Genomic DNA, 45,887 nt, shown 5'->3' on the forward strand with positions numbered 1-45,887 from the left:
GTACGACGAAACGCCCGCCGGCCGCCTTCCACCTGACCGGCCGGCGGCTGCGGCTGTGGCTCGCCGCCGCCGGGACGCCGGAACCTCCGGACTCCTTCCTGTTGCGGCTGGGCGCCGACGACAGGGACTGTTGGGGGCCGATCGGGGTCGCGCTCGGCGCGGCCGGGCTGGCGGGGACGCTGCTCGGCCCGGGTGAGGGCGGCCCGGCGTACCGGATCACCGGCCGCCGCCGGCTGGCCCGGCTCGCCGAACTGGTCGGCGGGCCACCGCGCGCCACGCCGATCAACGCCTGGCCGACCTGACCCCCCGGACCGAGGGGATTCCGGTGTCCGGTGCCGGACAGCCGGCGGGTCGTTCCAGGCGGAAAACGGGCGGGTCGAACCTCCGTCGTGGGTCCTCGATCGTCACAGTGACCCGCTTCGAGCCTCACCCACGGTGTACGGTGGCGCCGTCTGGCAGTGCCGAGCGCGGCGGGGCGGTGTCGACCGCCACGTCGAAGCGGTTTGCGGCCCGCGAAACCCGAAACGCGGGCGGCGCGTTACGTTGGACATCCGGACCGCCGGTGCGACGGCGGGGTCGAAAGCGGTCGCTGTCCGGGCGCCGGAAGGCCACGAGCAGGAGTGAGGTCGGGGGAAGACGTGACGAGCAAAGCTGGAACCACCCGTCTGGTCATCGTCGAGTCACCGGCGAAGGCCAAGACGATCTCGGGCTACCTCGGCCCGGGGTACGTCGTGGAGGCCAGCTTCGGTCACGTCCGCGACCTGCCGCGCAACGCCGCCGACGTGCCAGCGAAGTACAAGGGCGAGTCCTGGGCCCGGCTCGGGGTGGACGTCGACAACGGCTTCCACGCGCTCTATGTCGTCTCCGCCGACCGGAAGCAGCAGATCAGCAAGCTGATCAAGCTGGCCAAGGAGGTCGACGAGATCTTCCTGGCGACGGATGAGGACCGCGAGGGCGAGGCCATCGCCTGGCACCTGGTCGAGACGCTCAAGCCCAAGGTGCCGGTCAAGCGGATGGTCTTCCACGAGATCACCAAGCCGGCGATCCAGGCGGCCGTTGCCAACCCCCGGGAGATCGACCGCGATCTGGTCGACGCCCAGGAGGCCCGTCGGATCCTCGACCGCCTGTACGGCTACGAGGTCTCCCCGGTGCTGTGGAAGAAGGTCATGCCACGGCTCTCGGCGGGCCGGGTGCAGTCCGTGGCGACCCGCATCGTGGTCGAGCGGGAACGGCAGCGGATGGCCTTCCGCACCGCCGAATACTGGGACATCCTGGCCACCCTGGCGGTGGCCAACAGTGGCGAGGGTCCGCGCGCGTTCAACGCCACCCTGATCGCCCTGAACGGCGACCGGATCGCCACCGGTAAGGACTTCGAGCCGACCACCGGTCGGGTCCGGGCCGGCGCCGGCGTCGTGCACCTCGACGAGAGCGGCGCCCGCGGTCTCGCGGCCCGGCTGGAGGGGCGGCCGTTCACCGTCACCCGGGTCGAGGAGAAGCCCTACCGCCGTCGCCCGTACGCGCCGTTCATCACCTCCACCCTCCAGCAGGAGGCGGCCCGCAAGCTGCGCCTGTCCTCGCAGCAGACGATGCGCACCGCGCAGCGCCTGTACGAGAACGGCTACATCACCTATATGCGTACCGACTCGGTGAACCTGTCGGAGACCGCCATCTCGGCGGCCCGCCGGCAGATCGTCGAGCTGTACGGCGAGCGCAGCGTTCCACCGGAGCCGCGTCGCTACACCGGCAAGGTGAAGAACGCGCAGGAGGCGCACGAAGCGATCCGCCCGGCGGGGGACAACTTCCGCACCCCGGGCGAGGTCGCCAAGGAGTTGTCCGCCGAGGAGTTCAAGCTCTACGAGCTGATCTGGCGGCGCACCATCGCCTCCCAGATGACCGACGCGGTCGGCTCCAGCGTGTCGGTGCGCATCCGGGCGGTCTCCACCTCGCAGGAGGAAGCCGACTTCGGCGCGACCGGCAAGACCATCACCGACCCGGGCTTCCTGCGCGCGTACGTCGAGTCCAGCGACGACGAGAACGCCGAGGCCGAGGACGCCGAGCGCCGGCTGCCCACCCTGGTCAAGGACCAGCCGCTGACCGCCGACGAGTTGGCAGCGCAGGGCCACCACACCCAGCCGCCGTCGCGTTACACCGAGGCGTCGCTGGTCAAGGCCCTGGAAGAGCTGGGCATCGGCCGCCCGTCCACCTACGCGTCGATCATGCAGACGATCCAGGACCGGGGGTACGTCACCAAGCGCGGTCAGGCGATGATCCCCACCTTCCTGGCCTTCGCGGTGATCGGGCTGATGGAGCGGCACTACCCGCGCCTGATCGACTACGACTTCACCGCCACGATGGAGAACGAGCTGGACGAGATCGCCGGCGGCGACCACGCCGCCGTCGACTTCCTCACGGCCTTCTACTTCGGCAGCTCCAACGGTGCCGGCGACCAGGACATCGCCCGTTCCGGCGGGCTCAAGAAACTGGTCACCGAGAACCTCAGCGACATCGACGCCCGCAGCGTCAACTCCATCCCGCTCTTCACCGACGACGACGGCCGCGAGGTCGTGGTGCGGGTCGGCCGTTACGGGCCGTACCTGCAACGGGAGTTGCCCGGCGGCGAGCAGCCGGCACCCGCGTCGGGTGAGGGCGAGGAGGGCGGCACCCAGGGTGACCGGGCGCCGATCCCCGAGGGCCTGGCCCCGGACGAGCTGACCCCGGAGAAGGTGCACGAGCTGTTCCTCGGCGGCAGCGGCGAGCGCAAGCTCGGCGACGACCCCGGCACCGGCGAACCGATCGTGCTCAAGTCCGGCCGGTTCGGCCCGTACGTCTCCAGCGGGGAGCGGAAGTCGTCGCTGCTGCGGACGCAGACCCCGGATTCGCTGACCCTGGAGGAGGCGCTCAAGCTGCTCAGTCTTCCCCGGCTGGTCGGTGTCGCGCCGGACGGCGTCGAGGTCTTCGCCAACAACGGTCGCTACGGCCCGTACGTCAAGCAGGGCGAGGAGTTCCGTTCGCTCGAGTCCGAGGACCAGATGTTCACTGTCAGCCTGGACGAGGCGCTGGCTCTGCTGGCCGCCCCGAAGGCTCGTGGACGGCGTGCCGCGGCACCGCCACTGCGCGAGATGGGCGTGGACCCGGCGACCGAGAAGCCTCTGGTGATCAAGGACGGCCGGTTCGGCCCGTACGTGACCGACGGCGAGTTCAACGCGTCGCTGCGGCGCGGGCAGACGCCGGAGGAGTTGAGCCTCGCCGAGGCGTCCGAGATGCTGGCCGAGAAGCGGGCGAAGGGTCCGGCGCCGCGCAAGAAGGCGGCGGCGAAGAAGGCGCCCGCGAAGAAGGCCACGGCAACCAAGAAGACGGCTGCCGCCAGCAAGTCCACTGCCGCGAAGAAGACCACGACGGCCAAGGCGACGGCGGCGAAGAAGGCCCCGGCGAAGAAGGCCGCTCCGCGCAAGGCCGCCACCAGCACCGAGTAGCAGTCCCCGCCGCCGAGGTCTGTTCGGTGATGTTTCGGGTCACACCAGAGGTCGATGCCTTAGCGGTTTCCCCGGTACCGTCGTACCGTATGGCCATGCCGACAAGGAAGAGGCGGGCGGGCGGGGAGAAGCGGGAGGCCGTTCTCGACGCCGTGGCCGCCGTGCTGGCGAGCCGGGGATACGAGAACACCCGCTTCGCTGACGTGTCGGCGGCCGGCGGTGTCGCGATCAGCACCCTGCAGACCTACTTCGGCTCCCGCGAAGACATGATCATCGAGGCCATGCAGGTGTTCACCGACCGGGAGGTGGATGCCCTGCGGGCAGTGTCCGCCTCCGAGACCGATCCGTGGCGACGGCTTGTCGCGCTCGTGGACCGGAGCCTGCACAACTCGGAGCGCACCCGGCAGATCCTGGTCGAGTTCTGGCGCTCGGCGATGCGCGACGACGAACTGCGCGACTACAGCGCCACGGTGCAGGAGCGGTACCGGGCGCCCTTCCTGGCCGCCGTCCGGGAAGGTGTGGCCCGGGGGGTCTTCACGCCGGCCCACGACGCCGAGGCGGTGACCAACCTCCTGCTCGCGGCGTTGGCGGGTCTGATCGTCTCCCGCGTCCAGCAGCACCCCACGCCGGCACCCGTGGAATTCCGCGACGTCCTACTGACCCAGCTCAGGCAGATGCTGGGCGTCGACGACTCCGAGCCGACAACCGAAGGGATCGAGGCACGATGACCACCGTCGAGATCACCCGTTTCCGTGTTCCCGTCGAGCGTGCTGACGCACTGCTGGCCGCGCGGCCGGCGATGCTGCGCGACTTCCAGGACGATCGCGCCGGCTTCCTCGGCGCGCGACTGGTCCGGCTGACGCCTGACGAGTGGATGGACATCGTCTACTGGGGCTCGTCCGAGGACTACGCCGAGTCCCGCCGCCGCGGCGGGAACCTGCCCGGCATCCAGACGTTCTTCTCCCTGATCGATTCGGTGATCAGCATGGAGGAGGGCACCACCACCGACCTGAACCAGCCATGATCTGGACCGCCGGTTTTCGCACCGGCCTGCTCAGTCCGTACGAGCAGCTCCAGTTCAGCGAACCCCGTGGCTTCGCCGACCAGACCGTTCGTCAGGTGCTGCACCTGGCCGGCGGCGGGGAGGCCTTCCGGGTACGGCTGACGAACCGCCACGGCCGTACTCCGTTGACAATCGCGGCTGCCACCGTCGCGGTCGGCGGGCAGCGGACCGTCCTCACCGTCGACGGCGTCGAACGCCATGTCATCGCTGCGGGCGACGAGGCCGTCACCGACGCGGTGGACCTCCCCGTCGCGGCCGGCACGGATCTGGTCGTGAGCCTCTACCTTCCGGAGCCGACCGGTCTGGCCACCCACTCCCACAAGCCGGCGGAACTCGCTCAGATAGCCGACGGCAATCACGTCACAGCTCCCGCGCTGGTGGGGGCCGAGCGGGTCGAGGCCAGGTACTACCTCTCCGGCGTCGACGTTCTCGCCCCACCGGACACTGCCGTCGCCGTGGCCTTCGGCGACTCCTGGTTCGAAGGCGTCGGCACCACGACGAGCGCGAATCATCGCTCGGTCGACTTCCTCAACAAGCGTCTGCGGCGCGGCTGGGTCGTCAACCAGGGCATCGCCGGCAACCGACTCCTGCGCGACGGTGTCGGAGAACACGCGCTGGCCCGCTTCGACAGCGACGTCCTCTCCATCCCGGCCCTGACCCACGTCCTTGTCCACTTCGGTATCAACGACCTCGGCCTCCCGGCCATGTTGGGCGAACCGGCCGTCACCGCCGACGCCCTCATCGAGGGCTTCCGTACGCTGGCCGACCGCGCCCACGGCGCCGGCCTGCGGATCGTCGCCGCCACTATCGGCCCCTTCGCCGGCGCCGGCCCGGAGATCAGCACACCGGCGGGCCTCGCCACCCGACGCGAGGTGAACGACTGGATCCGTACGACTGCCGTCTTCGACGCCGTCTTCGACGTGGCGCGCGTCGTCGCGAACCCGCACGCCCCCGATCACATCCACCCCGCGATGGACAGCGGCGACGGTATGCACCTGAACGACAGGGGCGCCGAGGCCATGGCCGATGCGGTGAACCTGGACGACCTCGCGCTGTAGCGCGGGTCAGGCCCCGAGGACGTGGTTCAGGTGCGGGTTGGTGAAGACGCGTTGGGGGTCGAGCCGGTCGCGGACGGCCTGGAAGTCCGCGAAGCGGGGATACGCCGTGGCCAGCGAGGCGGCGTCGCGGTAGTGCAGCTTGCCCCAGTGTGGGCGACCGCCCAGCCCGGCGGCCACCTCCTCGAAGGCCTGGAAGTACGGCTCGTAGGGCATGCCGACGTACTGGTGCACGGCGATGTAGGCGTTGTCCCGTCCGTAGCCGTGCGACAGCCAGATGTCGTCGGCGGCGGTGAAGCGCACCTCCACCGGGAAGAGCACCTTGAACGGCAGGTTCTGCACGATCCGCTGGAGCGCGGCGAGTGCCTCGGGCAGCGCCTCGCGGGGCAGGCCGTACTCCATCTCCACGAAGCGGACCCGGCGCGGGGTGCAGAAGACCCGGTCGGAGCGGCCGGTGTACTGGCGTTCGGTGAGGGCGCGGGCGGAGACGGCGCTGATGCCCGGGGCCAGCGCGGGCACGGCGCGGCCGAGTCGGCAGGCCCCGGCGAAGACCCGGTTGGACAGGAAGTCGTCGTCCACCCAGCCGCGCCAGCGGGACAGCGGTCGGTCGTTGGCGGGTACCCGGTCGTTGGCCTTGACCTGGACCCGGGACGTGTACGGGAACCAGTAGAACTCGACGTGGTCGTGTCGGCCGATCAGCTCGGGGAGTTCGGCCAGCACTGCGGCCAGCTCGGCGGGGCGTTCGTGGGCGCGCAGGACGAAGGCGTCCACGCAGCGCAGGGTCACCTCGACCAGGACGCCGAGCGCGCCGAGTGACACCCGGGCGGCGGCGAGGACGTCGGGGTGCTCGTCGGCGGAGCATCGCAGCACCTCGCCGGTGCCGGTGACCAGTGTGATCGCCTCGACGAAGGTGGAGAGGCACCCGTAGCCGGCCCCGGTGCCGTGGGTGCCGGTGGAGATCGCGCCGGCGACGGTCTGCGCGTCGATGTCACCGAGGTTGGGCAGCGCGAGGCCGTGCCGGGCGAGCAGGCTGTTGAGCGCGTGCAGGGTCATTCCCGCCGGTACGGTGACCAGTCGTTGGGCGACGTCCACGCTGACTGTGGTGTCCAGGTCGGACAGCTCCATCCGACGGTCGTCGGCGAGGGCGACGGCGGTGAACGAGTGGCCGCTGCCCGTCACCCGGATCCGACCGCCGTCGGCGGCGACGGATCGGACGGCTTCTGCGACGTCGGTCGGCGAGCCGGGGCGCAGGATCGCGCTGGCGCTGCCACGCTGGTTCCCGGCCCAGTTGGACCATCCAGCCCCGAGCGGTGCGGTGCGGACCATGCGCGCTCCCCATTCATGAATATGAACTGACTTCATATCAGGAACGTTCTAGCTGGTAAATACCGCAATTGCGATCCGCTCGTTGTACCGGTAGTCACGGACTCGTGACGTGGAGATATGTTCATCCGTCGAAGGGGGGTGGCGCAGAGTGTCCACACCAGCCGCCACGACCGGGCCGCTGCGCCGCGTACCGGTGCAAGGTCGAAGTGTCGCGCGGGTACAGCGCATGTTGGATGCCTGCGCCGAACTCGTCGACGAGGTGGGGTACGAGGGTCTGACCACCACCCTGCTCGCCGAGCGGGCCGAGGTGGCGATCGGGTCGGTCTACCAGTTCTTCCCGGACAAGCGGGCGATCGTGCAGGCGTTGACCCTGCGCACCATGGAGTCCTACCTCCAGCGCCTCGACGAGCGGTTCGCGTCCGACGAGATGACCCACTGGTGGGATGGTGTCGACGCGGGCATCGACGAGTACATCACGATGCACCGCACCGTCCCCGGCTTCCGTACCCTGCACTTCGGCGACGTGGTCGACCTGCACCTGCTCGACGAGCAGCGGGACAACAACGGCGTGATCGCCGACCAGTTGGCCCGGGTGCTCACCGAGCGTTTCGGGCTCAACGACGTGCCCCAGCTGCGTTTCGTGCTGGAGATCGCGGTGGAGGCGGCGGACGCGCTGATCAAGCTGGCGTTCCGCCGGAAGTCCGACGGCGACGAGCAGGTGCTGCTGGAGGCGAAGGCGCTGATCCGGGAATATCTGCACCGCCAGGTCGACGGCCCGGACAGCGGCCGGTCCACCGCCGGGCAGCAGGCCGAGGCGGCCCAGCCCGCCTGAGTCGGCGCGGGGGGCCCGTCGCGGTCGGCGGCTGTCCTGTCTCAGAGGAAGGCCTTTCCCTCACCCCGGTAGGTGGGGACGGTCGCCACCACCGCGTCTCCCTCCACCAGGTGCAGTTCGTTGACCCGCTCACACAGCTCGCCCGCCTTGGCGTGCCGGAACCACACCCGGTCGCCGACGCGCAGCCCGGCCGCCGCCGCCCCGGACAGCGGAGTCTGCACCTCGCCGGCACCCTCGGTGCCGACAAGCTTCAGCCCCGCCGGTAGCCACGGCCGGGGCAGTCGACTGTCGGCGGCCGGGCCGGAGGCGATCCAGCCACCGCCGAGCACCGTCGCCAACTCCGGCGTCGGTCGGCGGACCACCGCGCAGGCGAAGAAGGCCGCCGGGGTGGGCCGCCAGGCGCGGTAGGCGTCGAACAGCGTCGGCCCGTACAGGCCCGATCCCGCGGTGATCTCGGTGACCGCGGGATCGGCGCTGGTCGCGGCCACGCTGCCGGTGCCGCCGCCGTTGACGAACTCCAGGTCGGCGTGCTCGCGTACCGCAGCGACCGCCGCACCACGGCGGGCCAGCAACTCGCGGTACGAGCTGCGCTGGGCCAGCCTGATCGCGCCGGCCAGCAGCGTCTTGCCCGGCGGCGCGTCGCCCAGGCCGGCGATCTGCGCCTCGTACGACATGAGCCCGACCAACCGGAAGCCCTGCCGCTTGGCGACAGCGGCGGCGAGCGCGCCGGCTGCCCGTGCGCTGTGCACCGGTGAGCGGCGGACACCGACGTGCACCCGCCCGCGCAGCGGTCGCCAGGAGGCGTCCAGATCCAGGCAGAGCCGCAGTTCGGCGCGCTGCCCCGGAGCGTCGACGGCGTCGACGAGGTCGAGTTGGCCGGTGCTGTCGATCATCAGGGTGATCGCGGCGGCGAGCGTCGGGTCGGCTCCGAGTTCGGCGAGGGCGGCCCGGTCCGCACTCGGGTACGCGACGAGCACGTCGTCGCTGACGCCGGCCCGGACCAGCCAGATCGCCTCGGGCACTGTGAACGCCATGACGCCCTGCCAGCCGGGCCGGGCGAGGGCTCGACTGATCAACTCCCGGCTGCGGACCGACTTGCTGGCGAGGCGGACCGGCTTTCCGGCGGCGCGACCGGCCAGGGCGACCGAGTTGGCGTCGTAGGCCGTGAGGTCGACCACCGCGTACGGCGGGTCGAGGTGGGCAGTCGCCCGATCCAGGCGCTCGCGAAGTTTGTCGCTCTCGATGGCCACGTGTGCACGCTAACTGTCTGACGGAAAATGCGAAATACCCTCGCGTACGTCCGGGCTGCGGCCGGCACCTTCGGCGGCCTAGGCTCAGCAAGCAGGAGAATGTCGCCCGTGGGGTGGCCCCCCGCCGGGTCTAGAGTGTTGCACCGGAGGTGCCCAGCGATGGGCCGGCACGTGGAGGTACGGCCATCGAAAGCCAGAACAGCGGCGAGTCGCCCGGCGTGTCGCGCTCGGGTGACCAAGCGGGCAACGCCGCCACGCAGCCCAACGGCGGTCGGGTAGATCCGTCCGGTTATGCAGCGATCCGTTCCGTGCTGCGGATCCGGCCGTTCCGCCGGCTCTGGATCGTGCTCGGCGCGGCCTCCTTCGGTGACTGGCTCGGTCTGCTGGCCACCGCCCTCTTCGCCGCCTCGCAGGTGCAGGGCAGCACCGCCCAGGGCGCCGCGTTCGGCGGGGTCACCGCGATCCGGCTGCTGCCCGCGCTCGTGCTCGGCCCGGTGGCCGGCGTCTTCGCCGACCGGTTCGACCGGCGCTGGACGATGGTCATCTGCGACCTGCTGCGCTTCGTGCTCTTCGCCTCCATCCCGCTCTACGCCCTCAGCGGCGCCGCAGGCGGCCTGGTGGTCGGTTGGGCGCTCATCGCCACCTTCCTGATCGAGTCGCTCACGCTGCTCTGGATCCCGGCCAAGGAGGCCGCGGTTCCCAACCTGATCCCGCGGGCCCGGCTGGAAGCGGCCAACCAGCTCACGCTGATCACCACGTACGGCCTCACCCCGATCGCCGCCGCCATCGGCCTCGCCGTGCTCGACCGTGGCGTCCGGGGCGCCGTCGGCGGCGACCTGCCCTCCTGGGCCGAGCCGGCCCAGCTCGCGCTCTGGATCAACGCCCTGTCCCGGCTCGCCACCGCACTTGTGGTGGCCTTCGGGATCAAGGAGATCAGCGAGGCGCAACGCGGTGAGGCCGAGCGGGCCGAGCAGAGCATGTTCCGCCAGTTCTCCCAGGGCTGGAAATACATCGGCCAGACCCCGCTCGTCCGTGGCCTGGTGCTGGGCATCTTCGGTGCGTTCGCCGGTGGCGGCATCGTGGTCGGCACAGCCAAGTTCTTCGCCAACTCGCTGGGCGCCGGCGACGCGGCGTTCTCCCTGCTCTTCGGCGCCATCTTCGTGGGCCTGGCGCTCGGCATCGGGCTCGGCCCGATGATCGTCAAGGAGATGTCCCGGCGCCGCTGGTTCGGCATGAGCATCGTGCTGGCCAGTGCCGCCGTGATGACCCTCGCCTTCGCCATCCACCTGTCCATGGCGATCGTCGGCGCGGTGCTCGTCGGCGCCGGTGCCGGGATGGCCTTCCTGGCCGGCACCACGCTGCTCGGCGGCGAGGTGGCCGACGAGGTGCGCGGGCGGGTCTTCGCCGTGGTGCAGATCGGCACCCGGCTGGTGCTGATCCTGGCCATCGGGCTGAGCAGTGTGTTGGTAGGTGTCGGCGGCTCCCGCAAACTGGCAATCGCCGACCTCGGCATCTCCGTCTCCTCCACCCGGCTGCTGCTGCTCGCCGCCGGTGCTGCCGGCATCTTCGCCGGGATCAGCGCGTTCGGGCAGATGGACGACAAGAAGGGCGTTCCGGTCCTCGCCGACCTGTGGGGCTCCATCCGGGGTCGTCCGCTGATGCCCGCCGAGCCGTTCGTCTCCGCCGGGCTCTTCGTGGTCTTCGAGGGCGGCGAGGGCGCGGGCAAGTCCACCCAGCTCACCGCGCTCTCCGAGCGGCTGCGCGGCAGTGGCCACGACGTCGTGGTCACCCGCGAACCCGGGGCCACCGGCGTGGGTAGGCGAATCCGGTCACTGGTGCTGGACACCTCCGGCGACGACGCGCCGTCACCGCGAGCCGAGGCGCTGCTCTACGCCGCCGACCGGGCGCACCACGTGGCCACTGTCGTCCGGCCCGCGCTGGTCCTGGGCGGTGTGGTGATCAGCGACCGGTACGTCGACTCGTCACTGGCGTACCAGGGCGCCGGCCGGACCCTGCCCGTCGACGAGGTCTCCTGGCTCTCCTCCTGGGCCACCGGTGGGCTCAAGCCCGACCTGGTGGTGCTGCTGGACATCGAGCCGCGCACCGGCCTGTCCCGGGTGGCCTCGCGCAACACCGGCACCGACCGGCTGGAGGCCGAGTCGACAGCCTTCCACGAGCGCGTCCGGTACGCGTTCCTCGACCTCGCCGCCGCCGACCCGAAGCGCTACCTGGTGCTCGACGCGTCCCGGCCGGTCGACGAGATCACCCGGCTCGTGGTTCGGCGGGTCGAGGAGATGCTCGGCAAGCCGGGCGGCATCGTGCACCCGCGAGCGGCGCAGGGCCCGGACACCTCGGTGCAACCTGAGTTATCCGACGCGGAGCTGGTGACGATGGAGCACAAGACCTGATGCCCGACGTCTTCGCCGACCTGGTCGGTCAGGACGAGGCGGTGGTCGAGCTGCGGCGGGCGGCCGCCGCGGCAGTCGCCGTGCTGCGCGCTGGCGCATCAGCGCTGGTCGCCGCCGGCCCGGCCGGTGGCGACGCGTTCGCGGCCGACCCGGCGCCCGGCGAGGTGAATCCTTCGGCCGGGATGACCCATGCGTGGATCTTCACCGGCCCGCCCGGCTCCGGCCGCTCCGTCGCCGCCCGGGCGTTCGCCGCGGCACTCCAGTGCGTGCACGGCACCGGCTGCGGCGAGTGCCCCGGCTGCCACACCACGATGGGCGGCACCCACGCCGACGTGCGGATGGTGGTGCCGGAAGGGCTCTCCATCGGCGTCGGCGAGATGCGTGCGCTGGTGCTCCGCGCGGCCAGTACCCCGTCCGGCGGGCGCTGGCAGGTGGTGGTCATCGAGGACGCCGACCGGCTCACCGAGGCCGCCGGCAACGCGCTCCTCAAGGCGATCGAGGAACCTCCGCCGCGGACGGTCTTCCTGCTCTGCGCCCCGTCCACCCACCCGGACGACATCTCGGTGACCATCCGGTCGCGCTGTCGGGTCGTACCCCTGCGGCAGCCGCCGGCCACCGCGGTGGCCGAGGTGCTGGTGCGGCGGGACGGCATCGCGCCCGACGTGGCGCAGTGGGCGGCGGCGGCCGCGCAGGGTCACGTGGGCCGGGCCCGCCGACTGGCCCGCGACCCGGAGGCCCGCAAGCGGCGCGAGGCAGTCCTCGCCGTGCCCCGCCGGTTGACGGGTGTCGGGGCGGCCTTCGACGCGGCGTCCGCGCTCATCGAAGCGGCCGAGGCGGAGGCCGAGGCGTCGGTGACCGACGCCGACACCACCGAACGGGCGGCGCTGGAGACCGCGCTCGGTGCGGGCGGCACCGGCCGGGGCGCGGCCGGGGCCCTGCGGGGTGCCGCCGGGCAGCTCAAGGAGCTGGAGAAACGGCAGAAGTCCCGGGCCACCCGGGCCCAGCGGGACGCACTGGACCGGGCGCTCGTCGACCTGGCCGGCTTCTATCGCGACGCGCTCACCATGGCGCTGCGCGCACCCGTCGCCCCGGTGCACACCGACACGGCCGCGCTTGCCGGTGCCGGCGCGCAGAAGTGGGACGCCGACGGGTCGCTGCGCCGGCTGGAGGCCGTGCTCGCCTGCCGTGCGGCGATCGAGGCGAACGTCAAACCGCGGATCGCCGTCGAGGCGATGATGCTCGCCCTCTGGAAGGGCTGACCCGCACTTCCCGGCGGTTGTCCACACCCATCGACAGGCCCGATTGCGGTGCGGTACGGTCCCTGTGCCGTGGTGACGGTGGCAGCACACTGAGTGATGGATCACCCGGGAGGAGTCGGCCGATGCCGCGGGGGGAGATCGACGAAGCCTGGATCGAGGAGGCGGTGCGGCGCTACCGCCGGATCGAGTCCCTCCAGGCCGAGTTCGACCAGGCGGTGTCGACCGTCGAGGTGACCGTCCGCTCGCCGGACGGCCTGGTCGAGGTGGTGGTCACCGCCGGTGGACGGATCACCGACGTCCGGTTCCTCGGGCCGCTGCACACCCGCAGCCCGCGTGACGTGGCAGGTTCGGTGCAGGCCGCTGTCACGGCGGCGGCCGACGCCGCCGAATGGGCCCGGGAAAAGCTGCACAACGAGACGTTCGCCGCCTACCGACCGCTCGCGGGAGCCTGAGATGGACACACTGCGCGCGCTCTCCGCCCGACTGGACGAGGCGAGCGCCACGCTCACCCTCGTGTCGCACACGGTCACCGCAAGCGATCCGGCCCAGGCCGCGTTCGGCGCCGACGCGCCGGGCCGCCCCGGCGAGATCGGTCGGGCGCTGCACCGGCAGTGGACCACCGCCACCGACGACCGGGCCCGGGAGGCCCGCGCCGCAGCCGGTCGACTGGCCGCCGCCGCTGCCGCGGTGCGGGACGCCGCCGACCGCTACGCCGAGGTCGACCGGGCGGCCCGCCGCCGCCTCGCCGGAGAACCGTGATGGACGCGCTGGACCGGCTCGCCGAGCCCGGCCTCGACCTGCTCCGCCGGGTGGACACGCTCATCGCGGCCGGCGTCCCCGAGGGCCACCGGGTCTGGCCCCTGCTCCGCCGCATGCAGGTGCTGCCGGGTGACGCGGTCCGCAGCTTCCTCGACCTGCACCCGGTGCCGCTCGGCAGCGCCGGCCACGCGGTGCGCCGGCTGGTCCGGGGGTACGACGAGGTCTCCGCCGCGCTCACCGACTCGGTGCTCTGGTCCGGCCCGGCGGCCGCGGCGTACGGGCAACAGCGGGCAGCGCTGCTGCACCATCTCGACGAGGGGCCGGACAGTCTGGTCGGCCGACTCGAATCCACCGCCGGTTACGCGGACGCCCTCGCCGACTGGGTGGAGGGCAGCCGCCTCGCGCTCGCCCGCACGCTGGCCGACGTGCTCCGCTCGGCCGAAGCGGTAGCAGTGGTCGCCGCCACCGTCACCGGTGCCTCGACGCGCCCCGGGCCGGTCGGGCCCGGTGTGGCCGACGCGGCCGAGATCGGTGCACGGGTGCTCGCGGTGCTCGGCGTCGCGTACGACGGCGCGGAGACGCTGCTGCGGCAGTGGGCGCCGAGCCTGGCCGAAGCCACGTGGCGTCCGCCAACGGACGGGCGGCCCCGCTATGACCAGCCCACCCGGGTCGGCTGGTAATAATCCGGATCTCGGCCCTCCGGCCGGGGGCGCGGGTGCCTTGGTCCTCGGGCCGGGGCGGCGACGCCGTGGTCTTCCCCTGCACCCCCGCCAGGTCTGCCGCCGCGCTTCGCGCCGTGACCCGTCGTAGGGTGGGGGGATGGGCATGCTCTGCGCGGTCAGCTTCAACCGGTACGGGCGCCTCTACTACCTCGACCCCGGTGAGTTGCGTCCGCAGGTGGGCGACCGGGTGCTGGTGCCCACCGACGACGGGCCCGAGGTGGCGGAGTGCGTGTGGGCCGCGCAGTGGGTGACCGAGGACACCGACGGCTTCCCCCGCCTGGTCGGGTTGGCCGGCGACGACGACCTCCGCCGCGACGAGGCGTTGCGTCGACGTAAGGCCGAGGCCAAGGTGGCCGCGAAACGGCTGATCCGCTCGCACGGCCTGCCGATGAAGGTGGTGGCGGTCGACCATGTGCTCGGCTCCGCCGAGAGCGGCGGTGAGCGCAGCACCGTGTACTTCACCGCCCCGCACCGGGTGGACTTCCGGTCCCTGGTCCGCGACCTGGGCGCGACCCTGCACTGTCGGGTCGAGCTGCGCCAGCTCTCCGCGCGCGACTCGGCGCGGGTGCAGGGCGGCATCGGCTCCTGCGGTCGCGACCTGTGCTGCGCCACGTTCCTCACCGACTTCGAGCCGGTGACCATCCGAATGGCGAAGGACCAGGACCTCCCGCTCAACCCGTTGCGCATCTCCGGGGCGTGCGGTCGGCTGATGTGCTGCCTCAAGTACGAGCACCCGCTGTACCAGCGCTTCCAGGAGACCGCCCCGGCGGTCGGCAGTCGGGTCTCCACCCCGGAGGGTGAGGGTCGGGTCGTCGGCCACAGCGTCCCGCGAGACGCGGTGACGGTACGCCTGGACGCGGACGGCTCCCGCTGCTCCTGCTCCCGTGCCTCCGTCTGCGCCCCCCGCCAAGCCCACGACCAGCACTACACCCCCTGACCCCCTCCCTTTCCCTCCCTCCCCGGTCTCCCCGGTCTCCCCGGTCTCCGCCCGCACCCGCCGCCCTCCCGCGTTGATCAAGAGGTTTGCGTCAGAAATCGGGCCGAGCCTGACGCAAACCTCTTGATCAACTGGGATCTGGGGGTGTGAGGCGGGGGTGGGGGGTTAGTGCAGGACTGTGGGGGGTTCGGTGAGGTGGGGGGTCAGGGGGGTTTTGGGGGTCAGCCAGCTTTGGGTGGGGGAGTCGTCGGGGTTCACCTGCCAGTCGCGGGAGACCCGGTCCACACCCAGCGGGTAGACGGTCAACGTGCCGTCCGGGTCGATGCGCAGCCGCAGGAACGACTTGGAGTCCTCGATGCCCTGGCCGGCGAACAGTTCGTTGACGTTCACCCCGAACGAGCTGGCCACCAGCAAATACGCCGCCACCAGTTGGCTGGCGACCAGACCGATCACCGGGCCGTACAGCACCGCCGCGGCGGCTGCGGGCAGCGGCCACGGCCAGTCGTAGAACGGCAGCGCCAACCAGACCCAGGTGCCGGCCGCCGCCAGGGCCACCTGTGCCACACCGTGACCGACGCCGAGGATCCAGTGCCGCGCGTGGCGCTTGCCGCTGGCGTTCGGCGGCTTGGCGAACAGGGCCGCCGCCAGCACCGTCACGAGCACCATCACCACGAGCGGGACGCTGAACAGCCGCTGGTTGGTGCTGTCGGCCCAGTTCGCCGTCGCACCCGCCATGGCCAGCATCAGCAGGGTGTGCAAGATGCCGAGCAACGTGGTGAAGCCGGGATTGCGGAACGGCAACCGGGGGAAGATGCCCCAGCCGTAGCGCCGGGACTGCCCGGCGTTCGGGTAACGGGCCACCAGGTCGTACGGCTGGGCGGAGCTGGCCTTGCGGGTCGGCGTGTCCCGCGGTGGCACCTCGATGCGCTCCGGCAACTTGTGCGTGGGATAGAGGTACGCGCCGCCGCCACCGCACGTGATCAGCTGCCGGTCCGGCCCGGAGTAGCGGGCGTAGTGGTGCAGGTCGCCGGAGAGCAGTAACCGCACCCGCGCCCCGGTCGGGTCGATGATCGTCCGGATGAAGTAGTCGATGGAGTCGTACGCGGTGGGTTCGTCGACGGCCTTGACCCAGGTCGGCGCCGGCGCCGCGATGATCACTTTGGACTCCGGGCCGAGCCGTCGGGCCACCTCGTCGAAGTAGACCAGCTGCGGGTCGTCCAGGTACGAGCCGGACTGGTCGTCCACGCCGAGCAACCACCAGCCGGCCGGCAGTTCCACAGCGAAGTACGACCGGGACTGCCCGGTGCCCCAGCCCGCGAAGTTGCGGTCCCGGGAGCGCACGAACAGCCGCAGGAACGCGGTGAGGCCGTCGTACCAGTCGTGGTTGCCGGGCACGGCGAAGAGCGTGGGCTTCTCGGCCGGCGGTACCGGCAGGGCGGCCTGGTAAGGGCCCTTGCACCGGTCCTCGTACGCGGCGTAGGCCGCCGACGGGTACACCTGGTCGCCGCCCATCACCAGGGTCTGCGCCCGGGGCAGGCGGTGCCCGTCGACGGTCAGCTCGGGCTGTGCCAGCAGGTACGCCACCGAGTAGGTGGCGTTGAAGCCGTCGCCCAGGTCGGCCACGTAGTCGAGCCACAGCCCGCCATCCGGACCGACCTGGCGGAAGATGCCGTCGTCGAACGCGTTCTGCAACTCGCGTTTGTCGAGGTACGCCCCGAAGAGCACCGCCAGCAGCGTGCGGATGCCGGTGCTGATCAGCAGGAACGGCGCAAGCCATGGCACCGGCTTGCGCGGCGTGAAGCCCAACTCCAGCGGGTCGGTGCTGCGTGGCCGGTGGGCGGCGCGTTCACCGGCCGGCGGGGGGTCGGGACGCTCCGGGTGGGGGGAATCGTCGCGTTCGTCGCTCACCCGCCGCAGCGTAGTCCCGGCCCCGACCATTCGCTGTCCGGTAAGCGTCCAGATGGCGGCTGATGTCCGGTTGGTACTGCCCGACGCGGCCGGGGTATCCCGATCGGTCGGTGCTGCAGGGGTGCCGTACAATTTCTGAACGTTGCCGCCTTAGCTCAGTCGGCTAGAGCGACGCACTCGTAATGCGTAGGTCGACGGTTCGATTCCGTCAGGCGGCTCGGCACGGAAGCCCAGGTCATCGACCTGGGCTTCCGCCGTTTTTCGAGGTCGACGACAGCGCCGCCGGCCCACGTGAACCCGAGTTAGCCGCCGTGTCGGTGGCGAGGGAGAACCGATGAAGTTGCGTCCCGTGTTGTTAGGTGCCTTCGCCTTCGCTCTCGCGGCGGTCGGCTCGCCCATCCCTGCCGAGAAGCCCGTCGCCGCGCAGACTTCCGCTGCGGCCTGTCCGGTGCCGGGGCGACCCACGATGAAGATCCTGACCGTGGGCGATTCGATAACCGAGGGCGCGACGATGACCGCGTCGGCGACCGCTGGTTACCGTGCCGAGCTGGGGCGACTGCTCGATCAGAGCTGCGTCCCGCACGAGTTCGTCGTCGCGGCGGTCGGCGGTGTGACCTGCAACTACTGGTCGTCGCGGATGGCCAACCTGGTTACCACGCACCAACCTGACCTGATCCTGCTGAACTGCGGAACCAACAACAACCTGTCGGCCGCCAGCGACGAGCAGGTCGTCGCCTTCGAGCGCACCTACCGGGCGCTCTTCGACACCGCGTTGGACCTGGACCCGGACGTCGTCATGTACCCGTCCTGGGTGCAGTACAGCGCCGGGCGCCCCACCACTGGCTGCACGACGCCACCGGGCCCGAGTCCTGCCTGGCTCCCGGCGAGCGAAGCCAAGGTCAATGACGCGATCTATCGCAGCATCCGCGCGATCGACGAGTACGGCGAGCGCGTGCCGACCTGGATCGACTACCAGTCCATTCCCGAGGGCTACCTGGACCAGTGCGGCGTGCATCCCACCCCGGGCGGTTACGACGTGATGGGTCGGCTGGCGTACAACACCATCGCTCCTCGGCTGGGTGTCGCGCCGGCACCGCTGCCGTGTGGGTTGGTGGGTCGGCGGCCGGGCTCGTCGGTCGGCCAGTGGGTCCCGTGCGCCACGATGAACCTCAACCCCTGAGGTGCGGCCCGGCCGTGGCGGTCACGGAGTCGGTGGCGTAGCTCCCGGCTGACGTCGCGCGGGGATGCTTCGCTAACTCGCCGGGTCAACCGGTGAGGGGGTGGTTGTGGAGAGTGCCGCAGCCACCCGGGACGCCTCACGTCGGCCCTGGTCGCGGGCGGCGGCCACGAGCGCGGGTACGACGGATCGGTCCATCACGCTCGTCCCCTGCGCTCGTCTGGAAGCTTGGTCCCGGAGCAGGATCTCGACCCGGCGGTCCTCGCCCAGTGCGGCCCGCTGCCTGTTGATGCGCGCCCATGGGCCGATCGCGGCGGTGCTCGGCGCGAGGGCGATGACCGGGCCGTTTCCGGGGGCGAGATCGAGGTTGAGTGTCGACCGCATGCCGCCGTCCATGTAGCGGCGCCCGCCGATGGCAACCGGGGCGGCGGAGATCGGCATGGCGCAGCTCGCGGCGACGGCGTCCACCAGGGGTACGCCGTCCTGTCTGGTGAGTGTGCGGCTGGCGCCCGTCTCGGTGTCGACGACCACGATGCGGAGGTCGGTGTGGTCCCGCCAGGTGTGGTCGGGCAGTCGAGCCTCGGCTGTCCGGCGCTGCCGGGACGGGTCGTCGATGCGGGAGGCGAGGGCGAGGCGGCCGAGGCGGCGGGCGGCCTGCTCGGGGCTGCGTGCGAACAGTTGTGCCCGCGCGAGCCGGAGCAGGTCGAGCAGGCGCAGGGCTGGTGCGGTCTCGTGGGCGACGCCGCCGCGCTGGCGCTCGAAGAGTTCCGCCAGTGGGGTGCCGCTGGCGAGTTGTGCGCCCACGACGGCACCGGAGCTGGTGCCGATGAGGACGGCTTCCGGGGTCACTGTCACCCCCTCGTCGGCGAGCCCGGTGAGGATGCCGACCTCCCAGGCGATGCCTGCTACTCCGCCGCCACCGAGGACCCAGACGGGCTGTGCGTCGAGCGTCATCAGTCGCCTCACTCGTGTCAAATACTGCTAACGGTGTACGCAGTTTACGGTAACAGCGATGACCGATGATTGACAACGGACGATCAGGGCTGGCGCCGCCCGACGACGACCCCACCGAGCCGGCTCTCCGCCGACGTGACAGTTGACTCCGAATCCACTGTGAACCCGTACTGGCGCACCCAGGCCGCCACCTCGGCTGGCTGCCGACGATGGACGTGCACATTCATCGGGTGGCCGCCGTAGCCCTCCGTCTTGAGGGTCGTCCCGTCGCCCACGTGAAAGCCGAGCAACAGGGGGCCACCGGGACGCACCACCCGCTGGAAGTGCGCGAACACGGCGTCGATCCGGGCGTCGGGGACGTGGATGAGCGAGTACCAGGCGACCAGGCCGGCGACCGAGCCGTCGGCCAGGTCGAGGTCCGTCATCGAGCCGACCTCGAAGCTCAGCTCCGGATGATCACGGCGGGCCACCGCGATCATCCCGGGCGAGAGGTCGATCCCGAAGGCGTCGACGCCGAGCGTATGCAGGTGAGCGGTGATCCGCCCCGTTCCGCAGCCGACGTCCGCGACCGGCCCACCACCGTTGGCGGCCACCAGTTCCGCGAACGACGCGAGGGCATCCCGTTCGTACGGTGCGTCCGCCAGGAGGTCGCGGACCAGATTGGCGTAACTGACAGCTACGGTGTCGTAGGAGGTGCGGGTGTCTGCCAGCCAACCATCGACGTTCATGGCGGCAACGCTAGCCCCGGGGGCCGATCTCGAGTGATCGTGCCGAACAGCGGGATCAGACGTAGATCTTGGTGGCGTACTCCGGGCCGTAGTGCCGTTCCAGGTCTTCGAGGCTCTCCGTCGGTGCCTCGACCTCCTTAATCAGGCGGGCCCGGGACGGCAACACGTCGGGCTGCCAGGTCTCCGGCCGCCACAGCGCGGACCGCAGGAACGCCTTCGCGCAGTGGTAGAAGATCTGCTCGATCTCCACCACCACGGCGAGCACCGGCCGGTGCCCCTTGACCACCATGTCGTCGAACCAGGGCGCGTCGCTGACCAGACGGGCCCGCCCGTTGATCCGCAGTGTGTCGGTCCGCCCGGGGATCAGGAAGAGCAACCCGACGTGCGGGTTGTCGAGGATGTTGCGGTAGCCGTCGGCCCGCTTGTTGCCGGGCCGCTCGGGCAGGGCGATCGTCGTGTCGTCCAGCACCAGGGCGAACCCGGCCGGGTCGCCCTTCGGGGAGACGTCGCAGGTGCCGCCCGCGCCGGCGGTGGCCATCAGGCAGAACGGTGCGGCGGCGAGCCACTCGCGGTCCCGCTCGTGCAGGCGGGGGCGGTCCTTGTTGGCGGCCCGCGCGCTCGGCTCACCGAGCAACTCGCGCAACTCCTCGTGCGAGGTGATCTCCACCGTCACGTTGGTCCTCCCTCAGCCGTTGACCCGGTGGTGGGCACCACCGTCGTCAGCCTAGGCCGCCGTGACCAGCGCGAGGTTTGTGCCGGGTTGCCGGGGGGTACGGCCTCACCCGACGCGCTCGCCGACGTGGACCGTTCCGCAGGACGCCGACCAGTGGAGGGCCGGGAGATGGAGAGCCGACTCAAGGTGCTGGGTCACCCAGTCCATCCGATGCTTGTCATGTTCCCGGTGGCGCTGTTCGCCACTGCGGTGCTGTTCGACGTGGTGGACACCGTGGGCGGTCCCGACTTCCTCGGCGAGGTCGCGTACTGGAACATCACCGTCGGCCTGATCGGTGGCCTTCTCGCCGCGGCGGCCGGCTCGTTCGACCTGCTGGCGATCCCGACCGGCACCCGTGCGAAGCGGGTGGGTCTGCTGCACGCGGCAGCCAACGTCGCGGTGATCCTGCTCTTCGCCGCCGTGTGGGCGGTGCGGCTCAACGCGGACTCCCGGGCCGCCGGTGGGGCACTCGTCGCCATCGAGGTGGTCGCTGTGGCGATTCTCGGCATCAGCGCCTGGCTCGGTGGTGAGCTTGTCGACCGGCTGGGTGTGGGTGTCGACCGCGATGCCGGCCTGGACGCGCCCAGCTCACTACGGCCACCGACGGCCGCCCAGCGGATCGGAGAGGTGTGATGAGCGAGCAGCAGTTCGGTGGCTTCGGCCGGGGGTGGCGGGGCAACCGCCAGCAGGGCTGGGACCCGATGGGTGAGTTGCAGTCGCTGCGCGCCGAGTTGAGCCGCCTGGTCGGTGGCCGCGCCGGGGCGTCGGACGTCGAGTTGACCGAAATCTCGGACGGCTGGGAGGTCGTCGTCAGGCTGCCCGGCGTGGCACCGGAAGAGGTCGCCGTCGAGGTGGACGACCGCGAGTTGTGCGTGCGGGCCCGCTCGGAGGCGGAGGTCAACGCCGAACAGGGCATTCCCGGCGGCTTCGAGACGCGCGGCTTCGAGTACCGGATCAACCTGCCCGCGCGGGTCGAGCCGGACGCCATCGACGCGGTGATGGACCACGGCCTGCTCCGGGTGCGGCTGCCACGGGCGAGCCGGCCCACGCCGCGCACCATCACCGTGGGCCGCACCGGACCGCGCGCCGGCGACCACGTCACCGGTACGCCGATGCCAGCCGATCCCGCCGCGGACCGGGAGTTGCACCGCCCGGACACCGCCGGCGAGATCGACCGGCCGTAGCGGGCCGAATGGTCACCCCGTCCGTGCTCGGCCCGACCGCCGAGCGCCTCTCCGATGTACGGCGGATCGCCGTGCTGCGCGCCAACGCGCTCGGCGACTTCATCTTCGCGCTGCCGGCGCTCGACGCGTTGCGCAGCGCGTACCCCTCGGCGGAGATCGTGTTGCTCGGTGCGCCGTGGCACGCGAAGCTCTGGCGCGACCGGCCCGGCCCGGTGGACCGGGTGCTGGTGGTGCCGCCGGCGCCCGGCATCCGTACGGCGGACCCGGGTGAGCCGGAGTCGTCGATCGACGACTTCCTGGCCGCTGCCGTGGGTGTCGACGTGGCGGTGCAGATCCACGGTGGCGGGGCCAACTCCAACCCGTTGATCAGCCGGCTCGGTGCCCGGCTGACCGTCGGCCTGCGCGCCGACGACGCGCCACCGCTGGACCGGTGGCTCCGGTACGTCTACTACCAGCACGAGGTGATCCGCTACCTGGAGGTGGTGGCGCTCGTGGGAGCGCCGGCCACGACCATCACCCCGACGCTTGCGGTGACCGACGCCGACCGGGCGGAGGCGGCCCGGGTCCTCGGCCCCGCCGACCGGCCCCGGGTGGCGTTGCATCCGGGCGCCACCGACACCCGCCGCCGCTGGCCCGCCGAGCACTTCGCCGAGGTGGCCCGCGTGCTGCACGAGGACGGCTACGAGGTGCTGGTCACCGGCACGCCCTCCGAAAAGGAGGTGGTGGACCGGGTCGTCGCCGCGGCGCAGGTGCCGGTGCGCCCACAGGTGGGCACGCTCAGCCTGGGCGGGTTGGTGGGCTGTTACGCCGACTGCGCGTTGGTCGTCTCGAACGACACCGGCCCGCTGCACCTGGCCGCCGCGGTGGGTACGCCCACTGTGGGGATCTTCTGGGTCGGCAACCTGATCAACGGTGCCAGCCCGCTGCGGGGCCGGCACCGGCCGATCAGCTCGTGGACAGTGCACTGCCCGGTCTGCGGGGTCGACTGCACGCCGGGCATCTATCCGCACCGGCCCGGCGACGGTGAGTGCCCGCACCGGGACTCGTTCGTCGCCGACGTCCCGGTGATCGAGGTGCTGGAAGCCGCCCGGGACCTGCTCACCCGCTAGGTCACGCCGGCTGCGGGGTGTCCTCGTCGGCGAGGACGACCTCCCACGCCTCCACGTCCCGGTCGGTGACGGTGGTGGGCGACTCCAGGTGGTACGCGCCGCTGGGCAGGATGCCCGCGCCGCCGTGGCGGGACATCACGGCGAGCTGTGCGGCGACGTCCTCGCCCTGGTGTTTCTCCTGCACCCGACGCCAGAAGTCGAAGCCGCCTGCGTCGACGAGCTTGGCCCGGTCGTAGAGCACGCACCCGCCGATCCAGGAGACCTTGTACGCCCGCCACGCGCCCGCCGGCAGCGCCAACTGCTCGGTGATGTGCAGCAGGTTCGCGGCCGAGTGGATCCGGGCACGGTTCCACTGTGGGGTGTCGGGTCGGATCCGTTCCGGCGTGGGCGGGCCGATCCACTCCTCGTAGTGCCCGTGCGACTCCGGCCGTACGTCGTCGGTGTACGAGAGCCCGTGCACGCCGTTGCCGACGAACCCGCAGCCCAGCTCACCGATCGCGGTGACCAGTCGGTGCAGCGCACCCGGTTCCAGCCAGATGTCGTCGTCGAGGCTGAGGACGTACCTGGCGGACGAGGTGGCGAGCAGGTACGCCCGGTGTTCCGCCAACCCCCGGCGGGGCAGCCGACGGGTCAGCAGCACCGGGTGCCCCCGGTGGCGCAGCGCTCGGACCATCGTGGCAGCGGCGGGATGTGCGTACGCCGGTTCCCCGTCGGACTGGTCGCTGACGACAACGCCGAAGCCGGGTACCCCGTCCTGGGCGGCGAGTCCGCCGAGCGTGACGGCCAGCTCGGCGGGCCGGTTCCGGGTCGGAATCAGCACGTCGACCAGACGGTCGGCGCGGAACTCCGCCGGGGTGCCGAGGTCGAGGGGGCGGTTCACGACGCCTGGGTGCGGGTGCTGAGTGACGGGTCGTCGACGTGGGGCGACGGGTCCTGGCTGTGCGACCGGATCCGCTCGATGATCGCCGAGGTGGACCGGTCCGGCACGTACCCGAGGGTGCGTACCTGACCGCCCAGCCGGCGCACCAGCGGCGCCTCCGGCACCAGCTCCGGTGGGTAGTCGCCGCCCTTGACGTACACGTCCGGTCGGACCGCCTCGATCAGCGCGGCGGGTGAGTCCTCCTCGAAGACCACCACGTGGTCCACGCAGGCGAGCGCGGCGAGCAGGGCGCCGCGGTCCTCGACCGGGTTGACCGGCCGGTCGGGGCCCTTCAGTCGGCGTACGCTGCCGTCCGAGTTGACCGCCACGATGAGCAGGTCACCCAACGCGCGGGCCTGTTCCAGGTAGCGCACGTGCCCGCGGTGCAGCACGTCGAAGCAGCCGTTGGTGAAGACCACCGACCGTCCCGCCTCGCGGTACTCGGCGACTATCGCGTCCAACTCGACGCCGCCGACGAGCGCCGGGTGGCCGGTCGTGCCGGTCGGCTGGTCCAGCGCGGCGAGCAGGTCGTCCCGCCGACACACGCAGGTGCCGGTGTCCGAGACGGTGATGGTGGCCGCCAGTTGGGCGAGTTGGGCGGCGGTGGGCAGTGGTGCGTCGGCAGCCAGGGCCAGGGTCATCGCCGCCAGGTACGCGTCGCCGGCGCCCACGGCGTGGCTCGCCGGCACCGGTGTGCTGTGGCTGCGTCGGGGCTCCCCGTCGGCGCCGCCGACCACCGCACCCTCGGTGTCCAGGGTCACCGCGACCACGTCGGCACCCGTGTGCGCCCGCAGTTCGGCAAGCCGCGACTGGGCGAGGACGGCCCGGTCGACGCCCTCTCCGGCCCGGGTGTTCACAGTGACGCCGGTGCCGGTGACGCTGAGCCCGTCGCCGGTGAGGGCGACCCGGCCCTCGCCCGGGGTGGGTTCACCGACCGGCCCCGGGCGGTCGGTCCGGGCCAGCTCGGCGGTCACGTCGTCGGCGTGCACCGCGCCGGGCGCCGCGCCCACTGTCATCTCGGAGGGCCCGTCGGCCGGGTCACCGTCCGGGTGTTCCAGGTGCAGTTCGGTCCCGCCGGCCGGTCGGGTCGTACCGCCCGCGCGGGCCAACAGCCGGGTCGCCTCGGCGAAGCTGGGGGTGACCACCGTCGGCGCGAGGCCCCGCCAGTCGGCCAGGTCGTGGGCGTCGAGCGCGACTGTGGCGTACCGCTGGCGGTTCTCCACCAGCCACGCGCGGACCGGCGCGGGCAGCGCGCCCAGGCCGTAGTCGCAGACCACGAGGGTCGGCGCCTGCCCACCGGCGGCGGCCTTCAACTCCTCGGTGGCGCAGCTCAGAGCGGTGAGCAGCCGGGCCACCCCATCGTGGTCCAGGGCGTCCTCCGGGTCGCCGGAGTCCTCGCGCAGCAGGATCTGGTTACCGGCCAACATCCGCCGCTTCACCGGAGTGGGACGCCCGGGCTGGTTGACAGTGCGGTCCCAGACGCCTGCCCGGTCCAGGCAGTCGTGCAGTTCGTCCCCGGCGACGTCGGCGCCGACCGGTGCCACCAGCACCGCCCGGCCGCCGAGGGCGGCCACGTTGACGGCGGTGTTCGCGGCCCCACCGGCGGCGGAGATCCGGCGGCGCAGGGTGAGGACGGGGGCGGGCGCCTCCCGGCAGAGCCGGTCGGAGTCGGCGAAGCGCCATTCGTCCAACATGGCGTCACCGACGATCAGGACTGGGCGTCCGAGCCAGCTCTCCACGACGGTGGCGAGCCGGCGCTGTTCCGCTGCTGCTCCTGCCATGCCTCCCCGGGTCCCCAGCGGCCTGCCGGACAAACCTCGCGGCGACCGGTCCCGCCGCTGGTCAGGCTGCCTCTGATGGGCTGTGACCGGTCCGAACCCGTCCGACCTGTTTCGGGTGGTCGAGGGCGGGAAGGGAATTGAGGTACCCCCGGAAAGGAGATGTACCGAGATGGCAGCGACATTGCAGGGCAAGCGGATCGCCTTCCTGGCCGCCGACGGCGTCGAGGAGGTCGAGTACGTCCAGCCACGCGAGGCGGTCGAGAACGCCGGCGCGACGGCCGAGCTGGTCTCGCTGAAGCCCGGTTCCATCCAGTCCTTCAACCACCTGGACCACTCCAAGACGTACGACGTGGACGTGACAGTCGACAAGGCGGACGCCGCCGGCTACGACGCGCTGGTGTTGCCCGGTGGGGTGGCGAACCCGGACTTCCTGCGGGGCGACCCGGACGCGGTGCGGTTCGTGAAGGCGTTCTTCGACGCGGGTAAGCCCGTCGGGGTGATCTGTCACGGCCCGTGGACGCTCATCGAGGCGGACGTCGTCCGCGGTCGGCGCATCACGTCCTGGCCCACGCTGCGGACCGACCTGACGAACGCCGGAGCCACCTGGGTCGACGAGGAGTGCGTGACGGACGGCAACCTGACCAGCAGCCGCAAGCCCGACGACCTCCCCGCCTTCTGCCAGAGAATCCAAAAAACCTTCCAAACCCCCTAACCCCCCACCCCACCCCCCAACCCACCAACCGGGTTGATCAAGAGGTTTGCGTCATTTTTGCCGTGTTCTCTGACGCAAACCTCTTGATCAACTTCATCCGACTTCGCGGTTCGGCGCATGTTTCCGCGCTGCCGGGATAGAAGGGCACATGACCACCGAAGCCTCGGATGCGCCGGTGCTGAATCGTCAGCAGATCCGGCTGCTCATGTTCGGCCTGATGACCGGCATGCTGCTGGCCGCGCTCGACCAGACCATCGTCGGTACGGCGCTGCCGACAATCGTCGGTGAGCTGGGCGGGATCAACCACTACTCGTGGGTGGTCACCGCGTACCTGCTCGCCTCGACCGCGTCGACGCCGCTGTACGGCAAGATGGCCGACCTGTACGGGCGCAGACCCGTCTTCCTCTTCTCGATCGGCACGTTCCTGGTCGGGTCGTTGCTGGCCGGGTTGTCGCAGAACATGACCCAGCTGATCATCACCCGGGGCATCCAGGGTCTCGGTGCCGGTGGTCTGCTGACGCTCGCCTTCACCATCATCTCGGACGTGGTGTCACCCCGGGAGCGTGGTCGGTACCAGGGCCTGTTCGGCGCGGTCTTCGGCATCTCGTCGGTGGCCGGGCCACTGGTGGGCGGTTACTTCGCGGAGACCGACTGGCGGTGGATCTTCTACATCAACGTGCCGTTGGCGATCCTGGCGATCGTGGTCTGCTACCACGTGATGCGGTTGATCCCGTTCGAACGGCGCGACCACTCGATCGACTGGCTCGGCGCCGGCCTGCTGGTGGCCGGGGTGAGCGCCCTGCTGCTCGCGCTGAGCTGGGGCGGCAACGAGTACGCCTGGGGCTCCGCCGTGATCATCACGCTGTTCGCGGTCGGTGCGGTGCTGGGGGTCCTGTTCGTCCTCCAGGAAGCCCGGGTGGCGGAGCCGATCCTGCCGTTGCGGCTGTTCCGGAGCGCCACCTTCGCGCTGGCCAACTCGGCGCTGCTGGTCATCGGTCTGGTGATGTTCGGTTCGATCATCTTCATCCCGCTGTACCTCCAGATCGTCAAGGGCGCATCGCCGACCCGAAGCGGTCTGCTGATGCTGCCGATGATGGCCGGCATCATCATCACGTCGATCCTCACCGGTCGTGCGATGACCCGGATCGGCCGTTACAAGTGGTTCCCGGTGGCCGGCTCGGTGACCCTGCTGGTCGGCATGTTCCTGTTCACCCAGTTGGAGGTGGCCACCTCGCTGTGGGTGGCGTTCGGGTTCATGGTGGTGATCGGCGTCGGGCTGGGCCTGTGCATGCAGTCGCTGATCCTGGCGGTGCAGAACGCGGTCTCCGTACGCGACCTCGGGGCCGGCACCTCCTCGGCGACCTTCTTCCGGTCGCTCGGCGGTTCGTTCGGGGTGGCGATCCTCGGCACGGTGCTCTCGTCCCGGTTGACGAGTGGGCTCGCCGACCGGTTGCCCGGCGCGATCGCGCAGCTTCCTCCGCAGGAGCGGGCCGCCGTGGCGGCGAGTGGCGGCACCAACATCTCGATCAACGATCCGGCCACCATCCTGGCCCTTCCGGGGCCGGTCCGCGCGGCCATCCAGGGGGCCTTCGTCGACGCGCTGGACATGGTCTTCCTGACCGCAGGTCTGATCGCGATCGTGGCGGTGGTGGTCACCCTGACGCTGCCGAACACGCAGCTTCGGGGCGCCGGGCCGCAGGGCGCCACTGGTGGTGCCGACCCGCTCGGCGGCGAGGCCCCGGCCCCGGGCGGCAAGCCGCTGACCCGCGAGTCCAAGGAGGAGGCCGCCGCCGACATGGAGGCCAAGTCCCAGACGATGATCTGAGCGTCTCGACGCCGACCGCCCCGGACCGCTTCGGGGCGGTCGGCCGTCAGCCCGGGGAGTCGGTGGTCAGGCGGGGCGGCGGTAGACGCCGTACCACCAGGTCGCTGCCAACTCCCGGGCGGCTGCCGCGTCGGCACCGGGGTCGGCCGAGGTGGTGCTGACGTGGTCGGCCAGGAAGCGGTCGCCGCCGACCACGATCAGCCGGCTGGCCGCCGTCACGTCCAGGTCGGCGGGGGTACGCCCGGCCTGTTGCTCGATCCGAAGCGCGTCCACCGTGCGGGCCACGAACTGCTCCAGCCCGGCCGCCCAGTACTCCCGGACCGCCTCGTCGTACGCGGCGACCTCGCTGACCGCGGCCAGCACCGGGGCGTACGTCCGGTAGATCCGGATCACGTCGGCGAAAACCTCGGTCAGCCGCGCGAGCGGGTCACCGGGGCCGCCCGGGTCCCAGCCGCCGGTGCGGTCGAAGGAACTCTCCCGCATGGTGCCGGCGAGGCGCATGAGCAGCTCGGTCTTGTCCCGGAAGTGGGTGTAGAAGGTCGACCGGGCCACGCCGGCCTCGGCGGCGATCCGCTGCACGCCGAGGTCGGTGAAGCGGATTCCCTGCTTCAGGAGCCCTTCGGTGGCCGCCAGCACCCGCGCTTCGACGGCCGCGCGTCCGTCGGGGTTGCGCGGGCGGCGGCGGGTAATCGAGGGCATAGCCGGAATCCTAGGTGGCCGGGGGTCGGGTGGGCGACGTACGCTCGTTGCCGGACACAGTGTCCGACATAGTGACCACGGAGTGCCTGACCTCGGCCTCCGACCCACCACGAGGAGCAACACACGTGAAGTACCGACTGCTGGGCACCACCGGGGTGTACGTCTCGGAGATCTCGCTCGGCGCGATGACCTTCGGCGGCAGCGGGCACCCGATCTACGGGAGTCTGGGCGGGCTCGCGCTGCCCGAGGCGCAGCGAATGGTGGACGTCGCGCTGGACGCGGGCGTCAACTTCGTCGACACCGCCGACGGCTACAGCGACGGCGAGAGCGAGGAACTGCTCGGCAAGGCGCTCGGCACGCGGCGTCGCGACGTCGTACTGGCGACGAAGGTGCACTCCCGGACGGGCCCCGGCCCGAACGACGTCGGCACCTCCCGGCTGCACATCATGCAGAACCTGGAGGACAGCCTGCGCCGGCTGGGCACCGATCACATCGACCTGTACCAGATCCACAACTTCGACCACGTCACTCCGATGGAGGAGATGCTGCGCGCGCTCGACGACGCGGTCCGGCAGGGCAAGGTCCGCTACATCGGCGCCGCCAACTTCGCCGCCTGGCAGATCTCCAAGGCGCTGGGCATCTCCGCCCGGGAGAAGTTGGCAGGGTTCGTCTCGGTGCAGGAGTACTACTCGCTGCTGGGCCGGGACGTGGAGCGCGACGTGGTGCCGATGGCGCTCGACGAGGGTGTCGGGTTGACCGTCTGGAGCCCGCTCGCCGGTGGCTTCCTCTCCGGCAAGGTCAGCCGGGACGGTGCCGTCGCCGACAGCGGCGCGCGCAGCGCCCAGCCCGGTTACGCCAGCTTCACCCCGTTCGACAGGGAGCACGCCTTCGGGGTGGTCGACGTGCTCAAGGGGGTCGCCGAGCGGCACAGGGTCAGCCCGGCCCGGGTGGCCGTCGCCTGGCTGCTGTCCCGGCCGGCGGTGACAAGCGTGATCGTCGGCGCCCGCAAGCACGAGCAGTTGGTCGACAACATCGCCGCCTCGGACCTCACCCTCACCGCTGAGGACCTCACCGAGCTGGACGAGGCCACCAAGCTGCCGGTCGCGTACCCGAACTGGATCCAGGAAGGGTTCTTCGCCGGGATGCGCCACCCGCAGTGAAGCGGCCCAGCCGACCTACTTGAGGATGAGCCGGTTCGTCTGCTCGAAGACGTCCAGGTCGGCAAGGGTCTCGACGACCGAGGTGGAAAGTGGGGCGGGGAACCGGTCGCGGGCGAAGAAACCGGCATCGGTGGTCTCGTCGGTGACCCGGGCCAACTGCCCGTCCCACTCCTCCACCTTGAACGCGGTGGTGAATACCTGGTACGTGTGGCCGTACATGTTGGTGCTCGTCCGGTCCGGGCCGGTGTAGAGGGCGAACGCGCAGACCCGCAACGCGCGTAGCCCGGTCTCCTCCCGGACCTCGCGTACCGCGCAGTCGGCGATCGACTCTCCCAGCTCCATCGCGCCGGCCGGCATGGCCCACTGGCCGTTGTCCGAGCGCTTGATCAACAGGATGCGTCCGGCGTCGTCGTTGACCACGGCACGGGCGCCGACGAACATCAGCGTCCGGTCCCCGGCGAGTGCGCGCAACTGCCCCACGTACGAGTCGGCCCAGGAGATGCTCACCTGCGACAACTTACGGGGGTTCCCAACGTGTGACCACCGACACTAGCTTGTTACCCATGCGTAGCACGATGATGGACGCCCCTCTGCAGATCTCCCGGATCCTCGACCACGGCGCTGGGGTGCACGGCGCGGCCGAGGTGGTCACCTGGACGGGTGCCGAGCCCCGCCGGATGACGTACGCCGAGGTGGGCCGGGCCGCCGCCCGGCTGGCACACGGGCTGCGCGACGAGTGCGGGGTGACCGGCGACGAGCGGGTCGCCACCTTCATGTGGAACAACAACGAGCACCTGGTCGCCTACTTCGCGGTGCCGAGCATGGGTGCGGTGCTGCACACGCTCAACATTCGACTCTTTCCCGACCAGGTCGTCTACATCGCCAACCACGCCGAGGACCGGGTGGTGATCGTCGACAGCACGCTGCTTCCGCTGCTGGCCCGGGTGATCGGTGAGCTGACCACTGTGCGGCACGTGGTGGTGGTCGGCGGTGGCGACCCGGCCCCGCTGGTGGCGGCTGCCGGCGACCGGATCACCGTGCACCACTGGGACGCGTTGCTCGCCGACCGGCCGGACACGTACGACTGGCCCGAGGTGGACGAGCGCGACGCGGCAGCGCTCTGCTACACCTCGGGCACCACCGGCAACCCGAAGGGCGTGGCCTACTCGCACCGGTCGATCTACCTGCACTCGTTGCAGGTCTGCATGCCCGAGGGTTTCGGTCTCGGGCCGACCGACCGCGAGCTGGCGATCGTGCCGATGTTCCACGCCATGTCCTGGGGGCTGCCGTACGCGGCCTTCCTCTCCGGCGCGTCGCTGATCATGCCGGACCGGTTCCTCCAGGCGGCGCCGATCGCCGAGATGATCGCCACCGAGCGGCCCACCCTGGCCGGGGCGGTGCCGACGATCTGGACAGATCTGCTGGCCTACCTGGACACCCACGACGTCGACACCTCCTCGCTGGGCGAGGTGATCGTCGGCGGCTCGGCGTGCCCACCGGCGCTGATGCACGCGTTCGACGAACGGCACGGTGTCGACGTCATCCACGCCTGGGGCATGACCGAGATGTCCCCGCTGGGGTCGGTCTCGCGTCCGCCCGCCGGTGTGTCCGGTGAACAGGCGTGGCGTTACCGGTACACCCAGGGGCGGGTGCCGGCGGGTGTGCAGGCACGGATCGTCGGCCCGTCGGGCGACCCGATGCCCGCCGACGGCACGGCGGTGGGCGAGTTGGAGGTCCGGGGGCCGTGGGTGACCGCCCGGTACGTCGGTGACGACGCCCCGGAGGAGGAGAAGTTCCGCGACGGCTGGCTGCGCACCGGCGACGTGGGCACCCTCTCCCCGGACGGGTACATCAACCTCACCGACCGCGCCAAGGACGTGATCAAGTCCGGTGGTGAGTGGATCTCGTCGGTGGAGTTGGAGAACGCGCTGATGGCCCACCCGGCGGTGCTGGAGGCGTGCGTGGTGGGTGTTCCGGACGAGCGGTGGGACGAACGTCCGCTGGCCACCGTTGTCGTCCGGGAGGGCGCTGCGGTGACCGCCGAGGAGCTGCGGGACTTCCTGGCCGGGTCGGTCGCGCGCTGGCAGTTGCCGGAGCGCTGGGCCTTCATCGACACGGTGCCGAAGACGAGCGTGGGCAAGTTCGACAAGAAGGTCGTCCGTTCGCGGTACGCCGGGGGTGAGCTGACTGTCCGGGAGCTGACAGCCCCGTAACGTTTTCCACGGCACTGTCGCCTGTTGGGGCGGGAGTACTCCTGAACCCTCCCCAGGGGCGGCCCCGGCGTTCGCACCGCGCCGGGGCCGCCCGCTCCACGCGGGATGACCCGCACCGTCATTGTTGCGAAGGTTATTCGCTTCTGTCCTGCTGACGGGGAAATCGGGTTGCCGGCGACCCGATCAGGCGTCGCTGGTGGTGACGAGCACCTTTCCCACAGTCGAATCCTCCACCGCCTGGTGCGCCGCAGCCGCCTCGGCCAGCGGGTAGTAGTGCAGCGGCAGGCCGGCGTCCGCCCCGACCCGGATGCCACCCTGGCTGGCCGCCGCCGCCACGTCCTTCACGCCCTGCGCCTTGGCCGCCTTCGGCTCCGTGTAGACCAGGACGAACTGCCAGCGGGCGTTCGGCGCCATCATCGCCCGGATCGGGATGCTCACCTCGTCCCCACCGGTGTCGGCGTACATGCAGACCGCACCGCCGTGCCGCAGCACCTGCACGTCGACGGCGGCGTTGCGGGCCGGGGCGACCTCCACGATCGTGTGCACCCCGTCGGGGACGATCTTGTGGACCTCCTCGACCACGTCCTGTTCCCGGTAGTTGATCACAAAGGAGGCGCCGGCCGACGCCGCGAGCTGCGCCTTCTCCGCGCTGCTCACCGTGGCGATCACAGTGGCGTCGGCCCACCTGGCGAGCTGGATCGCGGCGTTGCCGACAGCACCCGCGCCCCCCTGCACCAGCACCGTGTGATCCGCCAACGCGCCGGCCCGCAGCGTGTCCGGCATGAACTCACCGGCGGTCAGGCAGCGGTGCGCGGTGAGGAACGGGATGCCCAGGGCCGCGCCCAGCTCGAACGGGGCATCGCCGAGGCGTACCACCTGCCGGACCGGCACCAGCGTGTACTCCGCTGTCGTGCCCCACTGCCGCTGCCAGGCCGACTCCCAGATCCAGACGCGCTCACCGATCAGGTCCGGGTCGACCCCCTCGCCGACAGCCTCCACCACCCCTGCGCCGTCCTGCCCGGGGATCTGCCACCCCCTCGGTGCAGAGCTGCGGCGCGACTTCCAGTCGGTCGGATTCACCCCCGCGACCGCCACCCGCACCAGGACCTCGCTCGCGCCCGGCTCGGGCACCGGCCGGTCGACCAGCTCCAACACCGAAGGGTCGCCGCTGCGCTCGTACACGATGGCCTTCATCCGGGGTCTCTACCCCGCCCGGCCGGGGTCAACCCAGCCCGTCCACCAGCTCCGGGGTCAGCTCACCGATCGCGCTCACCGTCACCACCGACAGCCCTGCCGCATCCGGGTCGAGAGGGTACGAGCCGTGCGGCACCGCCACCACCCGCATTCCCGCCGCCGCGGCGGAACGCACCCCGTTCGACGAGTCCTCCACCGCCACACACCGGGTCGGGTCGACGCCGAGGCGCTGCGCCACGCTCAGGTACACGTCCGGCGCGGGTTTGCCCCGCTCGGTCTGCTCGGTGGAGAGGGTCGTCACGAACGCGTCGGTCAGGCCGGTCGCCGCGAGCGCCGCCTCGATCAGCCGGGTCGGCGACGAACTGGCCAGCCCGAGCGGCCACCGCGCGGCCAGCCGGCGGACGACCTCGTCCGCGCCGTCGATGAGGGGTACGTGCTCCCGGTAGCGCCGGGTCATCTCCTCGACCACCTCGTCGGCGACCTGGCCGGCGGTGCGGTCGACGCCCAGCTCGCCGCTGAGGTAGTCGGCCCACTCGCCGGTGCTCATGCCCATCAGCCGGCGTTGCGTGTCGGGCTGCCACGTCCCGCCGTGCGCCGCCACGTACGCCCGGCGGACCTCCTCCCACACCGGCTCGGAATCCACGATCACGCCGTCCAGGTCGAAGACCACCGCATCCGTCACGGGCCCATCCTGCCCGACCGGTGGGCGTCCGGTCAGCCGGGCAGTGCGGGCAGGCCGAGCGGACTGTCGTCGGGGAGCAGGGTGTGGCCGGCGCGGGCGATCGGCTCCAGCAACTCCCGGAGCCGGCACGCGTCGGCGGAGCCCAGCGCCTCCCACGGGTGCGCGGCGGCCAGGTCCGTGGCGTCCTCGATGGCCTGGAACTCGGCCCGGGCGTGCTCGGTGGCCGCGCCGTCCCCGGTCAGCCAGCCCCGCTCGGTGAGCCGCTCGCGGGCGGCGTGCCACTGCTCCTCGGACCAGCCCCGGCCCAGCAGATATTGCGGCGGTGAGCCGTCCAGCGCGACCCGGACGGCCAGCGTCTCCACCGGGTCCAGGCCGGCGGCGACGAGCGCCGCCACGTGCCCGTCCCCCCGGTGCTCGCGCAGGGTGGTGGCGGCCTGCCAGAGCCGCGCCAACGGGTACTCGCCGGCCGGAAGGGCGGCGTTCGCCGCACCGAGCACCCGCCCGGCCGTCTGCGCCGCCGAGGCGGCCCGCTCCAGCAGGTCGGCCGCCTCCACCAGATGCGACTCGGGTAGCTCGTAGGTCAGCTCGGCGAGCGCCTGCACGGCACCGGTCAGACGGGCGCGCAGCGCCTCCTGCGGGGTGGCCAACCGCCACACCGCAGGCAACGCGCGGGTCACCATCGGCGGTGCGAAGTTGAAGAACGCGGCGATCACCGGCGCCGCCTCGGTCGCTCCCAGCGGTGCCGCCCGGCCGGCGAAGTAACCGCGCCAGTAGCCGCGCAACCCGACCGCCTCGTACGCGGCCCGGGCCCGGGGGTGCAGGTAGGTGACGGCGTGCACCGGCTCGAAGTACGCCCACATCGACCGGGCTGTCCGCCCAGGCTCGTCAAGCCCCGTCACATACACCTCCGCGTCCCGGTTCCGGATGCTCACCCCGGGAGGCGAACCGCCCGGGGTGACGCCGAACCTACTGCCGCTGGGTGACGGGCCGGAAGCCCCATGTGAACAACTCCACCGCAGCCCGGCGACAACCGGGATGATCCGGACGGGTCACTGGGCGGCGAGGACGTCCACCACGAAGCGCAGCGGCCCCTCGGGAGCGCCCTTCGCCGCGGCGTCCTTGCCGTACGCCAGCTCCGACGGGATGTCGAGCTGCACCCGGCTGCCCACCGTCACACCGACCAGACCCTGGTCCCAGCCGGGGATGACCCGGCCGACGCCGATCGGGAAGGTGGCCGGCTGCCCGGACTTCCAGGAGGAGTCGAACTCCTTGCCGTCCTTGTAGAACACCCCCACGTAGTTGGTGGTGATGTTCTGGCCCTTCTGCACGGCCGGACCCGTGCCCTTGATCACGGGGGTGACGGTGAGCTTCTTGAGGTCGCCGGTGCCCGGCGTCACTGTCGGCTTGCTGCCCAGCGCCGGGTCGGCGCCCTCAGGCAGCTGCGGGGCGGGCGGCGCGCCGGCCTCGTCGGGGGCCGGCGCGGTGGCGGACGGGCTCGCGTCGGCCTGGGTCTTGGGCTTGTCGTCGCCCCCGCCGATCGTCACGAAGACGCCGATCAGCACACCGACCACGGCGACGGCAGCGAGGCCGCTGAGCCACGCGTTGCGCTTGCGCCTCGCGTCGGCGGCCTTCTTCGCCGCCAACTGGGCGGCCAGGCGGCGCCCCGACTTGGTTGCCGGGCTCTGGTCCGGGCCCGTCTGCTGCGTCCGCTCGCTCACGTCGTCGACTCCCTGCTGCGAAGTGTGGCCGGCACCCGGTGCCGGGGGGAAAGCCGACGCACACGGTACCCGCACCGCGGCCTACCGTGCCCGCCGCGGACACCTCGGATCGCCCAGCGCGACAGATCCGGGGCTTTCCCGGGCGGTTATCGCGGGACGACCATGAAGTCGGTCACGAACGAGGTGACCCGACCGTCGGCGGCACGGCCGATCCACGTGCCGTAGCAGCCGTCCCCCCAACCAGTGGACACGGTGACGACGTTGGCGCCGCTGGCCTCGTCCAACACGGCGGTGATCAGCCCCGGGACCGGGGACGAGGGCATCTCCGCCGGGATGAGGACCTCCTCGACCCGGTCCTCGTCCCAGCCCTCCAGGACGGCGAGCGCGGTCGGGTCGGCGAGGGTGCCGGTGCCGGCGTCCACGCCGTACCCGAAGTAGTCGTCAGCGCCGAGTGTCGCGACGTCCTGGTCACCCGCGACTGCCGGTTCCCAGCGGACCGTCGGCTCGGTGGAGACGACCAGCTCCAGGGCGGCGACCCGGCGATCCACCTCGGCGTCCTCCCGGAGCACCACCGCCACCCAGGCGCGGGCGGGGTGCCGCCCCGGCGGCACCGTCACAGTGAACGGCTCGCCCTCCGGGCAGACCAGTGGGTCACACCCGACCACGCGGCCGGTCGGCAACACGATGTCGCCCACCGGGTGGACCTCGATGAGGTAGCCGCCGTGCTGGTCGGTGAAGCGGGCGCCGGGCGTGAGCAACCGGTCCAGATCAGGGGTGTACGGCATGGGGGCTCCTCCGGTCGCCAACGGCCGGCGGAGCGTACCCGGCGGGGCGGACACCGCCGCCGCTGCCGTACGTCAGGCGCTCTTGCGGGGTGCGGTCTTGCGGGCGGTGGTCGTCTTCTTCGCCGGCTCCGCTTTCTTCGCGGGGGTCTTCGTCGCGGCCGTTTTCTTCGCCGGCTCGGTCGCCTTCTTCTCGGCGGTCTTCTTCGCCGCGGTCTTTTTCGCGGGGGCCTTGGCCGCCTTCTTCTCGGCTGCCTTCTGCGCGGACCGGGCCGACGAGATGGGTGTCGGCTCGCCGCCACCGCCACCACGGGTGGGCTGCTCGCCGCGAGCCGCCTTGGCGCGCTCCACCGACGCCTTCAACGCGGCCATCAGGTCCACCGCCGCCGCCGGGGCCTCCTCGGCCTCCTCCGGCTGGACGACCTCCCGACCCTCCACCTTGGCGTCGATGACCTCCTGCAACGCGGCCCGGTAGTCGTCGGTGAACACGTCCGGTTCGAACTCACCGGTCATCGAGTCGATGAGTGAGCTGGCCATCGCCAGCTCCGGCGGGCGCACCTTCAGGTCCTCGTCGAGGAAACCGAAGTCCGGGGTACGGATCTCGTCCGGCCAGAGCATGGTGTTGAGCAGCAGCACACCCTCGCGGACCCGCAGCGTGGCCAACTGCTCCCGCTGGCGCAGCGCCACCTTGACGATCGCCACCCGCTCCGAGTCGATGAGCGCGTCGCGCAGCAGCACGTACGGCTTGGTCGCCGCGCCCTCCGGTTCGAGGAAGTACGCCTTGTTGTAGAGGATCGGGTCGACCTGGTCGGCCGGCACGAACTCCAGCACGTCGATGGCGCGGGAACTGGTCAGCGGCAGGTCGGCGAAATCTTCGTCGGTGAGGATCACCATCTCGCCACCGCCGATGTCGTAGCCCTTGGCGATGTCGTCGTAGGTGACCTCCTCGCCGCAGACCGAGCAGGTGCGCTTGTAGCGGATTCGCCCGCCGTCCTCGCGGTGCACCTGGTGGAACCGAATGTCCTTCTCCTCGGTGGCCGAGTAGAGCTTCACCCCGATCGAGACGAGCCCGAACGACACGGCTCCCTTCCAGATGGCACGCATCCTGCGCTCCCTTCCCCGGTATCGACCATGCTCGCATCCGAAAGAACCTGACGCGAGGTGTTCGGCCTGCTACTACAGTCGGGTCGTGTCCGGCGCGCCGCTCAAGCCGATGCTCGCGATGACCGGGCCGCTCCCGGAGGGTGACGGCTGGGCCTACGAGTTCAAGTGGGACGGCGTCCGCGCTCTGGCCGACATCTCAGGTGGCGATCAGCACCTGTATGCCCGCTCCGGCGTGCAGATCACCGCCGCGTACCCGGAGTTGGCCACACTGCCCGAGCAGGTCGACGACGCGCTGCTCGACGGTGAGGTGGTGCTGCTCGGCCAGGGCGGGCAGCAGTCGTTCACCGCGCTGGCCGAGCGGATGCACGTCCGGGACCGGAACAAGGCGGCCCGGTTGGCAGCCGTCATGCCGGTGACGTACATGATCTTCGACCTGCTCAGGCTCAACGGCAACGACCTGACCGGTTGGCCGTACGAGCGTCGCCGGGAGGCGCTCGAGGCGCTCGCGCTCGGCAGCCCCCGGTGGGCGGTGCCGCCGATGTTCGCCGACGGGCCGGCCACCTACGAGGCGGCGGGGGAGCACGGCCTGGAGGGCGTGATGGCCAAGCGGGTCGGTGCCGTCTACCGCCCGGGGGTGCGCTCGCCGGACTGGGTGAAGGTCAAGCTGGAGGTGACCGGTGACTTCGTCGTCGGCGGTTGGCGGCCGGGCGCGCGCCGGATCGGTGGGCTGCTGGTCGGGGTGCCCGGCCCGGACGGCCGGCTGATCTACCGGGGTCGGGTCGGCGGCGGGATCGGCGCGGCCATCGAGCGGCAACTCCTCACCGAGCTGGAGCCACTGCGCTCCGGCGTGTCACCGTTCGCGCCGGGGGTGCCCCGCGAGGATGCGCGGGGTGCCATCTGGGTAACACAGCAGGTGGTGGTGGAGGTGAAGTACGGCCAGCGCACCCCCGACGGCCGGCTGCGCTTCCCCCGGGTGCTGCGGTTGCGCCCGGACAAGCCTCCGGAGGAGGTCGACGATGCCGGCTGAGCGGCTACGGGTGGAAGTCGAGGGCCGCGCGCTGGAGCTGTCCAACCTGGACAAGGTGCTCTATCCGGCGGCCGGTTTCACCAAGGGCGAGGTGATCGACTACTACACCCGGATCTCCCCGGTGCTGCTGCCACACCTGCGGGACCGGCCGGTCACCCGGATCCGCTACCCCAACGGGGTGGACGACAAGTCGTTCTTCGAGAAGAACACGCCGCCAGCGACCCCGGACTGGGTACGCGTGGAGAACCTGCCCGCACCCGGGTCGACGAAGGGCCGGGAGACCATCGACTACGTGGTGGCCGACGACCTGCCCACACTCGTCTGGCTGGCCAACCTGGCCGCGTTGGAGCTGCACACACCGCAGTGGAAGGTCGGCGAACACCCGGACATGATGGTGGTCGATCTGGACCCGGGACCTCCCGCCGGTCTCGCCGAGTGTTGCCCGGTGGCGGTGCTGATGCGTGACCGCCTCGCCGACGACGGCATCGAGTCGTACCCGAAGACCTCCGGCAAGAAGGGCATGCAGCTCTGCTGCCCGATCGCCGGCACCCAGTCGTCCGACAGCGTCTCCGACTACGCCCGACGGGTCGCGCAGGAACTGGAGAAGGCCCACCCGAAGCTGATCGTGTCGAAGATGGCGAAGAACCTCCGCCCGGGCAAGGTCTTCATCGACTGGAGCCAGAACAACGCGGCGAAGACCACAGTCGCCCCGTACTCGCTGCGGGCCGAGTCGGTGCCGTCGGTGTCGACGCCGCTGACCTGGGACGAGGTCGAGGCCGGCGCCCGCGGCCGGAGACCGGCCGTCCGCCAGTTCACCGCCGCCGAGGTGCTGGCAAGGGTCGAGGAGTACGGCGACCTGCTCGCGTCCCTGCTGGCCGGTGGCCCGGAGTTGCCCCGCTGACTGCCGGGCGGACGATGGTCGACCGAGTGACCGGCCGACGCCCACCGCGAGGGTGGACGCCGGCCGAAGGGGTCGGGCTGTGGGTCAGTTGCGGCCGAAGACCTTGCGGCTGGAGCCGAGGCGCAGGAGCACCGTCTCGCCGGTGGCGTCCTTGACCCCGTCGTTGTCGGTGATCGCGTACACCTCGCCGTTGCCGGCCACTGTCAGGCCCTCCAGTTTCTCCTGCGTCCAGCCGTTGGTGGCGCGCAGTGCGGGCAGCACGTCGACGGCGAGCGTCTTCGGCAGCACGGTGAGCGGGCCGGTCGCCGCCGCACCGGGCAGCGGCACCGTGTAGATCCGCTTGACAGTGGCGGCGGGGCCGTTCAGCTTGTCCCGTTCGATGACCGCGAGCCGGTCGCCGACCACAGTGATCTCGGAGAGGCCCATCCAGTCACCGGGCACCGTGGTGGCCTCCAACTGGTAGCCGAACCAACTCCAGCTGCCGGCGGCGACGTCGTACCGGCCGAGCCGGACGATGCCAGCCGGGTCGGTGCTCAGCTCCCGCTGCACAGCCACCCAGACGATCTCCCGGCCCTGCCGGTCGGTGGTCGCGCTGACGCCCTCCAGGCCCTGCTTGCCGAGACCGGCGGCGACCTCGGCGGGCAGCGCGACGGTCTGCCGGGTCACCCCGGCCGCGTCGAGCCGGACCAGCTTGTTCTCCGCGCCCTTGGCGCCCTCCACGGCGAGCCAGAAGCCACCCTGGGGGCGGGCGTAGATGCCCTCGGCGTCGTACCCGACCGGAGCACCTGCCGCGTCCCGCACCGGCAGCGCGTCGGTGATCACGGCCGGCGTCCGCTTCGCGTCGATGGTGAGGATGCGGGTCTGGCTGTACGCCGCGTCGGTGACGCTGTAGAGCTGGTCCCGCTTGCCCGGTGCCGCGCTCAACGCGCCGAGCGCACCCCACCCGATCGGGGTGCCCGACCGGTCCGAGGCGGAGACGATGCTCGGGAACGCCGGGGTGGCCTTGCCGAGCTGGAACAGCGACACCGAGGCCCGGACGTTCACCGAGGCGTCGTCCGTCTCGCTGGAGACCGCGAGCAACCCGCGCGACGGGATGGGCAGCAGCCCTTCCGGCCCGTTCGTGGTCGGCAGGACCTGCCGGAACACCGGCCGGGTGGGGTCACGCAGGTCGTAGACGGCGACGAAGTTGCTCCGCTCCGAACCGACGAACGCGTACCGGACCCCGTCGTACTCGGCGACGGCCACGCCCTCCGGCTCGGTGCCCTTTTTGCCGGCCCGGTCCTCGTTGTGCAGCCCGTAGGTGACGGCGAGCCGCTCGAAGGTGTTGCCGGCGTCCCAGGCCACCCGGCCGCTGCGGCTGTCGAAGATCGACCAGCCGCGGGTGCCGCCGTGCCAGTCGCCCTCGTTGGCAGTGGCGAGATAGCGGTCGTCGACCCAGGCCACCGCGTCCGGCTCGCGCGGCACGTCGGTGATGCTGCCGGTCAGGTCGATGACGCCGTCCTTCACGGTGTCGATCCCGCTGATCGTGGCGGTGCCGGCGCTGAACACCCTGGTGAGCCGGCCGGTGGGCAGGTCGATCAGGGCGACGCCGTTGTTCTCCTGAAGCGTCACTGCCAACTGGTTGCGGCTGTTGATCGAGACGTACTCCGGCTCGGGGTCGGTTGGTGCGGCGAGACCGGCCTGCGCGAGTGCGGGCAGCGCACTGCCGTCGGCCCCGGTCAGCGCGACCGGCCGCAGCCGCCAACCAGCCGGTGACTTCCCGGTCAGGTCGACGATCTGCACGAAACCGGCGGGCGCCTGGGGCAGGTCGCCCTCCTCGCCGCCGGGCGGGGTGGCCTCCTCGTCGCGCTCGTTCTCGATCGCGATCGCGGCGTACCGCTTGTCAGTGCTGATCGCGATCGAGTCGGGCTGACCGCCGAGGTCGAAGCTGGCCACCCGCTCACGGCTGGCCAGCTCGATCACGTCGAGTCGACCCGACGGCGCGGTGAAGCTGCTGCTGGTGTTCACCACCACCAGCACGTACCTGCCGACCACGGCGACCGAGGTGGGCTCGTCCTCGGCGTCGCCGAGTTGGGCCAGCGAGAGCGTGCCGAGGCCGCGCGGCCGGTCGGCACGGGAGATGTCCAGGAAACCGATGCGCCGGGCCAGCGCATCGGTGTGGATGAGGGTGCGGCCGTCCTCGCTGACCGCCGAGATCTCGGCGACAGTCGGCGTCGCCGGGTCCTCCCCGGCCGGACGGTTCTGGAACACCGGGTACGTGGCGACCCGGTCGAAGGCGAGCGGCGGGTGGTGGTGTCCGCCGGCCGACGCGGGGGTGGCCCCGGTCAGGCTGGCGGCGGCGACACCGGCTGCGGTGAGCGCGGTGAATGCTCTTCTGAGAGTCAAGGACTTCCTCCGTCATGTCGTACCCGCACGGAGGCTGACAGTTGCGGGGGAGCGTCAGCTTGCGCCGACATGAACAGTCGGCGAAGCACTACGCAGCCGCCACCAGGCACCGCAGACCAGGGCCACTGTGACGACGGTGACCGCGACGTCGCCGGCGAGGGCCAGCGCCGGGGAGGCCGGGGAGTACGGCGGCACCAGGTATGCGAACGCGGCGGCCACGACCAGGCCCGCGGTGCCGGCAACAAGCGCGTGCCGCTGCCCCCAGCCGTCGTTGCTCGACAAGTGGGCGATCAGCCCTCCGGCGACAGCCGCGAGGGTCAGCGCGATCGTCACTCCCGGCCAGCCGGGCATCAGGTCGGAGCCCAGGCGGACGAGGACGACCGGCAGGCCGACCCAGAGCGGGTGCGGCGCCCGGCGGGTCCGGCGCGGGTGGGGGCGACGCCAGCGAGGGAGCAGGGCCGTCGCGACGAGGGCAAGGACCAGCACCGTTGCGAAGGTCAGTTGCAGTGGGCTGGCCAGGTAGCCCTTGTCCGTGAAGATGTCGGAGAAGATGAACAGACTGCCGAGCAGGTAGATCAGGCCGACGACGAGAAGGCCTGGTCGGCCCAGCCACGGCCGGAGCCGACGGTCAGCACCGAGGAACGACTCGATCAGCACGATCGGCGCGCAGATCGTCAGCACGATGTGGTTGCCCACATAGTCGAAGGCCTGCCGGAGGCTGAACTTCAGCCCCGGCACCAGCGTCGCCTCAGCGGCGGCCCGGGTGTCGGCGTACTGGGTGTCGTCGAGGTAGTCGGGGTTGAACAGCGACTGGTCGACGAGCCCGGCCTGGAGTACGCCGAACGCGGCGGCGAGCAGCACGATGGACGGCCAGCCCGCGCCGAGGTGCCGGGCGGTCTCCCGGATGAGGATCGCCGCGCCGCCGTACATCGGGCCCAGGAAGATCAGCACCGGGAGGAAGTCGTCGATGGCGAAGCCACCCCACGAGCACTCGGCCGCCCATGGCGCGAGCAGCAGCAACCCCACCACTGGCAGGAGCCGCCGACGCAGTGGCAGACGATCAGTGGCGACGGGGTCGGGTCCGGTCGGCATGGGCGCTCCTCGAAGGCGTCTCGGGGGTCACCTCCCACCGTGCGGGGGCCACCCGGTCACCCGATACGGCCGACCGACGACGACAGGTGCGACCAAAGTCGTTGAGTACTGTGGTGCCGACGTCGACCCGGGGAGCGTGGAGATGCAGCCAACCGTGACGGCCGACCAGACGGCCCGGCCGGTCGAGGCCGACTTTCCGCTGCTCAGCTACCGCGACGAGGCAACCGGCGAGCGCGTCGACCTGACCGCCCAGCAGGTCGGCCGCTGGGCGGCCCGCAGCGCGAGCCTGCTGCGGGACGGTTGCGGGCTCGGCCCCGGCAGCCGCGTAGCGGTCCTGCTGCCGCCGCACTGGCGTACCGCAGCGGTGTTGTTGGGCGCCTGGGCCTCCGGCCTGGCGGTGTCGTTCCGGCCGCGCGCGACAGCGGGCCTGGCGGTGCTCGAACCGGGCGGCGACCGGCCGTTCGACGCGGTCCTCGTGACGCCGGAGCGGCAGGACGACTGGCTGGAGGACGTGCCGGACGCGACACACCGCTACCTTGTCGGCACCGGGCCGGGGCAGTTGGCCGACGTGCCGTTGGGCTGGTTGGACTGGTCAGTCGAGGTGCTTCGCCACGGCGAGGCGACGCCCGACCACACCGCCATCCACCCGTCGGACCCGGCCACCGCGGACGGCACCACCTACGGCCAGTGGGGCGCGATCGCCCAGGAGTACGCCAAGGTTCTGGACCTGCGCGCCGGTGACCGGCTGCTCGTCGACGCCGCCGAGCACGAGGAGCCACTGAAGTGGTTGCTCGCGCCGCTCTCGGCCGGTGCGTCAGTGGTGATCAGCGCCAACCTCGACCCGGCCCGGCGGGACGCTGTCGTCGCCGCGGAACAGGTGACCCGGGTCCTCTGACCTGCCTACGTGTCCGATCTTGCCTGTTCAATCTGTAGGACGATGGCATGGGCGCCGTGCGCCTGGGCGATGGCGTGCGCCTCGTCGAGGGTCGCGAGCGCGTCCGCGTGGCGGTCCTGGGCGGAAGCGACGTAGGCCAGCCCGACCATGTTGGCGGCCACGCCCGACAACGCGCCCACCTCTCGGCGCAGCCGCGTGGACTCCTCCAGCCGCTCGCGCGCCTCCTCCAGCCGACCCGCCATGTGCGCTGAGATGCCCAGGTGACGCAGTGCCTCGGCCTGGGTCGACCGGTCGCCGACCTGCGCCGCCAGGTCGCGGGACCGCTCCAGGTACGGGACCGCGGTCGCGTCGTCGCGCCGGACGATCTGGTGCAGGCAGCCGATCCAGAACAGCGCCTCGGCCTGTCCGCGGGTGTCGGCGAGCGTCTGGTACAGCTCACTCGCACGCTCGAACAGCGGCAGTTCAGCCGGGTTCTCGGCGGGTGCGGTGCCGCTGCGGGCGCGTTCGTCGAGAAACCGGGCATGCAGTATCCGCCCACGGGCCAGCGCGGCGTCGGCCTCTACCGCGTCCAGATCCCGTTCGGCGTCGGTCAGTACGCCGGCATCGCCGCCGTACACAGCCTGTTCGTAGAGCGTCCTGGCCCGTTCGATGCGATCTTCGGCGTTCATCGCCGCCCCCGTCCTGGCCTCGCAACTGTGTGCCGGGTCAGCAGCTTAGTGCTCCGCAACCGCGCGGAGCAGCCCCATCGACGCTGCCCGATCCGGTTCCGATACATCGCTATCTGCCCTGCTCAGAGGGGCTTTTGGTCGATGCCGTCGACGTGCTCTGATACCGGAGCGACGGCATGGGTCGGAGGTTTGCGTCACCGGAGTGCTGATCGGTGACGCAAACCTCTTGGTCATCCTCGGGAGGGCGCGTAACGCCGGCGGTTGAGCGGGGGCGTGCCCGGGACCGCTGCTGGTCCCGGGCCGGTGCGCGTCTCGTCACCCGTCTGGTGGAGCCCACACGTTCCGCCGTCTCTCACGTTCTCCTGCCTCCTAGGCTGCGCCGAAGGCCGATACGGGTGGCGGAGGGCGATTGTGGTGTCAAGGCGTACACGTCGGATGGTGGTGTCGGCCGTTGCCGGCGGTCTGTTCGCCCTCGGCGTGGTCGCGCCCGGCCCGGCGGCGGCGCCGCAGCCCCGCGCGGCCCAGGCCGACGGGCCCACCGTTCCCGACCTGCGCGAGCCGCGCCCACCGCTGCTGCCCGCCGACTTCCAGGGCACCGGCCGGTACGTCGTGCGGGACCTCGGCATCGACGTACCGTTCTCGTGGCAGGGTCGGGACGGCAACAGCCAGATGACAGCCGGCGGGCCGGACCACCCGATCTGGTTCACGAACCTGATCTACGAGAACACGCTCTACACACTCACCTACAAGTGGCCGAACATCCCGCTGTTTCCGCCCCGCGCGTGCAGCAGGGTGCCGGGGTTCTTCAACCGGCAGATCTTCAACGACAAACTGAAGACCGCGCGGTACGTGGGGCCGGAGGTCCTGCAAGGTGGGAAGGATCGGCACGTCGACCACTGGCGGGTCGGGGTGGTCGGCGGTTCCACGGTGCCGGGCGAGTTCTTCCGGTTCCCGCTCGCGCTCGGCGACATCTACGTCGACCAGGGCGACCCGAGCCGGTGGTGGCAGGTGTTGCAGTTCGGCCTGCAGAACCTCTTCGACCCGGAGCTGGACGAGTGGTTCACGATGGACAGCTTCGACCACCGTCCCGGCCAGGTCACCCTCCCCGACCGCTGCCCACCCCCCACGTCGTGACCCATCCACTGAGTTGATCAAGAGGTTTGCGTCACCGATCGGCATGTCGGTGACGCAAACCCGGAGTTCTTAAGGAGTTGGGTTTTAGGGTATACGCACCCGGGGAAAAACCAAAAACCAAAAAAAAAAATAAATTAACA

The 45,887-nt window shown here is 71.3% G+C and carries 43 protein-coding genes and 1 tRNA gene (1 of these 44 only partly in view); 25 read left to right on the top strand and 19 right to left on the bottom strand.

The window, feature by feature from the left end:
• The 5 genes from ABZ406_RS18400 to ABZ406_RS18420 all read left to right on the top strand — a co-directional run.
• A protein-coding gene (locus ABZ406_RS18400; protein ID WP_357762717.1) for a hypothetical protein crosses the window boundary here: on the top strand, positions 1–302 show its 3' end. The gene continues 430 nt to the left of window position 1, outside the view; only the last 302 of its 732 coding nucleotides appear in the window; the start codon falls outside the window, past its left edge; its stop codon occupies positions 300–302.
• A gap of 336 nt (positions 303–638) precedes the next feature.
• Positions 639–3,473 carry a type I DNA topoisomerase gene (gene topA, locus ABZ406_RS18405; RefSeq protein WP_357762720.1) on the top strand — a complete coding sequence of 945 codons (2,835 nt, stop codon included), beginning with the start codon at positions 639–641 and terminating at the stop codon, positions 3,471–3,473.
• Positions 3,474–3,568: 95 nt separating this feature from the next.
• On the top strand, positions 3,569–4,201 hold the full coding sequence (locus tag ABZ406_RS18410; protein ID WP_357762723.1) for a TetR/AcrR family transcriptional regulator: 633 nt from the start codon (positions 3,569–3,571) through the stop codon (positions 4,199–4,201).
• On the top strand, positions 4,198–4,497 hold the full coding sequence (locus ABZ406_RS18415; protein WP_357762726.1) for a hypothetical protein: 300 nt from the start codon (positions 4,198–4,200) through the stop codon (positions 4,495–4,497). The genes ABZ406_RS18410 and ABZ406_RS18415 overlap by 4 nt, the downstream gene beginning before the upstream one ends.
• The gene (locus tag ABZ406_RS18420; RefSeq protein ID WP_357762729.1) at positions 4,494–5,594 is read left to right on the top strand and encodes a GDSL-type esterase/lipase family protein; all 1,101 of its coding nucleotides are present in this window, start codon (positions 4,494–4,496) and stop codon (positions 5,592–5,594) included. Before ABZ406_RS18415 ends, ABZ406_RS18420 begins: the two co-directional genes overlap by 4 nt.
• Before the next feature lie 6 nt (positions 5,595–5,600).
• On the opposite strand, the gene ABZ406_RS18425 is transcribed toward ABZ406_RS18420, so the two are convergent.
• Positions 5,601–6,917: a D-arabinono-1,4-lactone oxidase gene (locus ABZ406_RS18425; protein ID WP_357762732.1), complete on the bottom strand. Its 1,317-nt coding sequence runs from the start codon at positions 6,915–6,917 to the stop codon at positions 5,601–5,603.
• A 226-nt stretch (positions 6,918–7,143) separates the two neighbouring features.
• Between ABZ406_RS18425 and ABZ406_RS18430 the strand changes: the two genes are divergently transcribed.
• Positions 7,144–7,749: a TetR family transcriptional regulator gene (locus ABZ406_RS18430; protein ID WP_357762735.1), complete on the top strand. Its 606-nt coding sequence runs from the start codon at positions 7,144–7,146 to the stop codon at positions 7,747–7,749.
• A gap of 41 nt (positions 7,750–7,790) precedes the next feature.
• On the opposite strand, the gene ABZ406_RS18435 is transcribed toward ABZ406_RS18430, so the two are convergent.
• The gene (locus tag ABZ406_RS18435; RefSeq protein WP_357762738.1) at positions 7,791–8,999 is read right to left on the bottom strand and encodes an amino acid deaminase/aldolase; all 1,209 of its coding nucleotides are present in this window, start codon (positions 8,997–8,999) and stop codon (positions 7,791–7,793) included.
• 308 nt (positions 9,000–9,307) lie between these two features.
• Between ABZ406_RS18435 and tmk the strand changes: the two genes are divergently transcribed.
• The 6 genes from tmk to ricT all read left to right on the top strand — a co-directional run bounded on the left by tmk (position 9,308) and on the right by ricT (position 15,084).
• Entirely contained in the window at positions 9,308–11,407 is a 2,100-nt protein-coding gene (gene tmk, locus ABZ406_RS18440; RefSeq protein ID WP_357762741.1) for a dTMP kinase, read from the top strand.
• Positions 11,407–12,666 carry a DNA polymerase III subunit delta' gene (locus tag ABZ406_RS18445; RefSeq protein WP_357762744.1) on the top strand — a complete coding sequence of 420 codons (1,260 nt, stop codon included), beginning with the start codon at positions 11,407–11,409 and terminating at the stop codon, positions 12,664–12,666. The genes tmk and ABZ406_RS18445 overlap by 1 nt, the downstream gene beginning before the upstream one ends.
• Positions 12,667–12,788: 122 nt before the next feature.
• Positions 12,789–13,118 (top strand): YbaB/EbfC family nucleoid-associated protein, encoded by a 330-nt coding sequence (locus ABZ406_RS18450; protein ID WP_007454690.1) that lies wholly within the window; start codon positions 12,789–12,791, stop codon positions 13,116–13,118.
• A 1-nt stretch (position 13,119) separates the two neighbouring features.
• Entirely contained in the window at positions 13,120–13,425 is a 306-nt protein-coding gene (locus tag ABZ406_RS18455; RefSeq protein ID WP_357762747.1) for a hypothetical protein, read from the top strand.
• Positions 13,425–14,105, top strand: coding sequence for a hypothetical protein (locus ABZ406_RS18460; RefSeq protein WP_357762750.1), 681 nt, complete (start codon positions 13,425–13,427; stop codon positions 14,103–14,105). The genes ABZ406_RS18455 and ABZ406_RS18460 overlap by 1 nt, the downstream gene beginning before the upstream one ends.
• Positions 14,106–14,244: 139 nt before the next feature.
• Entirely contained in the window at positions 14,245–15,084 is an 840-nt protein-coding gene (ricT, locus tag ABZ406_RS18465) for a regulatory iron-sulfur-containing complex subunit RicT (RefSeq protein WP_357762753.1), read from the top strand.
• A gap of 165 nt (positions 15,085–15,249) precedes the next feature.
• Here ricT and ABZ406_RS18470 read toward each other — a convergent pair whose 3' ends face one another.
• Positions 15,250–16,992 carry a metallophosphoesterase gene (locus ABZ406_RS18470; RefSeq protein ID WP_357762755.1) on the bottom strand — a complete coding sequence of 581 codons (1,743 nt, stop codon included), beginning with the start codon at positions 16,990–16,992 and terminating at the stop codon, positions 15,250–15,252.
• A 144-nt stretch (positions 16,993–17,136) separates the two neighbouring features.
• On the opposite strand from ABZ406_RS18470, the gene ABZ406_RS18475 reads away from it, so the two are divergent.
• Positions 17,137–17,210 (top strand) — tRNA-Thr (locus ABZ406_RS18475).
• A gap of 116 nt (positions 17,211–17,326) precedes the next feature.
• Positions 17,327–18,172, top strand: coding sequence for an SGNH/GDSL hydrolase family protein (locus tag ABZ406_RS18480; protein WP_357762758.1), 846 nt, complete (start codon positions 17,327–17,329; stop codon positions 18,170–18,172).
• Between the two features lie 72 nt (positions 18,173–18,244).
• On the opposite strand, the gene ABZ406_RS18485 is transcribed toward ABZ406_RS18480, so the two are convergent.
• The 3 genes from ABZ406_RS18485 to ABZ406_RS18495 all read right to left on the bottom strand — a co-directional run bounded on the left by ABZ406_RS18485 (position 18,245) and on the right by ABZ406_RS18495 (position 20,524).
• On the bottom strand, positions 18,245–19,123 hold the full coding sequence (locus tag ABZ406_RS18485; RefSeq protein WP_357762761.1) for a patatin-like phospholipase family protein: 879 nt from the start codon (positions 19,121–19,123) through the stop codon (positions 18,245–18,247).
• Between the two features lie 83 nt (positions 19,124–19,206).
• Complete coding sequence (locus ABZ406_RS18490; RefSeq protein ID WP_357762764.1) at positions 19,207–19,851, bottom strand: class I SAM-dependent methyltransferase; 645 nt, start codon at positions 19,849–19,851, stop codon at positions 19,207–19,209.
• A 55-nt stretch (positions 19,852–19,906) separates the two neighbouring features.
• Entirely contained in the window at positions 19,907–20,524 is a 618-nt protein-coding gene (locus tag ABZ406_RS18495) for a pyridoxamine 5'-phosphate oxidase family protein (RefSeq protein WP_357762766.1), read from the bottom strand.
• A gap of 168 nt (positions 20,525–20,692) precedes the next feature.
• On the opposite strand from ABZ406_RS18495, the gene ABZ406_RS18500 reads away from it, so the two are divergent.
• From ABZ406_RS18500 to ABZ406_RS18510, 3 genes are read left to right on the top strand one after another with little or no spacing between them, the layout of a single operon-like run.
• On the top strand, positions 20,693–21,196 hold the full coding sequence (locus tag ABZ406_RS18500) for a DUF2231 domain-containing protein (RefSeq protein WP_357762769.1): 504 nt from the start codon (positions 20,693–20,695) through the stop codon (positions 21,194–21,196).
• Positions 21,196–21,747 (top strand): Hsp20/alpha crystallin family protein, encoded by a 552-nt coding sequence (locus tag ABZ406_RS18505; protein WP_357762772.1) that lies wholly within the window; start codon positions 21,196–21,198, stop codon positions 21,745–21,747. The genes ABZ406_RS18500 and ABZ406_RS18505 overlap by 1 nt, the downstream gene beginning before the upstream one ends.
• A gap of 8 nt (positions 21,748–21,755) precedes the next feature.
• A complete protein-coding gene (locus ABZ406_RS18510; RefSeq protein WP_357762774.1) occupies positions 21,756–22,856 on the top strand; it encodes a glycosyltransferase family 9 protein in 1,101 nt (366 codons plus the stop codon).
• 1 nt (position 22,857) lies between these two features.
• On the opposite strand, the gene ABZ406_RS18515 is transcribed toward ABZ406_RS18510, so the two are convergent.
• Both ABZ406_RS18515 and rfaE2 read right to left on the bottom strand, forming a co-directional pair.
• Complete coding sequence (locus tag ABZ406_RS18515) at positions 22,858–23,736, bottom strand: glycosyltransferase family A protein (RefSeq protein WP_357762777.1); 879 nt, start codon at positions 23,734–23,736, stop codon at positions 22,858–22,860.
• Complete coding sequence (rfaE2, locus tag ABZ406_RS18520) at positions 23,733–25,556, bottom strand: D-glycero-beta-D-manno-heptose 1-phosphate adenylyltransferase (RefSeq protein WP_357762780.1); 1,824 nt, start codon at positions 25,554–25,556, stop codon at positions 23,733–23,735. The genes ABZ406_RS18515 and rfaE2 overlap by 4 nt, the downstream gene beginning before the upstream one ends.
• A gap of 169 nt (positions 25,557–25,725) precedes the next feature.
• Here rfaE2 and ABZ406_RS18525 point away from each other — a divergent pair, with 169 nt between their 5' ends.
• Both ABZ406_RS18525 and ABZ406_RS18530 read left to right on the top strand, forming a co-directional pair.
• The gene (locus ABZ406_RS18525) at positions 25,726–26,268 is read left to right on the top strand and encodes a type 1 glutamine amidotransferase domain-containing protein (protein ID WP_357762783.1); all 543 of its coding nucleotides are present in this window, start codon (positions 25,726–25,728) and stop codon (positions 26,266–26,268) included.
• 148 nt (positions 26,269–26,416) lie between these two features.
• Positions 26,417–28,093 carry an MDR family MFS transporter gene (locus ABZ406_RS18530; RefSeq protein ID WP_357762786.1) on the top strand — a complete coding sequence of 559 codons (1,677 nt, stop codon included), beginning with the start codon at positions 26,417–26,419 and terminating at the stop codon, positions 28,091–28,093.
• Positions 28,094–28,159: 66 nt separating this feature from the next.
• Here ABZ406_RS18530 and ABZ406_RS18535 read toward each other — a convergent pair whose 3' ends face one another.
• The gene (locus ABZ406_RS18535) at positions 28,160–28,792 is read right to left on the bottom strand and encodes a TetR/AcrR family transcriptional regulator (protein WP_357762789.1); all 633 of its coding nucleotides are present in this window, start codon (positions 28,790–28,792) and stop codon (positions 28,160–28,162) included.
• A gap of 125 nt (positions 28,793–28,917) precedes the next feature.
• Here ABZ406_RS18535 and ABZ406_RS18540 point away from each other — a divergent pair, with 125 nt between their 5' ends.
• Positions 28,918–29,952, top strand: coding sequence for an aldo/keto reductase (locus tag ABZ406_RS18540; protein WP_357762792.1), 1,035 nt, complete (start codon positions 28,918–28,920; stop codon positions 29,950–29,952).
• A gap of 15 nt (positions 29,953–29,967) precedes the next feature.
• Here ABZ406_RS18540 and ABZ406_RS18545 read toward each other — a convergent pair whose 3' ends face one another.
• Positions 29,968–30,459 (bottom strand): NUDIX domain-containing protein, encoded by a 492-nt coding sequence (locus ABZ406_RS18545; RefSeq protein ID WP_357762795.1) that lies wholly within the window; start codon positions 30,457–30,459, stop codon positions 29,968–29,970.
• Between the two features lie 71 nt (positions 30,460–30,530).
• Between ABZ406_RS18545 and ABZ406_RS18550 the strand changes: the two genes are divergently transcribed.
• On the top strand, positions 30,531–32,165 hold the full coding sequence (locus tag ABZ406_RS18550; RefSeq protein ID WP_357762859.1) for a fatty acid--CoA ligase: 1,635 nt from the start codon (positions 30,531–30,533) through the stop codon (positions 32,163–32,165).
• A gap of 183 nt (positions 32,166–32,348) precedes the next feature.
• Here ABZ406_RS18550 and ABZ406_RS18555 read toward each other — a convergent pair whose 3' ends face one another.
• From ABZ406_RS18555 to ABZ406_RS18580, 6 genes are all read right to left on the bottom strand, one after another.
• The gene (locus ABZ406_RS18555) at positions 32,349–33,359 is read right to left on the bottom strand and encodes an NADPH:quinone reductase (protein WP_357762798.1); all 1,011 of its coding nucleotides are present in this window, start codon (positions 33,357–33,359) and stop codon (positions 32,349–32,351) included.
• A gap of 28 nt (positions 33,360–33,387) precedes the next feature.
• Positions 33,388–34,041: an HAD family phosphatase gene (locus tag ABZ406_RS18560; RefSeq protein WP_357762801.1), complete on the bottom strand. Its 654-nt coding sequence runs from the start codon at positions 34,039–34,041 to the stop codon at positions 33,388–33,390.
• A 32-nt stretch (positions 34,042–34,073) separates the two neighbouring features.
• Positions 34,074–34,901 carry a hypothetical protein gene (locus ABZ406_RS18565; RefSeq protein ID WP_357762862.1) on the bottom strand — a complete coding sequence of 276 codons (828 nt, stop codon included), beginning with the start codon at positions 34,899–34,901 and terminating at the stop codon, positions 34,074–34,076.
• A gap of 189 nt (positions 34,902–35,090) precedes the next feature.
• The gene (locus tag ABZ406_RS18570) at positions 35,091–35,759 is read right to left on the bottom strand and encodes an FKBP-type peptidyl-prolyl cis-trans isomerase (RefSeq protein ID WP_357762804.1); all 669 of its coding nucleotides are present in this window, start codon (positions 35,757–35,759) and stop codon (positions 35,091–35,093) included.
• Positions 35,760–35,905: 146 nt separating this feature from the next.
• Positions 35,906–36,544, bottom strand: coding sequence for a DUF4241 domain-containing protein (locus ABZ406_RS18575; RefSeq protein WP_357762807.1), 639 nt, complete (start codon positions 36,542–36,544; stop codon positions 35,906–35,908).
• Between the two features lie 72 nt (positions 36,545–36,616).
• A complete protein-coding gene (locus ABZ406_RS18580) occupies positions 36,617–37,645 on the bottom strand; it encodes a Ku protein (protein ID WP_357762810.1) in 1,029 nt (342 codons plus the stop codon).
• Positions 37,646–37,730: 85 nt separating this feature from the next.
• Between ABZ406_RS18580 and ligD (ABZ406_RS18585) the strand changes: the two genes are divergently transcribed.
• Both ligD (ABZ406_RS18585) and ligD (ABZ406_RS18590) read left to right on the top strand, forming a co-directional pair.
• Entirely contained in the window at positions 37,731–38,672 is a 942-nt protein-coding gene (gene ligD, locus ABZ406_RS18585) for a non-homologous end-joining DNA ligase (protein ID WP_357762813.1), read from the top strand.
• Complete coding sequence (gene ligD, locus ABZ406_RS18590; RefSeq protein ID WP_357762816.1) at positions 38,662–39,573, top strand: non-homologous end-joining DNA ligase; 912 nt, start codon at positions 38,662–38,664, stop codon at positions 39,571–39,573. The genes ligD (ABZ406_RS18585) and ligD (ABZ406_RS18590) overlap by 11 nt, the downstream gene beginning before the upstream one ends.
• 84 nt (positions 39,574–39,657) lie before the next feature.
• Here the strand turns inward: ligD (ABZ406_RS18590) and ABZ406_RS18595 are convergent, their stop codons facing one another.
• Together ABZ406_RS18595 and ABZ406_RS18600 are read right to left on the bottom strand one after the other, a co-directional pair.
• Positions 39,658–41,958, bottom strand: coding sequence for an esterase-like activity of phytase family protein (locus ABZ406_RS18595; protein ID WP_357762819.1), 2,301 nt, complete (start codon positions 41,956–41,958; stop codon positions 39,658–39,660).
• Between the two features lie 54 nt (positions 41,959–42,012).
• Positions 42,013–43,050 carry a hypothetical protein gene (locus tag ABZ406_RS18600; RefSeq protein ID WP_357762823.1) on the bottom strand — a complete coding sequence of 346 codons (1,038 nt, stop codon included), beginning with the start codon at positions 43,048–43,050 and terminating at the stop codon, positions 42,013–42,015.
• 142 nt (positions 43,051–43,192) lie between these two features.
• Between ABZ406_RS18600 and ABZ406_RS18605 the strand changes: the two genes are divergently transcribed.
• Complete coding sequence (locus ABZ406_RS18605) at positions 43,193–43,945, top strand: TIGR03089 family protein (protein ID WP_357762826.1); 753 nt, start codon at positions 43,193–43,195, stop codon at positions 43,943–43,945.
• A 5-nt stretch (positions 43,946–43,950) separates the two neighbouring features.
• On the opposite strand, the gene ABZ406_RS18610 is transcribed toward ABZ406_RS18605, so the two are convergent.
• On the bottom strand, positions 43,951–44,613 hold the full coding sequence (locus tag ABZ406_RS18610; RefSeq protein ID WP_357762829.1) for a tetratricopeptide repeat protein: 663 nt from the start codon (positions 44,611–44,613) through the stop codon (positions 43,951–43,953).
• Between the two features lie 414 nt (positions 44,614–45,027).
• On the opposite strand from ABZ406_RS18610, the gene ABZ406_RS18615 reads away from it, so the two are divergent.
• On the top strand, positions 45,028–45,747 hold the full coding sequence (locus ABZ406_RS18615) for a hypothetical protein (RefSeq protein ID WP_357762832.1): 720 nt from the start codon (positions 45,028–45,030) through the stop codon (positions 45,745–45,747).
• Positions 45,748–45,887 lie beyond the last annotated feature (140 nt).

Source organism: Micromonospora sp. NPDC005710 (assembly GCF_040630995.1).
In the GTDB taxonomy this organism is placed as follows: domain Bacteria; phylum Actinomycetota; class Actinomycetes; order Mycobacteriales; family Micromonosporaceae; genus Micromonospora.

Excerpts from the sequence above, each read along its gene's own strand:
- ABZ406_RS18410 (WP_357762723.1), top strand. The coding sequence starts at position 3,569 with ATGCCGACAAGGAAGAGGCGGGCGGGCGGGGAGAAGCGGGAGGCCGTT.
- ABZ406_RS18415 (WP_357762726.1), top strand. The coding sequence starts at position 4,198 with ATGACCACCGTCGAGATCACCCGTTTCCGTGTTCCCGTCGAGCGTGCT.
- ABZ406_RS18420 (WP_357762729.1), top strand. The coding sequence starts at position 4,494 with ATGATCTGGACCGCCGGTTTTCGCACCGGCCTGCTCAGTCCGTACGAG.
- ABZ406_RS18425 (WP_357762732.1), bottom strand. The coding sequence starts at position 6,917 with ATGGTCCGCACCGCACCGCTCGGGGCTGGATGGTCCAACTGGGCCGGG.
- ABZ406_RS18430 (WP_357762735.1), top strand. The coding sequence starts at position 7,144 with ATGTTGGATGCCTGCGCCGAACTCGTCGACGAGGTGGGGTACGAGGGT.
- ABZ406_RS18445 (WP_357762744.1), top strand. The coding sequence starts at position 11,407 with ATGCCCGACGTCTTCGCCGACCTGGTCGGTCAGGACGAGGCGGTGGTC.
- ABZ406_RS18450 (WP_007454690.1), top strand. The coding sequence starts at position 12,789 with ATGCCGCGGGGGGAGATCGACGAAGCCTGGATCGAGGAGGCGGTGCGG.
- ABZ406_RS18455 (WP_357762747.1), top strand. The coding sequence starts at position 13,120 with ATGGACACACTGCGCGCGCTCTCCGCCCGACTGGACGAGGCGAGCGCC.
- ABZ406_RS18460 (WP_357762750.1), top strand. The coding sequence starts at position 13,425 with ATGGACGCGCTGGACCGGCTCGCCGAGCCCGGCCTCGACCTGCTCCGC.
- ricT (WP_357762753.1), top strand. The coding sequence starts at position 14,245 with ATGGGCATGCTCTGCGCGGTCAGCTTCAACCGGTACGGGCGCCTCTAC.
- ABZ406_RS18480 (WP_357762758.1), top strand. The coding sequence starts at position 17,327 with ATGAAGTTGCGTCCCGTGTTGTTAGGTGCCTTCGCCTTCGCTCTCGCG.
- ABZ406_RS18485 (WP_357762761.1), bottom strand. The coding sequence starts at position 19,123 with ATGACGCTCGACGCACAGCCCGTCTGGGTCCTCGGTGGCGGCGGAGTA.
- ABZ406_RS18490 (WP_357762764.1), bottom strand. The coding sequence starts at position 19,851 with ATGAACGTCGATGGTTGGCTGGCAGACACCCGCACCTCCTACGACACC.
- ABZ406_RS18500 (WP_357762769.1), top strand. The coding sequence starts at position 20,693 with ATGGAGAGCCGACTCAAGGTGCTGGGTCACCCAGTCCATCCGATGCTT.
- ABZ406_RS18505 (WP_357762772.1), top strand. The coding sequence starts at position 21,196 with ATGAGCGAGCAGCAGTTCGGTGGCTTCGGCCGGGGGTGGCGGGGCAAC.
- ABZ406_RS18510 (WP_357762774.1), top strand. The coding sequence starts at position 21,756 with ATGGTCACCCCGTCCGTGCTCGGCCCGACCGCCGAGCGCCTCTCCGAT.
- rfaE2 (WP_357762780.1), bottom strand. The coding sequence starts at position 25,556 with ATGGCAGGAGCAGCAGCGGAACAGCGCCGGCTCGCCACCGTCGTGGAG.
- ABZ406_RS18525 (WP_357762783.1), top strand. The coding sequence starts at position 25,726 with ATGGCAGCGACATTGCAGGGCAAGCGGATCGCCTTCCTGGCCGCCGAC.
- ABZ406_RS18530 (WP_357762786.1), top strand. The coding sequence starts at position 26,417 with ATGACCACCGAAGCCTCGGATGCGCCGGTGCTGAATCGTCAGCAGATC.
- ABZ406_RS18535 (WP_357762789.1), bottom strand. The coding sequence starts at position 28,792 with ATGCCCTCGATTACCCGCCGCCGCCCGCGCAACCCCGACGGACGCGCG.
- ABZ406_RS18550 (WP_357762859.1), top strand. The coding sequence starts at position 30,531 with ATGGACGCCCCTCTGCAGATCTCCCGGATCCTCGACCACGGCGCTGGG.
- ABZ406_RS18555 (WP_357762798.1), bottom strand. The coding sequence starts at position 33,359 with ATGAAGGCCATCGTGTACGAGCGCAGCGGCGACCCTTCGGTGTTGGAG.
- ABZ406_RS18565 (WP_357762862.1), bottom strand. The coding sequence starts at position 34,901 with ATGTGGGCGTACTTCGAGCCGGTGCACGCCGTCACCTACCTGCACCCC.
- ABZ406_RS18575 (WP_357762807.1), bottom strand. The coding sequence starts at position 36,544 with ATGCCGTACACCCCTGATCTGGACCGGTTGCTCACGCCCGGCGCCCGC.
- ABZ406_RS18580 (WP_357762810.1), bottom strand. The coding sequence starts at position 37,645 with ATGCGTGCCATCTGGAAGGGAGCCGTGTCGTTCGGGCTCGTCTCGATC.
- ligD (WP_357762816.1), top strand. The coding sequence starts at position 38,662 with ATGCCGGCTGAGCGGCTACGGGTGGAAGTCGAGGGCCGCGCGCTGGAG.
- ABZ406_RS18600 (WP_357762823.1), bottom strand. The coding sequence starts at position 43,050 with ATGCCGACCGGACCCGACCCCGTCGCCACTGATCGTCTGCCACTGCGT.
- ABZ406_RS18605 (WP_357762826.1), top strand. The coding sequence starts at position 43,193 with ATGCAGCCAACCGTGACGGCCGACCAGACGGCCCGGCCGGTCGAGGCC.
- ABZ406_RS18610 (WP_357762829.1), bottom strand. The coding sequence starts at position 44,613 with ATGAACGCCGAAGATCGCATCGAACGGGCCAGGACGCTCTACGAACAG.